The sequence below is a fragment of the Propionicicella superfundia DSM 22317 genome, assembly GCF_000423465.1.
Classification (GTDB): Bacteria; Actinomycetota; Actinomycetes; order Propionibacteriales; family Propionibacteriaceae; genus Propionicicella; species Propionicicella superfundia.
In genome coordinates this window covers 615,459-673,129 of sequence record NZ_KE384021.1, presented here as the reverse complement: position 1 = coordinate 673,129, position 57,671 = coordinate 615,459, and the positions used below count along the sequence as shown (strand labels likewise).

The 57,671-nt window shown below is 69.8% G+C and carries 48 protein-coding genes, 1 tRNA gene and 2 pseudogenes (1 of these 51 only partly in view); 24 read left to right on the top strand and 27 right to left on the bottom strand.

The window, feature by feature from the left end:
- The 3 genes in view from G555_RS19960 to G555_RS19955 are tightly spaced (at most 50 nt apart) and all read left to right on the top strand, a layout consistent with a single transcriptional unit that may run on beyond the window.
- Positions 1 to 208: the 3' end of a DUF1707 SHOCT-like domain-containing protein gene (locus G555_RS19960; protein ID WP_051209063.1), read on the top strand. The gene continues 458 nt to the left of window position 1, outside the view; only the last 208 of its 666 coding nucleotides appear in the window; the start codon falls outside the window, past its left edge; it ends in the stop codon at positions 206 to 208.
- Between the two features lie 50 nt (positions 209 to 258).
- A complete protein-coding gene (locus tag G555_RS0112980; RefSeq protein ID WP_028709188.1) occupies positions 259 to 750 on the top strand; it encodes a PH domain-containing protein in 492 nt (163 codons plus the stop codon).
- Complete coding sequence (locus tag G555_RS19955; RefSeq protein ID WP_051209061.1) at positions 747 to 2,291, top strand: PH domain-containing protein; 1,545 nt, start codon at positions 747 to 749, stop codon at positions 2,289 to 2,291. The genes G555_RS0112980 and G555_RS19955 overlap by 4 nt, the downstream gene beginning before the upstream one ends.
- Before the next feature lie 39 nt (positions 2,292 to 2,330).
- Here the strand turns inward: G555_RS19955 and argS are convergent, their stop codons facing one another.
- Positions 2,331 to 3,965, bottom strand: a complete 1,635-nt coding sequence (argS, locus tag G555_RS0112970; protein ID WP_028709187.1) for an arginine--tRNA ligase — start codon at positions 3,963 to 3,965, stop codon at positions 2,331 to 2,333.
- Positions 3,966 to 4,042: 77 nt separating this feature from the next.
- On the opposite strand from argS, the gene G555_RS0112965 reads away from it, so the two are divergent.
- A complete protein-coding gene (locus G555_RS0112965) occupies positions 4,043 to 4,873 on the top strand; it encodes an aldo/keto reductase (protein ID WP_028709186.1) in 831 nt (276 codons plus the stop codon).
- Positions 4,874 to 4,952: 79 nt separating this feature from the next.
- Positions 4,953 to 5,555, top strand: coding sequence for a DUF5701 family protein (locus tag G555_RS0112960; RefSeq protein WP_211223251.1), 603 nt, complete (start codon positions 4,953 to 4,955; stop codon positions 5,553 to 5,555).
- Positions 5,556 to 5,572: 17 nt separating this feature from the next.
- Here the strand turns inward: G555_RS0112960 and G555_RS0112955 are convergent, their stop codons facing one another.
- Entirely contained in the window at positions 5,573 to 6,250 is a 678-nt protein-coding gene (locus G555_RS0112955) for a SanA/YdcF family protein (RefSeq protein WP_051209058.1), read from the bottom strand.
- A gap of 64 nt (positions 6,251 to 6,314) precedes the next feature.
- A complete protein-coding gene (gene pgi, locus G555_RS0112950; RefSeq protein WP_028709183.1) occupies positions 6,315 to 7,991 on the bottom strand; it encodes a glucose-6-phosphate isomerase in 1,677 nt (558 codons plus the stop codon).
- A gap of 269 nt (positions 7,992 to 8,260) precedes the next feature.
- On the opposite strand from pgi, the gene G555_RS0112945 reads away from it, so the two are divergent.
- Together G555_RS0112945 and G555_RS0112940 are read left to right on the top strand one after the other, a co-directional pair.
- Positions 8,261 to 8,563: a hypothetical protein gene (locus G555_RS0112945; protein ID WP_028709182.1), complete on the top strand. Its 303-nt coding sequence runs from the start codon at positions 8,261 to 8,263 to the stop codon at positions 8,561 to 8,563.
- 37 nt (positions 8,564 to 8,600) lie between these two features.
- Positions 8,601 to 9,368 (top strand): hypothetical protein, encoded by a 768-nt coding sequence (locus G555_RS0112940; protein WP_211223250.1) that lies wholly within the window; start codon positions 8,601 to 8,603, stop codon positions 9,366 to 9,368.
- A 1-nt stretch (position 9,369) separates the two neighbouring features.
- Here G555_RS0112940 and G555_RS21380 read toward each other — a convergent pair.
- The 10 genes and pseudogenes from G555_RS21380 to G555_RS19935 form a co-directional block, all read right to left on the bottom strand.
- A pseudogene (locus G555_RS21380) lies at positions 9,370 to 9,851 on the bottom strand (DUF2716 domain-containing protein).
- Between the two features lie 35 nt (positions 9,852 to 9,886).
- Entirely contained in the window at positions 9,887 to 10,846 is a 960-nt protein-coding gene (locus G555_RS21375; protein WP_156887554.1) for a VldE C-terminal domain-containing protein, read from the bottom strand.
- Between the two features lie 4 nt (positions 10,847 to 10,850).
- Positions 10,851 to 11,546, bottom strand: a complete 696-nt coding sequence (locus tag G555_RS21370; RefSeq protein ID WP_169337918.1) for a bifunctional 4-hydroxy-2-oxoglutarate aldolase/2-dehydro-3-deoxy-phosphogluconate aldolase — start codon at positions 11,544 to 11,546, stop codon at positions 10,851 to 10,853.
- A gap of 124 nt (positions 11,547 to 11,670) precedes the next feature.
- Positions 11,671 to 15,048, bottom strand: a complete 3,378-nt coding sequence (locus G555_RS0112915) for a PPi-type phosphoenolpyruvate carboxykinase family protein (RefSeq protein ID WP_028709178.1) — start codon at positions 15,046 to 15,048, stop codon at positions 11,671 to 11,673.
- Between the two features lie 49 nt (positions 15,049 to 15,097).
- Positions 15,098 to 17,458: a glycoside hydrolase family 65 protein gene (locus G555_RS0112910; protein WP_028709177.1), complete on the bottom strand. Its 2,361-nt coding sequence runs from the start codon at positions 17,456 to 17,458 to the stop codon at positions 15,098 to 15,100.
- Positions 17,455 to 18,189: an HAD family hydrolase gene (locus G555_RS0112905; protein ID WP_028709176.1), complete on the bottom strand. Its 735-nt coding sequence runs from the start codon at positions 18,187 to 18,189 to the stop codon at positions 17,455 to 17,457. The genes G555_RS0112910 and G555_RS0112905 overlap by 4 nt, the downstream gene beginning before the upstream one ends.
- A 149-nt stretch (positions 18,190 to 18,338) precedes the next feature.
- A complete protein-coding gene (locus tag G555_RS0112900) occupies positions 18,339 to 19,193 on the bottom strand; it encodes a fructosamine kinase family protein (protein WP_211223249.1) in 855 nt (284 codons plus the stop codon).
- 65 nt (positions 19,194 to 19,258) lie between these two features.
- Positions 19,259 to 20,566 (bottom strand): MFS transporter, encoded by a 1,308-nt coding sequence (locus G555_RS0112895; protein ID WP_028709174.1) that lies wholly within the window; start codon positions 20,564 to 20,566, stop codon positions 19,259 to 19,261.
- A 5-nt stretch (positions 20,567 to 20,571) separates the two neighbouring features.
- On the bottom strand, positions 20,572 to 21,639 hold the full coding sequence (gene pdxA, locus G555_RS19940) for a 4-hydroxythreonine-4-phosphate dehydrogenase PdxA (protein ID WP_084635240.1): 1,068 nt from the start codon (positions 21,637 to 21,639) through the stop codon (positions 20,572 to 20,574).
- Positions 21,640 to 21,644: 5 nt separating this feature from the next.
- Entirely contained in the window at positions 21,645 to 22,937 is a 1,293-nt protein-coding gene (locus G555_RS19935; protein ID WP_051209050.1) for a four-carbon acid sugar kinase family protein, read from the bottom strand.
- 128 nt (positions 22,938 to 23,065) lie between these two features.
- Between G555_RS19935 and G555_RS19930 the strand changes: the two genes are divergently transcribed.
- Complete coding sequence (locus tag G555_RS19930; RefSeq protein ID WP_051209048.1) at positions 23,066 to 23,863, top strand: DeoR/GlpR family DNA-binding transcription regulator; 798 nt, start codon at positions 23,066 to 23,068, stop codon at positions 23,861 to 23,863.
- Between the two features lie 73 nt (positions 23,864 to 23,936).
- On the top strand, positions 23,937 to 24,797 hold the full coding sequence (locus G555_RS19925) for a shikimate 5-dehydrogenase (protein ID WP_051209046.1): 861 nt from the start codon (positions 23,937 to 23,939) through the stop codon (positions 24,795 to 24,797).
- 3 nt (positions 24,798 to 24,800) lie between these two features.
- On the opposite strand, the gene G555_RS0112870 is transcribed toward G555_RS19925, so the two are convergent.
- Positions 24,801 to 26,759 (bottom strand): bifunctional aldolase/short-chain dehydrogenase, encoded by a 1,959-nt coding sequence (locus G555_RS0112870; protein WP_028709173.1) that lies wholly within the window; start codon positions 26,757 to 26,759, stop codon positions 24,801 to 24,803.
- Positions 26,760 to 26,983: 224 nt separating this feature from the next.
- On the opposite strand from G555_RS0112870, the gene G555_RS0112865 reads away from it, so the two are divergent.
- Both G555_RS0112865 and G555_RS0112860 read left to right on the top strand, forming a co-directional pair.
- Positions 26,984 to 27,772 carry an HAD-IA family hydrolase gene (locus G555_RS0112865; protein WP_028709172.1) on the top strand — a complete coding sequence of 263 codons (789 nt, stop codon included), beginning with the start codon at positions 26,984 to 26,986 and terminating at the stop codon, positions 27,770 to 27,772.
- Between the two features lie 220 nt (positions 27,773 to 27,992).
- A complete protein-coding gene (locus G555_RS0112860; RefSeq protein WP_051209044.1) occupies positions 27,993 to 28,826 on the top strand; it encodes an HAD family hydrolase in 834 nt (277 codons plus the stop codon).
- A 4-nt stretch (positions 28,827 to 28,830) separates the two neighbouring features.
- On the opposite strand, the gene G555_RS0112855 is transcribed toward G555_RS0112860, so the two are convergent.
- The 3 genes from G555_RS0112855 to G555_RS19920 form a co-directional block, all read right to left on the bottom strand.
- On the bottom strand, positions 28,831 to 29,973 hold the full coding sequence (locus tag G555_RS0112855; RefSeq protein ID WP_028709170.1) for an ABC transporter substrate-binding protein: 1,143 nt from the start codon (positions 29,971 to 29,973) through the stop codon (positions 28,831 to 28,833).
- Positions 29,974 to 30,041: 68 nt separating this feature from the next.
- Entirely contained in the window at positions 30,042 to 30,857 is an 816-nt protein-coding gene (locus G555_RS0112850) for an ABC transporter permease (RefSeq protein WP_028709169.1), read from the bottom strand.
- Positions 30,854 to 31,651: an ABC transporter ATP-binding protein gene (locus tag G555_RS19920; protein WP_051209042.1), complete on the bottom strand. Its 798-nt coding sequence runs from the start codon at positions 31,649 to 31,651 to the stop codon at positions 30,854 to 30,856. The genes G555_RS0112850 and G555_RS19920 overlap by 4 nt, the downstream gene beginning before the upstream one ends.
- A 219-nt stretch (positions 31,652 to 31,870) precedes the next feature.
- Between G555_RS19920 and G555_RS0112840 the strand changes: the two genes are divergently transcribed.
- Positions 31,871 to 33,589, top strand: a complete 1,719-nt coding sequence (locus tag G555_RS0112840; RefSeq protein WP_028709168.1) for an NAD-dependent malic enzyme — start codon at positions 31,871 to 31,873, stop codon at positions 33,587 to 33,589.
- 24 nt (positions 33,590 to 33,613) lie between these two features.
- Here G555_RS0112840 and G555_RS0112835 read toward each other — a convergent pair whose 3' ends face one another.
- The 4 genes from G555_RS0112835 to G555_RS22360 form a co-directional block, all read right to left on the bottom strand.
- Positions 33,614 to 34,687, bottom strand: coding sequence for a neutral zinc metallopeptidase (locus tag G555_RS0112835; protein WP_156887553.1), 1,074 nt, complete (start codon positions 34,685 to 34,687; stop codon positions 33,614 to 33,616).
- A gap of 358 nt (positions 34,688 to 35,045) precedes the next feature.
- Positions 35,046 to 35,816, bottom strand: coding sequence for a serine O-acetyltransferase (gene cysE, locus G555_RS0112830; protein WP_028709166.1), 771 nt, complete (start codon positions 35,814 to 35,816; stop codon positions 35,046 to 35,048).
- Positions 35,817 to 35,877: 61 nt separating this feature from the next.
- On the bottom strand, positions 35,878 to 36,810 hold the full coding sequence (gene cysK / locus G555_RS0112825) for a cysteine synthase A (protein ID WP_028709165.1): 933 nt from the start codon (positions 36,808 to 36,810) through the stop codon (positions 35,878 to 35,880).
- 313 nt (positions 36,811 to 37,123) lie between these two features.
- The gene (locus G555_RS22360; RefSeq protein ID WP_051209040.1) at positions 37,124 to 37,840 is read right to left on the bottom strand and encodes a glycoside hydrolase family 16 protein; all 717 of its coding nucleotides are present in this window, start codon (positions 37,838 to 37,840) and stop codon (positions 37,124 to 37,126) included.
- Between G555_RS22360 and G555_RS22355 the strand changes: the two genes are divergently transcribed.
- From G555_RS22355 to G555_RS19905, 3 genes are all read left to right on the top strand, one after another.
- Positions 37,833 to 38,270 carry a hypothetical protein gene (locus G555_RS22355; RefSeq protein ID WP_156887552.1) on the top strand — a complete coding sequence of 146 codons (438 nt, stop codon included), beginning with the start codon at positions 37,833 to 37,835 and terminating at the stop codon, positions 38,268 to 38,270. The genes G555_RS22360 and G555_RS22355 overlap by 8 nt on opposite strands.
- 331 nt (positions 38,271 to 38,601) lie before the next feature.
- Entirely contained in the window at positions 38,602 to 39,210 is a 609-nt protein-coding gene (locus G555_RS21360; RefSeq protein ID WP_169337917.1) for a phosphatase PAP2 family protein, read from the top strand.
- A gap of 144 nt (positions 39,211 to 39,354) precedes the next feature.
- The gene (locus tag G555_RS19905; RefSeq protein WP_051209033.1) at positions 39,355 to 40,062 is read left to right on the top strand and encodes a response regulator transcription factor; all 708 of its coding nucleotides are present in this window, start codon (positions 39,355 to 39,357) and stop codon (positions 40,060 to 40,062) included.
- Here G555_RS19905 and G555_RS0112800 read toward each other — a convergent pair.
- Entirely contained in the window at positions 40,049 to 41,380 is a 1,332-nt protein-coding gene (locus G555_RS0112800) for a sensor histidine kinase (RefSeq protein ID WP_028709163.1), read from the bottom strand. The two genes, G555_RS19905 and G555_RS0112800, sit on opposite strands and share 14 nt — an antisense overlap.
- A gap of 334 nt (positions 41,381 to 41,714) precedes the next feature.
- Positions 41,715 to 42,725, bottom strand: a complete 1,011-nt coding sequence (locus G555_RS22350) for a hypothetical protein (protein WP_051209031.1) — start codon at positions 42,723 to 42,725, stop codon at positions 41,715 to 41,717.
- 416 nt (positions 42,726 to 43,141) lie between these two features.
- Between G555_RS22350 and G555_RS19895 the strand changes: the two genes are divergently transcribed.
- The 3 genes from G555_RS19895 (at position 43,142) to G555_RS0112780 (ending at position 46,041) form a co-directional block, all read left to right on the top strand.
- Positions 43,142 to 43,954 carry a hypothetical protein gene (locus tag G555_RS19895; protein WP_051209029.1) on the top strand — a complete coding sequence of 271 codons (813 nt, stop codon included), beginning with the start codon at positions 43,142 to 43,144 and terminating at the stop codon, positions 43,952 to 43,954.
- Positions 43,955 to 44,063: 109 nt separating this feature from the next.
- Positions 44,064 to 45,026, top strand: a complete 963-nt coding sequence (locus G555_RS0112785) for a hypothetical protein (protein ID WP_028709162.1) — start codon at positions 44,064 to 44,066, stop codon at positions 45,024 to 45,026.
- 151 nt (positions 45,027 to 45,177) lie between these two features.
- Complete coding sequence (locus G555_RS0112780) at positions 45,178 to 46,041, top strand: DUF6882 domain-containing protein (RefSeq protein WP_028709161.1); 864 nt, start codon at positions 45,178 to 45,180, stop codon at positions 46,039 to 46,041.
- A gap of 126 nt (positions 46,042 to 46,167) precedes the next feature.
- On the opposite strand, the gene G555_RS0112775 is transcribed toward G555_RS0112780, so the two are convergent.
- From G555_RS0112775 to G555_RS0112755, 4 genes are all read right to left on the bottom strand, one after another.
- Positions 46,168 to 46,575 (bottom strand): DUF3788 family protein, encoded by a 408-nt coding sequence (locus G555_RS0112775; protein WP_169337916.1) that lies wholly within the window; start codon positions 46,573 to 46,575, stop codon positions 46,168 to 46,170.
- Positions 46,576 to 46,818: 243 nt separating this feature from the next.
- Entirely contained in the window at positions 46,819 to 47,883 is a 1,065-nt protein-coding gene (locus G555_RS0112770) for an IS630 family transposase (RefSeq protein ID WP_028709159.1), read from the bottom strand.
- A gap of 193 nt (positions 47,884 to 48,076) precedes the next feature.
- Positions 48,077 to 49,288 (bottom strand): Fic family protein, encoded by a 1,212-nt coding sequence (locus tag G555_RS0112760; RefSeq protein WP_028709158.1) that lies wholly within the window; start codon positions 49,286 to 49,288, stop codon positions 48,077 to 48,079.
- A gap of 179 nt (positions 49,289 to 49,467) precedes the next feature.
- Positions 49,468 to 49,550: transfer RNA gene (locus G555_RS0112755), tRNA-Leu, on the bottom strand.
- 164 nt (positions 49,551 to 49,714) lie between these two features.
- Between G555_RS0112755 and G555_RS0112750 the strand changes: the two genes are divergently transcribed.
- The 6 genes and pseudogenes from G555_RS0112750 to pknB all read left to right on the top strand — a co-directional run bounded on the left by G555_RS0112750 (position 49,715) and on the right by pknB (position 57,473).
- On the top strand, positions 49,715 to 50,425 hold the full coding sequence (locus G555_RS0112750) for an FHA domain-containing protein (protein ID WP_028709157.1): 711 nt from the start codon (positions 49,715 to 49,717) through the stop codon (positions 50,423 to 50,425).
- A complete protein-coding gene (locus G555_RS0112745) occupies positions 50,425 to 50,931 on the top strand; it encodes an FHA domain-containing protein FhaB/FipA (protein ID WP_028709156.1) in 507 nt (168 codons plus the stop codon). Before G555_RS0112750 ends, G555_RS0112745 begins: the two co-directional genes overlap by 1 nt.
- Before the next feature lie 6 nt (positions 50,932 to 50,937).
- Positions 50,938 to 52,392: a PP2C family protein-serine/threonine phosphatase gene (locus G555_RS0112740; protein WP_028709155.1), complete on the top strand. Its 1,455-nt coding sequence runs from the start codon at positions 50,938 to 50,940 to the stop codon at positions 52,390 to 52,392.
- Between the two features lies 1 nt (position 52,393).
- A pseudogene (locus G555_RS19890) lies at positions 52,394 to 53,698 on the top strand (FtsW/RodA/SpoVE family cell cycle protein); the annotation flags it as partial.
- A gap of 452 nt (positions 53,699 to 54,150) precedes the next feature.
- A complete protein-coding gene (locus G555_RS0112730; RefSeq protein WP_028709154.1) occupies positions 54,151 to 55,581 on the top strand; it encodes a peptidoglycan D,D-transpeptidase FtsI family protein in 1,431 nt (476 codons plus the stop codon).
- Between the two features lie 89 nt (positions 55,582 to 55,670).
- Positions 55,671 to 57,473 carry a Stk1 family PASTA domain-containing Ser/Thr kinase gene (gene pknB, locus G555_RS0112725; RefSeq protein WP_028709153.1) on the top strand — a complete coding sequence of 601 codons (1,803 nt, stop codon included), beginning with the start codon at positions 55,671 to 55,673 and terminating at the stop codon, positions 57,471 to 57,473.
- The last annotated feature ends 198 nt before the right edge of the window (positions 57,474 to 57,671 follow it).

Sequence of the window (57,671 nt, the reverse complement as noted above, 5' to 3'; positions counted from 1 at the left end):
CGGAGTCAGCGTGATGGTCCCCGCACACGCGCGGGTGATCGACCGCACCTCCGGCGGTCTGTTCGGAGGCATGGAGATCCAGGTCCCGCACGAGATAGACCAGCGCCTGCCGACGATCATCGTCAAGGGGTTCGCGCTCTTCGGCGGCGCGGACGTCAAACCTCCCAAAGGCTCGAACGGCGGTGGGCACGGGGCATCCGCGTCCTGAGCTTCTGCCGCGAGAAGGCCCCCGTGTCGCGAATTGCCTAGGCTCGTCCCATGGACGACGCGCTCTTCGCCCCGCCGGCCGCGCACTGGACCCGGCCGGCGCCCGCCTACCTGACCGTGAAACGGATCACGTCGCTGACCGGCTGGGGGGTCGCGGTCATGGCAGTCGTCATCCCGCTGGCCGTCCTCGTGCGCGGTCCGTGGCCCTGGGTGGCAGGCGTCGCCGGACTCGGCATCATCGCCTGGCGACAGCTCCGGCTCGGCCGATGGTTCCGGCGGTGGGGGTATGCCGAGCGTGAGGACGCCCTCTACATCACCTCGGGATTGTGGTGGCGCTCGTTGACGATCGTCCCGTACGGCCGAATGCAGGTCGTCCACGTCCAGGCCGGGCCGCTCGACCGCGCGTTCGGACTCGCCGCGGTCGAGCTCGTCACCGCCAGCGCCGAGTCCAACGCCCGCATCCCCGGATTGGCCCGGGCGGAGGCCGAACGTCTGCGCGACAGCCTCAGCGAGCGGGGCGAGAGCCGCTCGACGGGCCTGTGAGCGACCCTCGGGACGCCGGCGTCCCAGGCGGCGTCGATCCGGCCGGGCCGGATGCGCCGCCACGGCGCACCGAGCGGCCCCACCCGGCCACGCCACTGCTGCGCGGCTGGATCGCGGTGCTCGGCATCGTGCTCTATCTCGGGCGCGAGACGATCTCCGATCTCGCCAACGGCCGCAGGCCCCTCAACCCGCTGGAGTGGAGGCTCGGCGCCACCGTGTACTACGGCATCGCGGGAGTCCTGCTGCTGATCCTTCTCGTCATGTTCGCGTCGTGGTACTTCACCCGCTTCGTCATCGACGAGGACGAGTTGCGCATCGAATCGGGCGCCGTGTTCCGGCAGTCGCGCCGCATCCCCTTCACGAAGGTGCAAGGGGTCGAGGTCATCCAGCCGTTCACGGCCCGCCTCTTCGGCCTCGCCGAACTCGTCATCGACGCCGGCGCCGACCAGCCCACCCGGCTGCGCTTCCTACGCCGCGACCAGGCCTACCGGTTCCGCGACTACCTCCTCCTGCGGGCGCACGGGGAATCCGCCACGGTCGCCGCGACACCCGTGAGCGGATCCATCCTGCAGGACGTGGGCGGCTCCGACCTGGTCATCACCCGGATCGGCCCCGGAGCGCTGATCACGGCCGCCCTGCTGTCGTCCGAGGTGTACGTCACGATCCTCATCGCGGTCGTCGTGGCCGTCCCGCCACTCCTGCTCGGAGCGGGCTGGATCGCGCCGGCGGCCCTCATCGGTCTCGCCCTCAGCGCATTCGGATACCTCAACAAGGTCGCGCTCACCCAGTTCAATTACGTGCTCGCCCGCTCCGGTGCCGGGTTGAAGATCACCCGGGGCCTGACGTCGCTCACGAGCCAGGCGCTGCCGCCGCGCCGGATCCAGGCCCTGCGGATCAGCCAGGCGCTGCTGTGGCGCCCGCTCGGGCTGTTCCGCGTCGACATGGACGTCCTCGGCGCCCACACCGAGGACATGGACGACACCGGCTCGTCACGCAGCAGCATCCTCATGCCGGCGGGACGCCGTGAGCAGGTGGATGCCGCGCTCGCCGCACTGTGGCCGCAGGCCGACCCGGACGCCGTCGTGTTGCACGGCTCCCCTCGGCGGGCACGCTGGCTGCGCCCCGTCACCGCCCACACACTGCGCTACGGCGCCGACGCCGTCCTCGCCATCACGGCGGCGGGACTGTTCAGCCGGCACAAGGCGCTCGTCCCCCACAGACGGGTACAGTCGGTCCGGGTCGTGCAAGGTCCGCTTCAGCGACGCCTGGGGCTCGCTGACGTTCAGCTCCATACCGTGGGAGGGGTCATTTCGATGGTCGCCAAGCATCTCGAGCCTGCGCAGGCCCGGGCGTTCGCCGAGCAGGAGATCGTCGCCTCCACCCACGCGACGTCCGACGGCACCGCCGGCGCGCAGACCGGGCCGGGGCGCTCCTCCGGGTCCGCGACTGCGCCGGCGACGCGCTCGGAGGCGCTCGGCTGGCCGCGTCCGGGCGACGAACCGCACCCCGGCCTGGGCTTCCCTCATCTCCACTGGCGCTGACCCCTCAGAGCCTGCGTTCCCGCCCCGGAGCGGCGCCGGTCACATTCGTTCGGGCGCCTCGATGCCGAGGAGGTCGAGGCCCTTGGCGAGCACCTGCTGCGTCGCCCGGCACAATGCGAGCCGTGAGGCGCGCACCGCGCCCTCGCTCTTCAGCACCGGGCACTGTTCGTAGAACACCGACAAGGACGTCGCCACCTCGTACAGATACCCGCACAGGCGATGCGGCTGCAACGTCTCGGCGACCTCGTCCACAGCCTCCCCGAAGCGGCTCAGCAGCAGAGCCAGCGTGTGCTCGGCAGGCTCGGTCAGCACCGACACCACATCGAAGTCGATACCCTCGGCCTGCGCCTTGCGCAGGATCTGCGACACGCGAGCGTGCGCGTACTGCAGATAGGGACCGGTGTTCCCGGTGGTCGCCACCATCCGCTCGACGGCGAACGTGTAGTCCTTGTGGAGGCTGTTCGACAGGTCGGCGTACTTCACTGCGGCGATGGCGATGGGCCGCGCCGCGACCTCTTCGGCGGCATCCAGCAGCGACGCCAGTGTGACGGTCGAGCCGTCCCTCGTCTTGAACGGCTTGCCGTCCTCCCCGAGGATCGAGCCGAACCCGACGTGCTCGGCCGAAACGCGCTCCGGAAGCCACCCGACCCGGCGTGCGACCGTGAACACCTGTTCGAAATGGTGGGCCTGCGGGGCACCGACAACGTAGATGATCCGGTCGGCATGCAGGATGTCCACGCGGTATCGCACGGCGGCCAGGTCGGTCGCCGAGTACCCGAATCCCCCGTCGGACTTGCGGACGATGAGAGGGGCCTCGTCGTCGGTGAGGAACACGCACAGCGCGCCGTCGTCGATGACGGCGATCCCGGACGACTCGAGGTCGGTCACGACGGCGGGCAGCATGTCGTTGTAGCGGGACTCCCCCATCAGATCGTCGTCGGTGAGCAGGACGCCGAGACGCCGGTACGCCTCGTTGAAGCCCGCTTTGGAGACGTCGATGAGCAACTGCCAGATCGCGCGCGTCTCGGGATCGCCGGACTGCAGCGCCACAACCCGGTGGCGCGCCCGCTCCGCGAACTCGGGATCGTCCTTGAAATGCGCATTGGCCTCCCGGTACAGCGCCGCTGCACCCTCGAGACCCAACGCCGACACGTCGACGCCCTGCTCCAGGATGTGCTCCACCAGCATCCCGAACTGGGTTCCCCAGTCGCCGATGTGGTTCGCGGCGATGACCTTGTGGCCCTGCGCGGACAGCACGCGGCGGAAGCAGTCGCCGATGATGGTCGACCGCAGGTGCCCCACGTGCATCTGCTTGGCCACGTTGGGAGCCGAGTAGTCGATGACGACCGTCTGCGGATCGGCGACGACGTTCACTCCGGCGTCGGCGTCGGTGAGGATGTCCGAGACGACCGCCGCCAGCACGGATGCCTTGATGCGGAGGTTGATGAAGCCCGGCCCTGCCACCTCCAGAGGCTCGCACAGATCGTCCAGCTCCACCTCGGACACGATCCGCTGCGCGACGTCGCGCGGCCTGGCCCCCTCGGCGTTCGCCAGGCGCAACGCCACATTGGACTGGTAATGGCCGAACTGCGGCTTCGTGGCGGGCCGCAGCTCCGGGTCGATCCCGGCGACCGCGCGCAGCCGGGCACTGAGAAGTGAGGGGAGAGAGAGCATGCGTGCATTCTCGCATGGCGGCCCCGGGGTTCCCGAGGGACTAACGTGGGATGAGCTGAACGACGAAGAGGAGCGTTATGAACGTGCCGCACCTGACCCTCAACGACGGCCACGAGATCCCCCAGTTCGGCTTCGGGGTCTTCAAGGTCTCCAACGACGACATCGTCGCATCCGTCCGGACGGCGCTCGAGGCCGGGTACCGCCACATCGACACCGCAGCCGTGTACGGCAACGAGGCCGGCGTCGGCCAGGCGATCCGCGAATCAGGCATCCCGCGAGAGGACCTGTTCGTCACCACGAAGCTGTGGAACGACAGCCAGACGCCCGGGAAGGCGCGCGCCGCCATCGAGGAGTCGCTCACGCGACTGGGCCTCGACCACGTCGACCTCTACCTCATCCACTGGCCGCAGCCCATGTTCGGCGAGTACGTCGGTGCGTGGGAGAGCCTGATCGCGTTCCGGGACGAGGGGCTCACGACGTCCATCGGTGTCTCGAACTTCAACGCCGACCACCTGGATGCCGTCATCGCGGCGACCGACGTCGTCCCGGCTGTGAACCAGATCGAACTCCACCCGACGTTCGCGCAACCCGACCTGGTTGCGTATGACGAATCGCTCGGCATCCGGACCGAGGCATGGGGTCCCCTCGGCCAGGGGCGCGGCGAGCTGGACGAGCCGGGCATCGTCGCCGTCGCCGCCGAGGTCGGGCGGACACCGGCACAGGTCACGCTGCGCTGGCACATCCAGCGCGGGATCATCGTGTTCCCCAAGTCCGTGACTCCGCACCGCATCGAGGAGAACTTCGCCATCTTCGACTTCGAGCTCACCGATGCGCAGATGGCCGCGATGGACGCCCTCGACGCCGGCAGGCGTGGCGGGGCCGACCCGCTCGCCTTCACCGCGCGCTGAGGTGCGACCGTCACCCCGGTCCGCGGGCCGGGTCGGCGTGCCGGGCGGCCGGGATCTCCGCGACGCCGTAGCGATCCCGGTGACCGACCAGGTGGAGGCTCTCGTCGCGCGCGCGGTGCCGCAGGCGGCGGGCATGTCCGAGCGCCGGTTTCGGTCCCTGGCCGCCGGGCTGACCGGCGCCGGGCTCGTCTGCGTCCACCCGTCGCTCGTGCCCGCCTCGCAGCTCGCCCCGCTGCTGCGCGTCGGTGGGCGAGCGGGTTTCGTGGTGCAGGACATGACCGATCTGGACGAGTTCGTCCCGATCGCGTCGGTCGACGTGCCGCAACGGCCCCTGTACCTGCTGTCGGGGATCGACCGGGGGGACACGCTGCGCGGCATGACCCCCGACGCGGCGTTGCCGGTGATCGCGGACGCGGGGCGCACGCCGCTCACGATCGGCGAAGGCATCAGTTGGCTGCTGCAGGATCCGGCGCGACTCGAACCCGGGCACTGCTTCATGTGCGCCGCCTCCCGCAAGCCGACGGCACGCGGGTCCGACGCGCGCGTCCCCGCGATCTGGATCAGTCGCGGCACCGGTCGCGACGGCATCGCTCGGCGCAACGCGCCGAAGATCGGGTGGTGCTGGGCGGGAAACCAGCATGACTGGCTGGGTTTCGCCTCCGCTGCTGCGCGCCGCGGCTGAACGCGGCGCACGAGGACTCAGCCCTTCAGCGCCTCGTCGACGGACGTCTCGCGGGCGCCGAGCACCGGCTGGCGATCGGTGAGGATGTCGTAGGCCATCTTGTAGTTCGCGAGCAGTTCGCGTGCCTGGCCCAGCGTCCACTCCTGCGAGTACACGCTCACCGAGTCGTCCCCGACGCCCTCGGCGTCCACTCCGACCGCACGGCAGGTCGCGACCGCGCGCATCAGGTGGTAGCTCTGTGTCACGACCGTGAGCCGGTCGACGCCGAAGATCCGCTTCGCCCGCACGCAGGAGTCGTACGTGTCGAAGCCCGCGTAGTCCGCGACGATCCGCTTGGCCGGAACACCGGCGGCGATGAGGTACGTCCGCATGATGTCGGGCTCGTTGTAGTGCGATGTCCCGTTGTCCCCCGACACGAGGATGACCGTGACCTTGCCGGCCGCGTACAGCTCGTGTGCGAGGTCGAGGCGCGCCTTCAGGAACGCCGAGGGGCTCCCGTCGGCATTCACGGCGGCCCCGAGCACCAGGGCCACGGGGGTCTCCGGCACCGATGCCGCGTCGGAGTACAGGTGACCTCCGGCGGTCGAGTCCACGTAGACCTTGGCGACGAGGCCCGCGCTGAGCACCAACGCGAGCACGGTGAACAGCGTGACGAGGATGCCCTTCACGACACCACCGGTGCTCGAACGCGCCATGGTGCCGAGGGTACCTGCCGCCGGCTGCCCGGTGCGGCAGCGACGCCCGGGCAGCCCGCGGGGCTCAGCGCCGGCGGCGCTCCCGGTAGTAGGTCACCAGCGCCTGCGTGGACGCGTCCTGCGCCGCAAGCGCGCCGGCGTCCCCCGCCACGGCGGGGTAGATCTGCAAGGCGAGCTGCTTGCCGAGTTCGACGCCCCATTGGTCGAAGCTGTCGATGCCCCACACGACGCCCTGGACGAAGGTGATGTGCTCGTACAGCGCGATGAGCTGCCCGACCACCGACGGCGTGAGCGCCGGCGCCATGATGGAGGTCGTCGGCCGGTTGCCCGGGAACACCCGCGCCGGGACGATCGCCTCCGCCGTGCCCTCGGCACGCACCTCGTCGGCGGTCTTGCCGAAGGCCAGCGCCGCCGTCTGGGCGAAGAAGTTCGCCAGGAACAGCTCATGGACGTCCTTGTCGCCGTCGGTGAGCGCATGCGCCGGGTTGGCGACGGCGATGAAGTCGGCCGGGATGAGCAGCGTCCCTTGATGGATGAGCTGGTAGAACGCGTGCTGGCCGTTGGTGCCCGGCTCACCCCAGAAGATCTCCCCGGTGCCGCTGGTCACCGGGCTGCCGTCGGAACGGACGCCCTTGCCGTTGGACTCCATGGTGAGCTGCTGCAGGTAGGCCGCGAACCGGTGCAGGTACTGGGCATACGGCAGGACGGCATGGCTGGCGGCCCCGAAGAAGTTCACGTACCAGACGTTCAGCAGCCCCATGAGCGCGGGGACGTTCTCGGCCAGCGGCGCCTCGGCGAAGTGACGGTCGACGGCATGGAACCCCGCGAGGAGGTCGGCGAAGCTCTCCTTGCCGATCGCGACGGCGACGGCCGTGCCCACGGCGGAGTCCACCGAGTAGCGCCCGCCGACCCAGTTCCAGAAACCGAACGCGTTGGCCGGGTCGATGCCGAAATCGGCGACGCGGTCGAGGGCGGTCGACACGGCCACGAAGTGCTTGGCGACCGCGGCGGTCCGGGCGTCCTCTGTGTCGGCGATCGCGCCGGCGGCGAGAAGCCCGTTCCACAGCCACTCGCGGGCGAGTCGCGCGTTCGTGAGCGTCTCCAGGGTGGTGAAGGTCTTGGACGCCACGATGAACAGCGTCGTCTCGGGGTCGAGGCCGGCCGTCTTCTCCGCGACGTCGGCGGGATCGATGTTGGAGACGAACCGGCACTCCAGACCGTCGCGGACGTAGGGCTTCAACGCCTCGTAGACCATGACCGGCCCCAGGTCGGAGCCTCCGATGCCGATGTTGACCACGGTCGCGATCGGCTTGCCGGTGACGCCGACCCACTCGCCGTCACGCACCTTGTCGGCGAACGCGTATACCTTGGACAACACCTCGTGCACCTGCGGCACGACGTCCACGCCGTCGACGACCAGCGAGTCCGTCGCGGGGCGTCGCAGCGCGGTGTGCAGCACCGCACGGTCCTCGGTGACGTTGATGTGCTCGCCGGCGTACATGGCGTCGCGCCGCGCCGGAAGACCGACCTGTTCGGCGAGTTCCACGAGCGCTGCCAGAACCTCGTCGTCGACGAGGTTCTTGGAGAGGTCCACATGCAGGTCGCCCACGGCGTAGCTGAATCGCCGAGCGCGATCCGGATCGGCCGCGAACGCGCCCCGCAGATCGGGGACGAACGCGGAATGAAGGCTCGCGAGCCTAGCCCACGCGGGGGTGGCCGTCGCGTCAACGGGAGCTGTCATAGCGCCACACTAGTGGACGAGGCCCCGTCGTGGACCCGTCGGTTCGTGGCCCTACCAGGGCGGGACCGGGTGCGGCCCGGGCTCATACCGGCGACCGTTGATATCCGAACTGCGTGAATGCCATGCCAAGAAGCTGGGCGACCGCGGCCAACTACGCTGAGACCATGTCGCTGGGCAGAGGTTGGCGGACGCCGATACCGCCTGGTCGCTGGGAAGAGCGACTGGATGAGTACGAAGCCGCGGTAGCGCGCGGCGTTCCTCTCCAGCACATGGTCGACATCGTGAGGAGCATCATCACTTCGGGTCGCGCCGACGAACTCGGCTCGGCGACGTCGCACTTCGACTTGATCGTCGCCGCGCAGCCTGCCGACGAGCCTCCGTTTGATGTCATTGCAGTGCGAACGTTGGCGGGGCTCAGGCCGCCGCCGAATGACCGCGTACGGATCGAGCACCAGTCGTTGACCGGCCACGACGACTCGATTGATCGGCCAGTGACCGAGTCCGTCCGCTTGTTCTGGCGGTTCGTCGTCGAGAAGTTCGGCATCGAGCCCGCCCTTTCGAGCCATGACTGATTGGCGCTCTCGTTGGATGGCGACCGTTGCCAGCGACGTGAGCACGCGGGATGGCATCGGCTGGGAGTTCACCGACTTCCAGCAGCGAGACGTCTGGGCAGTGTTCCGCGAGGACGGTGGCGACTTTCCGGTGTTCTCCGCGGCGCGCGGAGAAGGGGCCTTGCCGCCGCTGGACGAACTTGAAGCGATGACCCGAGAGGCGGTCGCCGATCTGTTGGCGGCTGCGGGTCTTCCGGACAACGTCGGGTGGATCACGAAGAACATCTCGGCAGCGCTGCTGCTGGCCTCGTGCGAGGTCGTCGGCTGGGAGGGCGAGGAGTGGGCACTCGAGTCCCGTAGTGACGACGTTGCACTCGCCTGGGCGATGCCAACCGACGGCCGCACGCCCTTCGCGTGGCTCCGGGCCAGGGGCACCGATCGCGACTCCTTGATCACCGTCTATCAGGACGATGCGGTATTCGGGCTCAGCTTCCTCCCGACCGTCGACCTGCAGTTGCCCGGGTCCGACGAGGGCTCGCTTCGCTCACGCCAGGATGTCCCGTTGGTCGCGGGCCGTATCAACAAGGTCGAGGTCGTGCTCGACACTTTGGTTGAAGGCGGCTCCGCGCCCGGGTTGGTCACCGAGGTCCTACTTCACGGCGACGCGTCGTCTTCGCTGCTGCTCGCAGCCGAGTCCTACTCCCGCGGCGAATGGCACCTCTACGACGAGTCCGTTGTGGTGCTGCCAGACGTCTCCGCATCCGATGCGATCGACTGGATTCCTCCTAGGCGGAAGTGGCGTCCGACTGAAGCACCGGGTCGGTAAATCAGACGACGCTCTGGCGGTGTTTGGGTAGCCAGGTGAGCAACTCGGCACCCAGAGTGGCGACGAGCTCGTCGCCCCAGATGGTGAGTGTCTGTTGCCACGGGTGGCCGAACGAGCCCCAGCGGAGGTCGGGCGTCATGTGCGCGTGGTAATCGCCGTCGGGGAAGACAGGGATGGCTGCGCTGCCGTCGGGGAGTGCCTGGCGTCCTGGCGAGTGGCGGTAGGCGGATGTTGCCAGTCGAGGGCAACGAGATCCTCGTCTTCGGCGAGCCAGACGAAGGCACGCAGGGCAGCGGCGTTGATGGCCGCCTCCCCGGCAGCGAACCGCGGGCCGTTCTGCTCGAACACTGGACTCAGGTCGATGACGAGAGAGCCAGGCGGGAGCTGGATCGCCGGACGATCGCGCTCGTAGTAGTTGGCAACGAACCCGAACCGATCGTTGAACGGCGTCAACGCTGAGTCGTAGTCGACTTGGAGCCACACGTCGTCGCCTCTTCCACGACCACGACGTTAGCGGCTCAGTTGCTCGCGACCGCGACGTGGACGTGGTCGTAGTGGTTCGCGGTCGTGCTGCCGCGGTCCTCCATCGCCGACCATCCCTGACCGGGCACCCAGAGCTGCTGCCGGAAGATGATGTGGTCGATGTTGAACTCCGACGCGTGGGCGACGAGGAACTCGGCCATCTGCCAGCCGAGCGCGGAGTCGCTGACCGAGGGCAGCATCGCGTCGAGGGCGCGGCCGCTCGGGTGGTACGGGAGGGAATCCGCCCGGACTCCGCCGTAGGACGTGATCTTCGGGAAGTTCGCACACAGGGAGCGGTAGATCTTGATCGTGTTGGCCTTCAGACCGCTCTCGACCGCCGAGCCGAGCCGGCACTCGGCCGAGGTCACCGACCCCGACGCCCCCGAGGGCTTCTTGGAGGTCAGCTTCGCGTTGAGCACCCAGCCGGCCTTCCCGTTGTAGATGACCTGACGGTACGCGCCGAACGTCGCGTCGGTGATCTTGATCCCGGTGCCGGTGCTCAGAGTGCCGAGAGCCTTGGCGTCCTTCGCCGGGGTCTGCCGCACGGTGAGGTCGGTCGTGGTGTATCGGGTGCCGGCCGCCTTCAGCGCCACCTCGGTGAGAACGTTCGAGAGCGTGGGACGCGTCTGGTCGCGGGTGATCTGCTTCTCCTGGGCCACCGTCACCGAGGAGGTCTGCGTGTACGTCCCGCGCGCCGCGACACGGGCGGCGACCTCGGCCGCGGACTCGGTCGTCGTGGTGGCAGTCGTCTGGGCGGGCGCTCCCGCCGCGGTCGTGATCATGGAGACGGCCAGGACGGCGGCCAGAGGTGCGGCGATACCGGTCGGCAGTGCGAGCTTGCCGGCGAGGCGGGGCGAGGCCGACCTGCGCGGAGAGGCGATGGCGTCCTCGGCAATGCCCGAGTCGGCGAGCAGAGCCCGGCGAGGTTGCGACATAGTGGCCTTCCAGTGCGGCATCGGCTTAACTGTTTCTCAGCTTATCTTCAGAATCGACCACCCGCAAACCCTCGCCATCCCGCGCGGTGGAGCGGACCCTCGCGAACGCGGCCGAGTAATCCCGGCTCCGCACGCGCAATCCCATGAGAACGCCACCCGACAAGGCGTTCCCGATCAACTGCGAGGTCGGGCAGACGGCCACGGCTCCCCGCTCGAACCACCGCCCGGCGGCGGCGGAATCGACCCTCCCGGTGACCACGAGCGGCACGCCGGGCACCTCGTTTCCTAAGAGGTCTGCGTAGTCGGGATCGAGATGGTCGGCCGGGACGAGCTGGACCGCGCTCGCGTCGAGCCCCGCCGCCCGCTCGACCTCGGCGGGAGTCAGCGCCCCGGCGAGCGTCGGGAGCCCGAGATCGGTGGCGCGGGCGATCACCTCGGGCCTGGCCAGCGCCTGGGCGACGAAGGCGCCCCCCGCCTCACGCACGGCGGCGAGCTCGGAGGGGGCGACGCGGCCCCGCACGCCGACGATGGCACGCCCGTCGAACATCTCCCGCAATGCCCGCAGCACACCGGTCGCCGGCCACGGCAGCGTCCAGACGCGGACGTCCTCCTGGATCAGGATCTCGCACGCCGCGTACAGCTCGGCGGCGTCCAGGGCCGGGAGCGGCGCGATGACTCCGTACCGGAGCAGGACACCGGGAAGCGGCACGCGAGCGGACACATCCCCCATCATGCCGCACGCCGGTTCGCCGACCCGGCATCCGCGCGCCGGCCCCGCACAGACGCGATCGCCCGCCCCGGGTGGGACGGGCGATCGCCGTGGCCGGACGTTCCGGTCGCGGACCCTACCTGAGCGACGGCTGCAGGCCGAGCGTCCCGATCAGCGACGCGCGGTAGCCCCCGGAACGGACCCGGGCGAGCTCCTCCTCGGCGGCGGCCAGCCGCTCGGGCAGGCGCAGCCGCTCGGTCGCCTCGGCGTTGCTGGGGACGCCGAGGAACTGCCGGATCCTCGCGATGCCCTCCTCCAGCAGCAGCGCATCGCGATCCTGCTTGGCATCCAGCCGTTCCCGGTACCAGTCGGCGGCCAGCACCGTGTCGCGGTCGAACAGCCGGCGGAAGGCCGGGGCGGCCAGGCCGAGCCCGTCGGCGGTCTCACCGTTCGCCATGATCTCCAGCAACGCCCGCAGCGGCGGGGTGGCCAGGTCGATCGTGCCGTCGTCGAAGTACGCGCGCGCGACCCGCTGGTGGGTCTCGACGATGGTCTTCACACTTTCGGCGTACAGCGCCGGATCCTGCAGTTCGGGCTTCAGCATCGCCTCCGTGAACACCACGTGCGGGTGGAGGAAGATGCGTCCGAAGTACTTGCGCGCGAACGCCGCCGTCATGCGGTATCCGAGGCGGCTCGCCGCGCAGGTCTCGCCCTCGTAGGTGAAGTCCGGCACCGGCTCCAGCATGCCCTCGGCGACGAGGTTCGTCGCCGACCGCTCCTCGTCGGTCATCCGCGAGAACAACTCGGGGACGAGCAGGCTGACATCGTGGTCGACGCGGACGTTCGGTCCGACGAACCCGGCCGCCGACAGCCATCCGTCGTAGCCGGTGAGGATGAACGACAGCAGCGCCGCGTTGAGGTCGACGATGGCCGGCATCGCGTTGAACGGGCCCTTCGTCATCGCTCCCTCGGAGCCGGCGCCCGTCGTCGACGGCGACTTGCCGGTCATGGAGCTGATGAACTCCATGAAGAGCTCCGGCAGTTCCATGTAGTGCAGCGGGTTGTACGAGCACAGCGGAGGAACACCCTTGTCGGGCGGGTTGTTGCGACGTCCGGCGGCCACGACGTCGACCGGCGGCTTCAGCGGCTCGTCCACGGGCAGCCCGTGGTACAGGTGCTCGCACAGATCGGCGATCCCCGTCTCGAACGGATTCGCCCTGTCGGGTCGCACCTGCAGGTACCGCGGGTTCTTCGACCGCTTGCCGTTGACGAGACGCGAGTCGGCGCTCGACACGAAGTACTCGGGCGACGCGTCGTCGGGCATCCCCGCCGCCTGCAGGATCAGATCCTGCATCGGCGTGCTGAACGCGCTGAACGCGACCGCGTCGTCGGCCATCTCGCGGGCGTCGGCGTGCGTCAGCGGCTGGAAGTTCGACAGGAACGTCCCCGGCGACGAGACGTCCCTCTCGGCCTGCTTGTCATAGCCGCGGATCACCGCGTCGTCGGGACGCTGGAACAGCAGCTCCTCGCAGTTCTCGACGTACTTGCGGCTCAGCCCGTCGCCGCCCGGACACGCCACGGTGCTCGCGGTGATGTCGTCCTCGGTCTGCACCTTGGCGGCCGGATTGAAATCGTGCCGCAGACCGAACAACCGCCACGAGCCGTCGGGCTCGAAGCCGACACGCAGCATGTTGACCGAGATCTTGTCGCCGTCCAGCCGCAGGAAGTTCCCCAGCCGGCCGTTCATGATGCCGACGGAGAAGTGGCTCTTCCAGTCGTCCTTCCACTCGGGCCGGTAGAACCGCTTCACGACGTACACCAGTTCGAGGATGTGCGGCGGGATGCTGTTCAGCCACGCGTTGTACTCGGGCGTGTAGTCGGTCTCCGACGGCGTCAGGAGCTTGATGACCGATCCGATGCTCCGCTTGTCGGACAGGATGCGGCGCTTGTCGGTCTGTGCCGCCGGGTCGGCGAACCGGTCGGAGCAGTCGTGCTCGAGGATCTCGGCGACGGCGGCCATGTCGGACTCGTAGGCCGGGCTGTACACGTTGCCGATGATGAACGCCGCCGAGATGGCCTTGCTGATCTCGGACTTGCCGCCGCCCGACACCGTCGCCGGCTTGTGACACTGGGTCGAGCGGGGGGCCGTGCCGATCAGGCTCCACTGGGTCTGATCGGTCTCGTTGCGCGCCAGATGCACCCGGTAGCCGTTCGGCCCGATGTACACGCGCCGCGCCCGGATGTGGATCGACTGCTTGGTCCCGTCGGCCGTCCTCCAGCTCACCGTCTGGTCGCGAAGGCTGTAGGTCGAGTTGGCCGGGACGAGAACGACCTGCGGCTCCTTCACGTCGAGCGCATATCCCTCGGGCTGGAGCCGGAACCGCTCCGGGTCTCGCGCGACGACGTCGGCCAGCGAGGAGGACGAGCCGGCGGAGTCGTCGGTGTAGATCTGGCCCAGGTTGTAGCTCGGGTAGACCTGGGCGCCGCCGGAGTGCTCCTCCTCCACGTTGCCGAAGAGGTTGGCCGAGTAGCTGATCTGGGTCTTGACCTCTTTCTTGCAGTACCCGTAGTAGTTGTCGGCGATGATCGTCACGATGACGCCACGGGCGTCCCGCGCGCACACCTTGAACGCCTTGCCGTCGTTGTAGCGCTCCGACTCGTCGGTCCAGCACATGCCGTCGCGACGCTGCCGCTCGGTGGCCTGATCGCGGTGCGGCAGGCCGAGCTCGCGCTTCGTCACCGCGGTCAGGTGCGGCGCGAGGATCACCATGCCGGTCGTGCCGGTCCACCCCTGCGGGGCGAGAGCGGCGTCGTTCTCGGGAAGGTTGGGGTCGCCGGCGTTCCCGAAGATCCCCTCCACGAAGTCGAGGTTGGACACGAGACCGCCGGGGGCGATGAAGCGGATCTCCATCCGCTTCTCCCCCGTCACACCCGGCACCGCGGGCACGACCAGCGGCCGCAGCAGCAGCGAGACGTACGCGTGCGCGGGCGAATCCTCGTTGGCGGTGTAAGGCAGCAGCGTCGCCTCGGCGGGCGCCTCGAACGCACGCTCGAGCAGTCGGGCGAAGGCCTGCTTCGGCACGGCCAGCTTGTCGTCGGGAATGTCCGAGCCGCCCTCGACGACGTGGAACACGCCCTGGGTCGTCCGGCGGTCGTTGGCCGGGTTGTGCAGGACGCCGTTGAGCAGCCGGTAGGACGACAACAGCGGCGAGGAGAACGCGTCCCCCACGCGGGGCAGTGACAGCCCCCGGGCGAGTCCCGCCTCGTCGAGGATGAGCGTGGACGGCGGCAGTTCGGGCTGCACCTCGGTGTCGGCGAGGTAGGAGTCGAGGAAGTCCTGCACCCGCTGGTCGACCGGGCACAGGCGGTTCACGAGGCGCCGGCCCAACTCGCGCTGACGAGCGAGGATCGGGGCGACCAGAGACTCGGCGGCGTCGTCCGACGCGTTCGGCACGGGCAGTCCGATGAGGGCCAGTCTCAGATTGATTGCGGCATTCACTTGGTCAACCGTCATAGCTCCACTCTGCTACGTCTTCAGCTCGGGCAGCGGCCCGTCCAACAGTTCAGGACAGACGTGCAGGCGCGCGCCCCACGGGCTGTTCCGGTTCCGGCAGCAGCGGCTCCACGCGGCGCAACGGCCGGGCGACCGGCTCCTGGCCGAGATCGATCTCCTCGCCGTACAGCCGCAGCGGCAGCGGCGCGTCCCCCTCCTGACGCACGGTGACCGTGTCCGCCTCGACGGCGACCGTCACCCGTGCGCCCCGCCACAGCAGCCGGAATCCGAACCCCTCCACCCCGTCGGGGCGCTGCGGCCACAGCACGAGCCGGTCGGGGGCTTCGCGGTACCCGCCGAGACCGCACGAGAACGCCAGCCACGATCCGGCGAGCGAAGCCATGTGCAGCCCGTGGTCGGCGTTCCCGTGGACGTCCTCGAGATCCACCGCTGCCGCCTCGTACAGGTAGGCCAGGGCGAGATCCAGGTGCCCGGCCTGCGCGCACACGACCGACTGCGGGGTCGCCGACAGTGACGAGTCGCGCGACGTCCGCCGCTCGTAGTAGTCGAGATTGCGGGCGACCTGGTCGGGTGCGAACTCCTCGGGGCACCACCACATCGCCTGCACGAGATCGGCCTGCTTGATGACCTGGTGGCGGTAGATCTCGAAGTACGGCGAGTAGTTCTGGATCGGGTGCTTGTCCTTGAAACGCTCCCAGTCCCACTCGTCGAACCGCGTGAACCCGGCACATGCCGGATGAACCCCCAGCTCGGCGTCGTAGGGGATGAACATGTTCTCGGCGATCGCCGCCCAATGCGCCCGCTCGGCATCGGTCACGCCGAGTTGGGCGGCCAGGTCGGGATGCCGTCCGGTCCGCTCGGCCGCCGACAGCAGCGCACGCCGCGCCATCAGGTTGGTGAACACGTTGTCGTCGATGACCGCGGTGTACTCGTCCGGCCCGGTGAGGCCGTCGAGGTGGACCTTGCCGCTGCGTCCCTCATGGCTGAGCGAGATCCATGCCCGGGCCGTCTCCACGATCACCGGCAGCCCCCCGTCGAGTTCGAGGCTTTCGTCGCCGGTCACCCAGCGGTACAGCTCGAACGCCCTCACGATGTCGGCGTTGATGTGCATCGCCGCGGTGCTCGCGGGCCAGTAGGCGGACGCCTCGGTGCCGTCGATCGTCCGCCACGGGAAGGCGGCGCCCTGGAGGCCGAGCTCCGCGGCACGGTCCTTCGCGAGATCGATCGTGGACGCGCGCCAGCGCAGGACGTCGGCGCAGGCGTCGGGCAGCACGGCCGCCAGGACGGGGGCCAGGAAGCCCTCGGTGTCCCAGAAGGTGTGGCCCGAGTACCCCGAACCGGTGAGGGCCTTCGCCCCGATGGGCGCGCCCTCGTTCCGCAGCGCGCCCTGATACACCTGGAACAGCGCGTACCGCAGCATGCCGGTGAGCCGCGGACGGCCGGTGACGTGGACATCGGCGGTGTCCCAGAACGCGTCGAGATGCTCGGCCTGCCGGGCGACCAGCCCCTCCCATCTGTCATGGCGGGCCGAGCTCACGGCGGCGGAGACCTGACTGCGCAGCAGCGGCACCGCCCGCGTGGTGGAGGTCGCGTGCGCCACGTACTTGGTGATCGTGAGCGACTCGCCGGGCAGCAGTTCGGCGACGAAGGACGTCCGTGCCCAGTCGGGGCGGGTCTCGACGAACATCTCGGCGTCCGCGCTGGACGCGATCTCGTGCGCGATCGAGGCGGCGACCGTGAGGCCCGAGCGCTTCGTGCGGTGCACCAGCAGCGCCCCGGAGGTGCTGCGCTCCTGCGCGACCGGTCGCAGTGCCTGGGCGAGGACGTGGGTGACACGCGGGTCCTTCGAGGATCCCTCGGCCGGGGCCATCGGTTCGTTGGCGATGAGCTCGGACTGCAGGATGATCCGCACCTGCTGGTCGACGGCGGCGACGGTGTAGCGGATGGCCGACACAGAGCGGTATTCGTACGACGCCAGCCGGGTCGACGAGATCCGTACGCGGCGCCCGCGCGGGGTCGACCAGTCGACGTCTCGGGTCAGCGTCCCCTCGCGCAGCGACAGGACCCGGCGGTGGGCGTGGAGCGTCCCGAGCCGCACGTCGAACGGCGAGTCGTCCACGATGAGCCGGATCACCGAGCCGTCGGGCGCGTGGATCATCGCCTGCCCGAAGTCGGGGTACCCGTAGCCCGGCTCGGCGTGCGGGAGGCGGAACCGCTCGTACAGGCCGGCGACGTACGCACCGGAGGACACCGCCGGCTCTCCTTCGTCGAGAGTGCCGCGAAGCCCGACGAAGCCGTTGGAGAGCGCGAACACCGACTCGGCGTGGCCGACGTCCTCGAGCGCCAGTTCAGGCTCGACCACCTCCCATTCGCCGACCTCGAGGTGGGTGAGCCGGTCGGCCGGGTTCACAGCAACGCGCCCAGATCCGGGACGACGATGTCGGCGCCGGCCTCCCGCAGCGCATCGGCCTGTCCGGCGTCGTCGATCCCGACCACGAACCCGAACGCCCCGGCGCGGCCCGCCTGCACGCCCGCCACGGCGTCCTCGAACACGGCCGCCGACGCCGGATCGACCCCGGCCAGTTCCGCGCCGTACAGGAAGGTCGCCGGGTCGGGTTTGCCGGGGAGGTCGCGTTCGCGGGCGACGACCCCGTCCACCCGGGCCTCGATGAGCCGATCCAGCCCGGTCAGCGCGAGCGCCTTGGCGGCGTTGGCGCTGGACGACACCACCACTCGGCGCAGCCCGGCCTTCTCGGCGGCCTGCAGGTAGGCGCGCGCGCCGGGGCGCTCGTCGACCCCCTCGGTGTCCATGTGCGCGACGACGATCGTGTTCTTCAGGTTGCCGAGCGCGTTGACCGTCCCCATGCCCGGCGCATCGGCCGGGTCGCCCTCGGGGAGTTCGATGCCGCGGCTGGCCAGGAAGGTCCGCACGCCGTCGGCACGGCGCCGCCCGTCGACATAGCGCGTGTAGTCGGCGGCGGGGTCGAACGGGTACAGGTCGTCGCCGGTCTCCTCGGCGCGCTTTCGCAGGAAGTCGTCGAAGGCCTGCTTCCACGCACCGATGTGCAGCCGCGTCGTGCTCGTCAGCACGCCGTCGAGGTCGAAGAGACATGCCTGGATATGGGGGGGCAGTCCGATCACGCCGCCGTCCTTCCGGTACAGACGTTTCGCCAAGGTGGGAACGCTCTCGGTGATCAGGTTACGGACTACAGGTCCGTCGCGAAAGCGACCGACCGGTCACCGCCGACGACCCCCGCATGCGAGCCCGAGGCGACGGCCTCGGGACACGGTCACAGGTACCGGCGGAGCGCATCGAGGGCACTGTCGCCGTAGGAGCCGCCGAACAGGTACGCGTGGACGAGCAGGGGCGGCACCTGGTACCAGTCGATCCGGTCCTGCCACCCCGTCGCGAGAGGGAAGGCCTCGTCGTAGGCCGCGAAGCAGCGCGGTCCGAAACCGCCGAAGAGCCGCATCATCGCCAGGTCGATCTCGCGGTGGGCGAAATGCGCGGCCGGGTCGATGAGCCAGTTCCGTCCGTCGGTGTCGACGAGGCGATTGCCGGCCCACAGGTCGCCATGGACGAGGGAGGGGGGCTCGGCGGGGCCGCACAGCTCGTCGGCACGCGGCGCGAGCCGGTCGATGGTTCGCCGCGCCTCGGGCGAGAGCGTTCCCTTGGCGATCGCCGCCTCGGCGAGGGGCACGAGCCGGCGCTCGAGGAAGAAATCGGTCCACGAGGCGGTGGGCGTGAGGTCGATGGGCATGGACCCGAGGTATCCCGAGGTGTCCCCGTCGAGGGCTCCGAAAGCCGGCGCGGTGGACCGGTGGATGTGCGCGAGACCGCGGCCCAGTTCGTCCTCGGTCGACGGCCTGCGCCGTCCTTCGTCGATCCACGACAGCACCAGGCCTCCCGCGGTGACCCGCACGACCTGCGGGACGCCGATCGTGGGGGGAGCCGCCGTGGCCAGTGCGCGAAGTCCGGCCGCCTCCCGGCTGAACATCCGGGGCTTCGGTCGAGGGTGCGTCTTGGCGAACAGCGGCCCGGCGGCCGTGTCGAGGCGAAAGGAGGCTGCGATGCTGCCGCCCGCCACCGGGACGCTGCCGAGGACGTCGAGGCCGGCCACGAGATCCGGCGGGAGTGCGGGCACGATGCGAGCCTAGCTCCACCCGCGTCGGTGGTGGGCCCGGCACGGGGCCCACCACCGGCCGTCGATCATGCGTCGACGGTGCTCCCCTCGGCCGTCGCCGGAGCGCTCGGCTGCTGGGTCTTCACGCCGATGACGGTGAGCAACGCGCTCAGGACCAGGATGCCGGCGAGGAAGAGATAGCCGATCAGGTCACTGCCGGTCGCGTCGCGCATCCACCCGACGGCGTAGGGCCCGACGAATCCGCCGAGGTTGCCCAAGGCGTTGATCAGTCCCATCGAGAACGCCAGCACCTCGATGCGCAGGAACGCCGCGGGCAGTGCCCAGAACGGGCCGTAGGGCGCGTAGATGCCGACCGCCGCGATGCACAGCAGGGCGATGTTCACCACGGGGAGGGTGACGAACTGCCCGACGACCAGCGCGCCGGCGCCGATGAGCAGCGGCACGGCCACAGCGAGCTTCCGGTTCGCGGTGCGGTCGCTCCAGCGCGAGACGAGCACCATGCCGACCAGGGCGATCAGGTACGGGATCGCCGTCAGCCACCCGACGAGAATGGGCGATCCGCCGGTGAGGTTCTTCAGCACCGTCGGCAACCACAGGCTGAAGCCGTAGAAGCCGGTCATCCAGCAGAAGTAGATGGCGATCATCAGCAGCACCCGCGGATCCCTCAGCGCGCGTTGGTAGCCGCCCTTCGGGTCGACGGCCGGCTTGGCGGCCTCCTCGGCGGCGAGGGTGGACTCGACGTACTCGCGCTCGGCCGGGGTGATCCACCTGGCCTGGCTCGGCCGGTCGGCCACGGCGAACCACCAGACCACGGCCCACAGCAGCGGCGGGATGCCTTCGATGATGAGCACCGTCCGCCAACTGAAGGACTCGAGCAGGACGCCCGACAGGGGCGCCATGACGATCGACGACAGCGGAAGGCAGAGCATCCACAGGGCGTTGGCACGCGCACGCTCCGTGAGCGGGAACCAACTGGCGAGCAGCACGAGGACGGCGGGCCACACGCCGCCCTCGAACACGCCGAGGAAGAAGCGTGCGACCAGGAACTGGTTGCGGTCGGCGACCAGCCCGCACGCCATCGCGGCGATGCCCCAGGTGATCATGAGGATCAGGACGGTCTTCTTGGCGCTCCATTTCTGTGCGGCGACGGCGCCGGGAATCTGGAGGAACATGTAGCCGACGAAGAAGATGCCGCTGACCAGGCCTTTGTCGGAGACGGTGAGGTGCATCGTCGGATCTTTTTCGATGAACGGCAGGATCACGGCGACGTTGTTGCGGTCGAGATAGGCGAGCATGTACATGATCGCCGCGACCGGGATCACATATGCCCAGCGCTTCTGCGGCACTGCTGATGCGGTAACGGATGGGGACACCGGTGCTACTTCCTCTCTGAAGGCGGAGTCGTGTCGGTACGTGGCGGGAAGGCCGCAGCGATCGCCGTGTTGCGGGCGGAGAATCGCACGCCGGCGTCGAAGGCCGAGATCATGGTCTGCGGCGACGCCGTTCCCTTTCCCGCGATGTCGAACGCCGTGCCGTGATCGACGGAGGTGCGCAGGATGGGCAGGCCAACCGTGACGGAGACGGTCCGGTCGAAGTCGTACGTCTTCGTCGCGATGTGGCCCTGATCGTGGTAGAGGGACAGGATGCCGTCGAAGGCACCTCCGATGCCCAGATGGAAGACGGAGTCGGCGGGGATCGGCCCGAGCACGCCGGCGCCCGTCTCCTCGTTCACCTGTTCGATGGCCGGCCGGATCTCGTCCAGCTCCTCGCGTCCGAAGTGGCCGTTCTCGCCGCCGTGCGGATTCAGCGCGGCCACGGCGAGCCGAGGCTCCGCGTAGCCGAACACCCGCAGGGCACGCAGCGCTCGCGTGATGGAGCCGACCAGCAGGTCCTTCCGGATCGCCTGCACCGCCTCGAGCAGCGACATGTGACGGGTGGCGAAGAAGGTGCACAGATCCCCGAGTACGAACATGGTGTCGGTCTTCTCCGCGCCGGTGAGGTCCTGGAGCATCTCGGTGTGTCCGAGGAAGCGGGAGCCGGTGGACCAGATGGCCTCTTTGTTGATGGGAGCGGTCACGACGCCCTGCGTCCGCCCGGCCAGGGCATCCTCGACGGCCCGCTCGATGGAGGCGACGGCCGCGCGTCCCGCCGCCTCCTGGACGACGCCGAACTCGATCTCGTCCGCATCGGGGATCGTGCCGATGTCGATCACGTCGACGACGCTCGGCTCCGTGGCGGCGTCGGCGGGGTCGTCGATGACGCGTACCTCGACGTCGGCACCGATGATGCCGGCGGCCCGCTCGACGACGCTCGGATCGGCATAGAGCACGGCCCGTGCGCGACGACGGATCTCGGGACGGATCACCGTCGCCAGGCTGATCTCGGGTCCGATACCGGCCGGATCGCCGACCGTGACGCCCAGTACCGGGGGCTGTGTGTCGGTCACGTGTGTTACTTCCCTTCTGATGTGGCTGGAGAGACGAGAGTGACGTCGGCGGCGTGCCTCGACGCCTGCTGGAGCGCGTTCACGCAGAGGGTGGCGGCGTCGGTGTCACCGATCAGCCCGCCCTTGGTGGCCAGCCCGATGCCTGCGTACGGGCCGCCGCTGACCTCGCCGACGACCGCCAGGGGGAGCACCTCGCTGAGGATCCGGAAACCGTCGCCGCCCAGCGCGCGGAGCACGGTCATCGCGACGTCGCCGCCGGTGGCGTAGATCGCGGCGGGCCGCAACCGCTCGGTCGCCGCGCGCGCCACATCCGCGAACAGCCGCAGGCTCGTGTCGGCGGCCTCGGCCGTCGGCGGGCCGCTCGGCAGGACGGTGCGCAGCCCGATGACCGAGTGACCTGCCATCGCCGCCTGTGCCAGCCGCTCGACGATGTCGGTCGCCGCGTCGACGGCAGGGTCGACCGTGATCAGCCGGGCATCCGACGTCGCCGCGAGATGGTCGAGTTGGGCCCTCGTCTGCTCGGTGAGGCTTCCGGCCATGACGAGAATCAGCGGGTTCTGCTCGGTGCGCCCGCCGCCGAGACCGCGCTGTCGGCTCAACGCGACGCCGAACGGCCCTGTGTCGACCACCAGCCATTCGAGGTCGCCGCTTTCGGCGGCGCGCTGGGCGGCCTTCGCAACGGTGAGGAGGTCGGCGTCGTCATACGCGTCGACCACGACGACATCGGCGCTGTGGCCCGCCGTGGCGAGGGACGCGGCGAGATCCGCGTTCAGGTCCTCCAGCCCCAGTTCGCGCGTCCGTAGTCCGGGCATGCCGGAGAAGAGGGCGCTGACGCGGGACGTGGTCACCGGCGTGAACGGATCGCCGGCCGCCCAGGAACGCGCCACGGGCACGCCCTGGACGAACTGGCAGCCGCCGACCGTGACCCGTTCGGAGGCCGGGAACGCCGGAACCATCAAGACGGCCTGCCGGCCGGAGTCGCGACGGGCACGCAGGGCTGCGAGGCCGGCGGCGACCTCGGCGGCGATGTTGCCGCGCAGCGTCGTGTCCACCCGCTTGGCGATCTGCGCGCCCGTCCCGGCGGCGAACGCCACGACTTCGGCGACTCGGGCGGACGCGGCAGGCCCGGGAAGGTGACGGGACTCCGTGTTGAACACCAGCACGTCCACGTCGTCCTGGATTCGCTCGGCCGTGGCGATGTCCGCGACGGTGACCACGGCGAGGCCGCCCATCGCATACAGCGCGCCCGTGGCGTTCGACCCGGTCAGGTCGTCCCCGATGATCACGACATCAGCCATGCCCGTCCCCTTCGACAGTGCTTTCGGTACGCATCAACTATCACGTACTTGCGTATCAACGTCAAGAATGCGGGCAGATATTGCGCATCACGCGCATCTGCTAGTTTCGGGTCGGAGGAGGTGGGCAGGTGCCCGAACGCAACCGAACACGCAGATCGGCCACGCAGGACAGGCATCGCCGACTCCTCGACCTGCTCGCCGGGGACACCCTGGTCGAGATCCCCCACCTCGCGGCCACGCTCGGGGTCAGCGAGTCGACCGTGCGACGTGACCTCGCCGATCTCGAGCGGAACGGCCAGGTCGTCCGCGTGCTGGGCGGCGCCCTCAGCCGCCCGAACGACCCCTCATGGCACCAGAAGGACCAGCTCAACGCAGGCGCGAAACTCCGCATCGGCATCAAGGCGGCGACCCTCGTCCCGCCGAGCAGCCTGGTCTTCCTGGATGCCGGGACAACCGTGGCCAAGCTCGCCGGACTCCTCGCCGCACGGACCGACGTCACCCTCGCCACGCTCAGCCTGCCCAGCCTCATGGCACTCGCGGAAGGATCGGCCGAGGTGCTGGTCCTCGGAGGCAGGCTCCACCCGCGCGGGGGGCGGCTCCTGGGATCCCTGACCTCCCAGCAGCTCTCCCACCTGGCCCCGGACGTGGCGTTCCTGGGCGCCGATTCCGTGGACCCGGTTCGGGGCCTCAACTGTCCCGACCTCGAACTCCAGGTCATGAAGTCCCTCATCATCGAGGTCTCCCGGGCGTCCTGGGTGCTGCTCGACAGTTCGAAGCTGGGCGGACGTCACCGTCACCCCTACTTCGCGCCCCTGCCTCCGTCGGTCGGACTGATCACCGACGCGCCGGCGAGCCCCGCCGCCCGCGACACCCTCGAAGCTCTCTCGTCGGCCGGCCACCCGGTCATCGAAGTCCCGGCCTCCTGACCCGAGGGGCCACGGCACCGGAGGACTCCGCGGCATCGGCACGGGCATCGGCGCCGCCTCGTAGGCTGGCCGCATGCGACGGACCATCACCGACGGCCTCACCAAGGACACCAGGCTGTGCATCTCCCTGGCCGGACGCCCCGGAAACACCGGCACCAGATTCCACAACTACCTGTACGACGCCCTCGGGCTCGACTACGTGTACAAGGCCTTCACCACGACCGACATCGTCGCCGCCATCGGCGGGGTCCGGGCGCTGGGTATCCGCGGGTGCGCGGTGTCCATGCCGTGGAAGTCCGCCGTGATCCTGCTCGTCGACGAGATGGACCCGTCGGCGGCGGCGATCGAGTCCGTCAACACGATCGTGAACACCGACGGCCGTCTCCGGGCGTACAACACCGACTATCTCGCGATCGTGTCGCTGCTGCGCGATCACGGCGTGACGCCCCGCTCGACCGCCGTGCTCGGATCGGGTGGCATGGCGAAGGCGACCGTGGCCGCGCTGCGGGACTCGGGCTTCACCGACGTCACCGTGGTCGCCCGCAACGAGGCGACCGGCACCCAGCTCGCCGAGCGGTACGGCTTCTCGTGGCAGGCGGAGTTCGCAGATCTGCGTCCGTCACTGCTCGTGAACTGCACCCCGCTCGGCATGGAGGGGGCCGACGTCGGTGTGCTCGCCGCGCCCGAGAAGGTCGTCGCCGCCGCCGAGGTGGTCTTCGACGTCGTCCCCCGTCCGGCCCGGACGGTCCTCGTCCGGCGCGCCGAGGAACTCGGCACGCCCACCATCACGGGCGCCGAGGTGATGAGCCTGCAGGCGCTGGAGCAGTTCGTGCTCTACACGGGCGTCCGCCCCGAACCCGACCTCGTCGCGAAGGCGACCGCGTTCTCCCGCTACGAGGAGGTCCCCGGCGACGCGTCCGCAGGGGCGCGCTGACCCTCAGATCACCCGGTCGTTGCCGCCGTCGATCGGCACCTGCGCGCCCGTCGTCGCGGAGAAGTCGTCGGAGGCGAGGTGGAGGACCGCGGCCGCGCAGAGATCGCTGGTGATCTCGGTGCGCAGAAGATTGCGCAGCTTGTAGTCCTCGACGCTCAACCCGTATTTGCGCGCCCGGCTGGCGATCAGATCCTCGTTCCACAGCGCGGTGTCGAACACCGCATCCGGGGTCACGAGGTTCACCCGGATCCCCTCGGGGGCCCATTCGAGCGCCGCGACGCGGGCCAACTGGGTGACCGCCGCCTTCGAGGCCGAGTAGGGTGCGACGCCCGGGCCCGGTGCGGCCACGTTCTTCGACGAGACGACGACCACCCGCCCGCCGACCGGGGACGCCGCCAGGTAGGGATGGATGTCCCGGAACAGGCGCGCGACGGCGTCCAGGTTCGTGCCCAGGACGTTGCGCCACACGTCGTCGTCGAGGGCGGCGATCGGCGCCGGTGGCGAGTAGACGCCGGCGTTGGCGACCAGGATGTCGATGCCGCCGAACCGCTCGGCCGTGCGCTGCAGCACCTCCTGCATGGCGTCGGCGTCGCGCACGTCGGCGACGAGCCCCAGGTAGGCCGGGCTGTCGGACACCTCCTGGACGTTCTCGTGTCGTCCGGTGCCGACCACGGCCGCGCCTTGCGCGAGGAACGCGCGGGCGCAGGCCCGCCCGATGCCCGTCGATGCGCCTGTGACGAGCACGACGTAGCCGGTGAAGCGGGCGGGCGTGCCCGCCCTGCGCAGCTTCGCCTGTTCGAGATCCCAGTACTCGACGTCGAAGATCTCCTCGGCGGTCGGCGCGACATAGCCGCCGCAGGCGGTCGCCGCGGTGATCACCCGCATCGTGTGGCGATACACGTCCCGCGCGATGTCGGCGTCCTTCACCGTCCGCCCCGCGGTGAGCATGCCCAGCCGCGGGTCGAGGACAACGCGCGGGGCGGGGTCGAGGCGCGTGACGGGGCTCCCCCGCCGCGCCTCGTTCTCGGCGACGTAGGCCTCGTAGGCCGCCACATACGCCGCGACGTCCGTCCCGACGAGGGGGACGCGCTTGGTCCGGATCGAGTGCTCGGGAGTGGCCGGCCCCTGCTGGGTGACGGTCGCGAGATCGTCGCGCGCGACGAACGCCGCCGTCGCGACGTCGACGTGCCGCGACATCACGAGCGGAGCCCCGGCCGCTTCGGACAACGAGCGCCGCAGGGCGGCGAGCTCGACGCCCGGCACACCGGGCAGCGCTCCGGGCGTCGGTGCCGGTCCGACCGCCGCGGCGAGGTGAGCCGCGGCCCTGTCGACGAGGGCCAGGTGCCGCGTGTACGCCTCCTCGGCGGTCGCACCGACCGTGAACAGCCCGTGCCCGCGCAGGACGAGTCCGACCGTCGTGCCGCTCGCCTGCTCGGCCCACAGGCGCGAGGCCAGCCGGGCCAGGTCGAATCCGGGCATGATGTAGGGCACGACGAGGACGTCCGGCCCGAGCACGCGGGACACCAGGCCCTCGTCGGGGACGTGTGTCAGCGTGACGATCGCGTCGGCGTGGGTGTGCAGCACCCACGGCTGCGGCAGCGCCGCGTGCAGCAATGCCTCGACCGACGGGTCCGGCGCGCCCCCGTCCAGGAGGGCACAGCGCAACTCGCTCATCATCCGTGTGTCGTCGAGCCGCGCCACGTCGAGCAGCTCGCGCAGGCGGGCGAGCCGCAGCGGTGCGAATCCCTTCGGCGGGATCGTCGCGAGATCGTACCCGGAGCCCTTCACGAGGAGCGTGTCCACGATCGCGCCGGTGATGTCGGTGACGGTGCTCTTCACCGATGTGTTGCCGCCGCCGTGCAGGACGAGGTCGGGGTCGGAGCCCAGCAGTCGCGAGACGTACGCGAGCTGCTCCACCGGATCGGTCAGCGCGGCCGCCTCGGCCGCGTTCCATCGTGACATGTCACACTCCTTCGTGGGTCGCCCCCCCATCCTGCCGCTCACGGCGACACCGCACCGTGAGAGCGCGGAGTCCGCTCACCGGAGCACCCCGAACGGGGCTCAGGGACTTCTCAGCAAACTTGTATATACACGTACAGCCAACTTCGGCTAGCCTGGAAGAACACAGGGAGTCACCGTCGCCTTCCCGGAGGGCGGCACGCTCCCCCGAGCCAAGGAGTCCGCACATGACGCGTGCATTGATCCTCGACTGCGACGGCGTGCTCGTCGATACGGAGAGGGCCGGCCATCTGCCCGCATTCAACGCGTTGTTCGCCCACCTCGGCCTGCCCGTGCGCTGGGACGAGGCGACCTACGCCCGGCTGCTGAAGATCACCGGCGGCAAGGAGCGGATGAGGACGCTCCTCACGCCGGAGTTCGTCGCCACGCACAGCCTTCCCGCCGACCTCGCGGGCCAGAACGAGATGCTCGCCGCCTGGCACAAGTGGAAGACGGCCTATTACACCGACCTCGTCGAGTCGGGCGCCCTGCCCGGGCGCACCGGCATCGCCCGGCTCGCCGCCGAGGCGCTGGCCGGTGGCTGGCGGGTCGCGGTCGCGTCCACCTCGGCAGAGCCGGCGGTGCGCGCCAACCTGGCGGCGGCGGTCGGGGACCTCGCCGCCGAGATCCCCGTGTACGCGGGCGACATCGTCACGCACAAGAAGCCGGCACCCGACATCTACCTCTACGCCCTCGACAAGGTCGGTGCGACGACCGACGAGGCGGTCGTCCTGGAAGACAGCGCCAACGGCGTCGAGTCCGCCGTGGCCGCCGGCCTGGAGACACTGGTCACGGTCTCGGCCTTCACGGCCGACGAGGACTTCACCGGTGCCGCCGCCGTCCTCGAAGACCTGGGCGAGCCCGGCAGCCCCGCGCGGGTCCTCAGCGACCCCCGCGCCCTCGTCCCCGACGGCGTCGTGACCCTCGCGACGCTGGAGGCCATGCTGCGCACGAGGACCGGCGCGGCGCGCGCCTAGCGAGGCGGATCGCTCGGCAGCGGCTCCGGCCGACGCGCAGACAGCGTCCGGCAGGAGCCCGCCATGTGGTGGTCCGTGACGCTTGCCAGCACATGGTGATCCTCCCCCGCTCTCACCACATGCTGGTCCTGGGCGCGGCGCCCCTCCCGAGGCCGCGGGCATGACAGCATCGGCTGAGCCGCGGGCGGGGGCCTGCGCCGAGGCAAGGAGGTCTCCGCACGTGATCCGACTCATCGCCAGCGATTTCGACGGCACGCTGCTGCGCAGCGACAAGACCGTCAGCGAACGCACGCACCGGCTCATCAGGGACGTCGCCGACGCGGGCATCCTGTTCGTGCCGGCGAGCGGGCGCCAGCTCAGCAACCTCGCCGAGCCGCTGGCACGGCTGGGCTTCGCCGGGACCGTGCTGGCGGCCAACGGCGCGCTGGGCATCGACGTCCCCGACCTGACCGTGCGGCACAGCATCGAGATGAGGGCCGATGCGGCCCGGATGATCATCGCCCGGCTCAAGGAGCAGGTCCCGTCCCTGCGCATCGCCGTCGCGCGCGAGCTCAGCCGGCAGGTCGTCGGCGAGCACGGCTACACCGACCTGGCGGGGCCCGCGGACGGTGAGCCGCCGACCCCCGGGCTGCCCGAGGAGACGATCGAGGAGCTCCTCGCCCTCCCGACGCTCAAGATCCTGGCCCGGGCGCCGGGCTGGACCATCCAGGCGCTGTACGAGCTCGCGGCCTCGTTCGAGGTGCCGGGGGTCGCGGTGTGCGACGGTGGAGCCCCGTTCCTCGAGATCCAGGCCGAGGGGGTCAACAAGGGGACCGGCCTCGCCCGCCTCTGCGACGCCCTGGGGATCGAGCGGTCACAGGTGCTCGCGATCGGCGACTGGCTCAACGACCTCGAGATGCTGGAGTGGGCGGGGTCGGCCGTCGCCGTCGCCAACGCGCACCCCCGGGCGCTCGCCCTCGCCGACCACGTCGCGCCGTCCAACGACGAGGACGGCGTCGCGTCGGTCCTCGCCGCTGTCCTCGACGGGCGGTTCCCGGGCGGGACCGACTCGTGACGGATCACCCCAGGTGCAGGGACGTGTCCAGGAATCGGTTGGTCACGAGGTCGTCGGGTCCGTACCGCGCCACGTCGGCGGAGTGATATCGCGCGACGATGTCGATGAGCCGCTGGACTCTCGCGGTCTCGAACGAGCCCATGACACCATCGGCGCCGTCGGCGAGAAGGCCTCGCGCGACCTGCTGATCATGTGAGTAGGCGGCGGCGCCCGCGGAGTACACCCAGCCGGTGTCGTACGCGTCCACGAGGCTCACGATGAGCGCGTTGGCACGAGCCGGGTCCTTGGCGTAGGCGATCTGCGCCCGCTGCAGGACGGGCACCAGCCTCTCCAGGCACGCGGCCCGGGCCGCGACGTCGTCCTCGCGGACGATCAGCGCCTGGAAGTACTCGGGATAGCCGGTGTCGTGGATGAGCTGACCCGTGAGCGGACGTCCCCACTCCGGCACCTCGTGCTCGTAGGTGTACGGCTCGGCGGTGATGTAGCCCGCTTCGGCCACCTTTCCCTTGGCCGCGACGAAGGTCGCAGGGCGGGGCGCGTCGCTCCGGTCGAGCTGGCTCGCATCGAGGATGCCCTCCCCGGTGAGGTAGGACATCCAGACGTCCTCGGTGGCGCCGGCGAGAACGGTGACATCGTGCTCGGCCAGGTCGCCGATCGTGTGGACGTCGGGGTAGGTCTGCGGATCCCAGTAGATCGCGTAGGGGCTCTTCTCCAACCCCGACATCACCGCCGTGACGGGCAGGTCGGCCTGCGCGGCCAGGTACTCGGTGACCCGGCCATAGGCGAGCAGGATGTCCTTGTCCCCGTATAGCAGCGCCTGGGCGGACTGGTACCCGACCGGCGATCCGCCGATGCGGATCTCGACGTCGACGCCCGTCTCGGTGGACCCGTCCAGAAGAGGGCCGCTCACGGCCTTCTTCTCCGTGTCGATGGTGTAGTCGTCCCCGAGCAGGTTGTAGAGCGGGCCGTGCTCGGCCTCGGGTTCCCAGTCGGTCTGGATCACCACCGTCGCGGGGCAGACGCCGGCGAGGGGTCCCGCGCCCGAAGTGGCCGTCGGCGCGGCGGCGGAGGTGCACGCGGTCAGCGACCCGGCGCACGCGGCGAGCGCGACGATCGCCGCGGCCCATCGGCGGACGCGCTGAATCATGAGTCTCTCCTGTGCGGCGGTGAGGACGGATCGCGACGCGCGGGGTTCCGCCGCGTCGGAGGCGAAGTCTACGCGCCCCAGGCCTCCGACCAGCGGCCCACGATCCGGCGGCCGAGCGCGCCGAACACCCAGAACGCCACGAGGCCGATGAGACAGGCGGCGAGCACCGCGGCCAGCATCGCCGCGGACTGCAACCGGGAGCTGTAGCGGGCCAGCAGCAGACCGAGGCCGATCTCGCCCCGCCCGAAGTAGTAGTCACCGACGATCGCGCCGACGACCGACAGCCCCGCCGCGCTCTGCAGCCCGACGAAGACATGCGGAAGCGCGTTGGGCACCTGCAGCTTCCACAACCGCGCCCAGCGCGACGCGCCCGCCAGGTCGAACAGGTCGTGCAGCCGCCGGTCGACGCCCCGCAGCCCGTGGAGCGGATTGATGATGAGGGGGAAGAGCGCCACGATCACGCAGACGATGACCCGGGCGCCGAGTTCATAGCCGAACCAGAAGCCGATCACCGGCACGATCGCCAGGATCGGAACGGTCTGCAAGAGGATCACGTACGGGTACAGGGCGCGTTCCACCCACTGCGCGCGGGCCATCGCGACGGCCAGCAACGCCCCGATCGCGAAAGCGACACCGAGCCCGATGAGGGCCGTCCGGGTGGTGACCCAGGACGCCGCCAGCAACTCGCCCCGCACCGGCTCGCTCACGCCCGCGGCGAGAACCTCGTGCGGGGGCGGCAGCAGGAACCGCTGGTCGGGGGCGAGGACGAGGTAGCTCAGCGCGTACCAGCCGGCCGTGATCAGGACGAAGACGACCAGCGGCCCCCCGACGCGCACCACCCAGCCGTGCCCGCGGCGTCCGGGCGAGGGGTCGGAGGCCCTCACAGCGCACCCTCCAGCAGTCCCGCCACGCGACCCGCCAACGCGGCGAACGCGGGCGTGTACCGCAGATCCAGCGCCCGTGGAAAGCCGAATGTCACCGGGATGTCGGCGAGCAGCCGGCCGGGACGAGGCGACAACACGACGACCCGCGTCGACAGGAACACCGCCTCCTCCACCGAGTGGGTGACGAACAGCCCGCCGAACGACCGGGCGCGGAAGAGCCCCATGAGGACGAGGTTGAGCTGCTCGCGCGTGATCTCGTCGAGTGCGCCGAACGGCTCGTCGAACAGGAACAGGTCGGGTCGCAGCACCAGCGACCGCGCGAGACTGGCCCGCATCCGCATCCCGCCCGACAGCTCCCGGGGAAGCCGATCGGCGAACTCCGCCAGCCCGACGGTCTCGATCGCCTGCGCGGCCTCGGCCCGCAACCGCTTCCGCTCCGTGCCCGCGAGCTCTCCGAGCAGCCGGACGTTCCGGGCGACCGTTCGCCACGGCATGAGCGTCGGATCCTGGAAGACGAACCCGATGTTGTCCGTGGCCCGTTCGACAGACCCCGACGTGGGTGCGGTCAGACCGGCGGCGACGCGCAGCAGCGTCGACTTGCCGCAGCCGGACGGGCCGATGACCGACACGAACTCTCCCGCACCGACCGACAGCGACAGGCCGGACAGGACATCGGTACCGCCGAGCGTCACGTCGACACCCCGCAACCGGAGCAGGTCCGGCGACGTGCCGGCGGGTTCGGTGGTCGCGCCTCGGCCGGCGGGCGCCGTCTCGTCATCGCGGACGTTCGCCACTCCTGCCTCACCCCGCTTCCTCCGGCGGGCGGCGGCCCGAGCCGGGCACCCCGCCGCTTCGGCGCAGTTTACGCGGGCGCCCGGTGTGCCGGGCCGGTGATCCTACGCCGTCGCAGCGGTCGCGGATCCCCGCTTGCGGTTCTGCGGACTGCGCCGCCCGAAGGCGCCGCAACGGTAGCGTGGCAAGAGACACACCGATCGACGAGGGGAACTACGGTCATGCCCGGGCAGTTCGAGTACAGCCATGTCGACGGCGTCGAGCACGTGCGCATCGCAGCGCGCGGCAGGGACGTCCTCGTCAACCCCATGACGAACTTCGGTACCACGTTCACGATCGAGGAGCGCGGGGCGCTCGGGCTCCGGGGACTGCTGCCGCCGGCGCTGCTGACGATCCACGCGCAGATGAAGCGCCTCTACGGGCAGTTCCGGCAGCAGCCCACCAACCTCGCCAAGTACCTGTTCCTGTCCACCCTCCAGGACCGCAACGAGATCCTCTTCTACAGCCTGCTCAGCGAGCACATCGAGGAGATGATGCCGATCGTGTACACGCCCACGATCGGCCAGGCGATCGAGGAGTACAGCCACTGGTACGCACGACCGCGAGGCGTGTACCTCGACATCGACCACCCCGAGGTGATCGAGGAGTCGCTGCGCAACTACGGGCTCGGCTCCGACGATGTCGATCTCATCGTCGTGACGGACTCCGAGGGCATCCTCGGCATCGGCGACCAGGGCATGAGCGGCATCGTCATCACCGTGGGCAAGCTCGCCGTCTATACCGCGGCGGCCGGCATCCACCCCAACCGCGTCCTGCCTGTCGGCCTCGACACCGGGACCGACAACCTCCAACTGCTCAGCGACGACGCGTACATGGGCGTGCGCCACTCGCGCGTCCGCGGGCAGCGCTACGACGACTTCATCGACGCGTTCACACAGACCGCCCACCGCCTGTTCCCGTCGGCGATGATCCACTGGGAGGACTTCGGCGCGGCCAACGCGCACCGCATCCTCGACCGGTACCGCGACGAGCTGTGCACCTTCAACGACGACATCCAGGGCACGGCGGCCGTGGTCGCCGCCGCCGCGCTGACCGCCGTCCGCCGCACCGGGACGACGTTGGCCGATCAGCGCATCGTGATCCACGGCGCCGGCACCGCCGGGGTCGGGATCGCCGATCTGCTGGTGCAGCTCCTGGTCTCCGAGGGGCTGTCTGACGACGAGGCCCGCGCTCGGTTCTGGGCGCTCGGCAGCAAGGGCCTCATCGTCGAGGGCGGGCCGATGCGCGACTTCCAGGCGCCGTATGCCCGCGCGGCCTCCGAGGTCGCGGGGTGGAAGAAGAGCGCGAAGGGGCAGCCGACCCTGGCCGAGGTCGTCTCCCGCGTCCAGCCGACGATGCTCATCGGGACATCGGCGCAGTCGGGCGCGTTCACGCAGCGGATCGTGAAGGACATGGCCGCGCACTGCGATCAGCCGATCATCATGCCGCTGTCGAATCCGACCTCGAAGTGCGAGGCGACCCCGCAGGACGTCCTCGAGTGGACCGACGGCCGGGCGCTCATCGCGACCGGGTCGCCCTTCGACCCGGTCGTCCGCGCGGGAGTGACGCACACCATCGCCCAGGCCAACAACGCGCTCGTCTTCCCGGGCATCGGCCTCGGTGTCGTGACGTCCAAGGCCGGCCGGGTCTCCGACGGCATGATCGTGGCCGCCGCGGACGCCGTCGCGCGCGCCGTGAGGGAGTCGGGGAAGGGCGCCTCGCTGCTGCCCTCGATCAACGATCTGCGCCGGGTGTCCGCCACGGTCGGCATCGCCGTGGCGTCCCAGGCGGTCGCCGAGGGCCTCGCGGGCGCGGAGAACGACGATCTGGTGCAGGCGATCTCCGACAACATGTGGCGGCCCGTGTACCCGCCGGTCGAGGTGGTCGAGAGCATCGACTGACCGGCGGCCGCGAACCGCGGCGCGTCAGCGCACCTGGGACTCCGGCGCGGTGAACGTGTTGCACTGAGCCGGGCGGGCGCTTGTGAAGCCCTTCCTCAGCCAGCGTTCCAGCGTGTCCGCGGTTCCGTGGTCGGGAAGCCCCCCGGCCGAACGGCGGCGCACCTCCACGAAGGCCGCGTAGTCGCTCGCGTTCATCCCGGCCGACCTCCGGATCGCGACCATGGCGAGGGCCGCGAAGCACTCGGCCTGCACCTCGCGGCGGGTGGCCTCCACATGCGCGGCATTCCCCTTCAGGGAGTACTGATATCGCCAGGAGGCGTCGAGGATCCCGGTCCTGGCCTGCACGTGATGGCCGAACTCGTGGGCGAGGATCTCCTCCCCCCAGAAAGTGACCTGGCCCTGGCCGTTGTACACGGTGCGCATGGTTCCGTTCATGAACAGCGCGCCGTTGGCGGTGCAGTAGAAACCGCCGACGTTCACCGCGGAGACCTTTCCGCACGCCGACGTGACCGTGCCGGTGAACACGTGGACGGGTGGACGCGGCAGCGTGTCACCGGCCCGCTCCACCGGTGTCCGCCAGATCCTCATCAGGCATGCCACCACAGCGTCGTACCCCGCCTGCTGCGCCGCGACCGACATCTCGCCGATCCGCATCGGGTCGCGGGCGCACCGGACGGGCGTCGCGACACTGTGTGCGTAGAGCGAGTTGGACGTCCGCCATCGCTTCGCCTGCGCGATGCTGTCTGCCGTCGGCCACCATGTGAGCACACGCCGGGGCGGGTTGTACCCGTCGTCGGCATAGGTGCCGCCGGGATGCTGCCTCGTGTAGGGGTTCACCGGGAGGGGCTTCGGTTCGGGTGTGACCGGCTTCGGCGTGACGGGCTTCGTGGGCGTCGGCCTGGGCGTGACCGAGGTCGTCGGAGCGGGTGTCGTTCCCGTCGGAGCGAGCGTCGTCACCGACGGGCGTGGTGTCGGTGTCGCGAGGGACCCCAGCGACGCCAGGCCGTAGCCGAGCACGGCGACCACGAGGAAACCGACGAGACCGACGATCCCGGCCGCGAGGAGACACCCGCCTGCGCCGCCGGGTCGTCGCGGCATCGGGCCGGGTGCTGCGAAGCGGGTGAAGCCGGCGGGGTAGGGACGCGGTGCACCGTGGCCGGGGGCCTGCGGCCACGCCGGCGGCGGGGCGCCGCCGAAAGCGGCGGTCGGCCGCCCGCCCCACACGGGATGGACGGTCCGCCCGCGCATCGGGGCCGCCGGCCGGGGCGGAGGAACGATGCGCCCGCCTGGCCAGGGCGCTGCGCCGGGGTGACGCGGCTGCGGCGCAGGGGGCGGGAAGCTCACAGCCAGATGATAGGGGCGCCTCGGCCACGCCGTCGCCGGCTCCGAGCTCGGCAGCTCGCGGACGGCTCCCCGGCGGATGCCCGTGACGCGCGGACGACGCCCGCGCGGAGGCTCAGAGCCCGATGTCGTCCAGGGCCGGATGCGCGTTCGCAGGGTATGCCACGGGCCGGGCGGGGACACCCGCGACGGTCGTGAACGGGGCGACGTCCTCGAGCACGACGCTGCCCGCGCCCACCTTCGCACCCTCGCCGACGCGGATGTTGCCGAGCACCTTGGCCCCGGCGCCGATCATCACCCCGCGGCCGATCTTGGGGTGCCGGTCGCCGCCGACCTTGCCGGTGCCGCCGAGGGTCACCTCGTGCAGCATCGAGAAGTCGTCCTCGACGACGGCCGTCTCCCCGATCACGACCGAGGTCGCGTGGTCGAACATGATGCCCTTGCCGATCCGCGCGCCGGGATGGATGTCGACGGCGAATGCCTCGGAGATGCGGCTCTGCAGGTACAGCGCGAGCGCCGTCCGGTCATGGGTCCAGAAGTAGTGGGCGACCCGGTATGCCTGCAGCGAGTGGAACCCCTTGAAGTACAGCAGCGGCACCAGGTAGCTGCGGCATGCCGGATCGCGGCTGAGCACGGCCCGCAGGTCCTCGCGGACCGAGGACCCGATGGCGGGGTCCTCGCGGAGCGCCTCGTCGATGAGCTGTCGCAGGGTGAGCGCGTTCATCGCCGAGCTCTCCAGCTTGCCGGCCAGGATGTAGCTGAGCGAGTCCTCCAGCCGGGGATGGCTGAGGACGGTGGAATGGAGGAAGCTGGCCAGTGCCGGTTCGGTGCCGGCGTCTGCCTCGGCATCGACCCGGATGCGGTTCCAGACCTCGTCGCGGGACATGTGGTTTCCGTTCGTCGATGGGTTGTCGGTCCCCTGCCCGCGGCAGGCGGGCCGGATGGATTCAGTCGAGCAGTCCGGCAAACAGCGGCGTCGACAGGTAGCGCTCCCCGAAGGAGGGGATGACGACCACGATCGTCCGCCCGGCGTACTCGGGTCGCGCGGCCAGTTCACCGGCGGCGGCGAGGGCGGCTCCGGAGCTGATGCCCACGAGCAGGCCCTCCTCCTTCGCGGCGCGTCGCGCCCATTCGAAAGCGGTCTCGGAGGACTGCGGCAGGATCTCGTCGATGACGCCGCGGTCGAGGATGGCGGGAACGAAGTTCGCTCCGATGCCCTGGATCTTGTGGGGCCCGGCGGTGCCCTGGGAGAGCAGCGGGGACTCCGCCGGCTCGACGGCGACGATCCTGACCGCAGGCTTGCGCTCCTTCAGCACCTGGCCGACGCCGGTGATGGTGCCGCCGGTGCCGATCCCGGCCACGACGGCGTCCACGCCGCCCTCGGTGTCGGCCCAGATCTCCTCGGCCGTCGTCGTCCGGTGGATCTCGACGTTCGCCGGGTTCTCGAACTGGCGGGCCAGGATCGCACCCGGGGTCGAGGCCGCGATCCTCTCGGCCTCGGCGACCGCGCCGCGCATCCCCTCCGACGCGGGGGTCAGGACGAGGTCCGCGCCATAGGCGCGCAGCAGGGCACGGCGCTCCTTCGACATCGTCTCGGGCATCGCCAGGATCACTCGGTACCCGCGGGCCGCGCCGACGAACGCGAGCGCGATGCCGGTGTTCCCGGACGTCCCCTCGACGATCGTCCCACCCGGTCGCAGCTCTCCGGAGGCCTCGGCCGCGTCGATGATGGCGACGCCGATCCGGTCCTTCACCGAGTTGGCCGGGTTGTAGAACTCGAGTTTCGCGAGCACGGTGGCTCGGCTGTCGCCGTACAGGTGATTGATCCTCACCAGCGGCGTGCGTCCGATGAGCGCGGTGGCGTCGTCGAAGATGGGCATTGGTGTGTCCCTCCAGCGGGTGTGCGGTTGATGGCCGGGAATGGCTCGCCGGATCGAGATCCGCCCCAGGGCGGGCGCCCCGCGAGGGGAGGGGCCGCCGTGGGCGCGGCGATCAGGCAGGGGTGCCGTCAGGCCGGGATGCCACGACAACACATGCACATACCGCCACGCGAGGAGAACACCGCGCAGGGAACCTGGAAGGCTGCGTGCATGGGCCCAGCGTAGGACACGGTTGACCGATAAACAAAGACCGCGGTGCGGGCTTCGTGGCCGGCCTTCGCTCCCACGGTGGCCGCGCCTCGTTCTCGGCCCCTCAGCAGCCGTTGCGGGTGTAGAAGGTCACCCAGTCGACCTGGACATGTCCGGCCACCCAGTCCGGGATGGCCCGGTCGAACAGGTTGGTCTCGACCTGGAACACCAGGTGGAACTTGGTGTTCGGGATGCCCGTGGTGTGGGTCCCGACCCACGCGCCGTCCAGCCAGTAGGTGATGGAGTCCGGTTTCCACTCGATGGTCACGTTGTGCCACCCGTTGTCGTTCAGGGTGGCCTTCGTCTCCGACTTCGTCACGCCACTGGGCTTTCCCGAGGACAGGTCGCCGGGGCGGTGCAGCGCCGCGTAGGCGTACTCGGTCGACGTCAGCTCGCCGACCTCGGGGAAGTCGACCTCTCCTTCGGCCCAGTTGTCCGAGTCGGGCCACAGGATGCCGACGAACTTGTAGCCCTGCATCGTGGCGGCGCGGAATCGGTACGAGTAGCGCCCGTACTGCTGACCCCACTGACCGGCGACATGCGGGACGACGCCGGAGACGTAGTGCGTGCCGTTCTCGGTGCGTACCGACCAGTCCAGCACGCCGTTGGAGACGGACAGCACCTTGTTCTCGTCATAGACGCCCCTGCCCGAGGTGTCCGCTCCCTTGTAGGTCGTGAGCCGCTTCTTGTAGCTCGACGACGAGAACGAGCCGAGCGCGACGGGGGTGTTGAAGTCCTCGGCGTAGACCTGCTTCCAGCCCTGGATGTCGCCGGTGGGCATCGATGACCCGGTGTCGGGGGCGATGGAGCAGGTGCTCTTCGTCCCGCTGCTCTTCGTCCCGGAGCTCTTCGTCCCGCTGCTCTTCGTCCCGCTGCTCTTCGTCCCGGAGCTGGTGGCCGCGCCCGCCTGCTGCGCAGTGCTCGTCCGGGCGGACGCGGAGCCCACTGCTCGCCGCGCCGAGCGCGAGGCGGACGTCGTGCTCGTCTGGGCCGATCGAGCCGCTGTCGCGGTGGCGGACGACGCGGACGAGGTCGGCGATGTGGTCGCCGAGCGGCCGGTCGTGGACGAGGTCGGCGACACGGTGGCGATTCGGTCGGCGGACGTCGTCATGTTGGTGGTCTCGATGCCGCACGCCGTGACCGTCGTAGCCAGGGCGCCGGCGAGGACCAGCGCGGTGGCAGCACGCGCAGAGGATCGGAGTTGGAACTGACCGCTTTTCACGCCCAGGCGTCCCTTCGGTCGATCGTTCGATCCGGCAGCAGGAGGTGCCTGCTCCACCCGGAGCACTGATCGAGGCGAGCCTCGATTTCCCATGTATTCCACGGGTCCAGCGCTTTCGAGGCTAGCAAGTCTTAAGGAAACTTGGCAATCCTTAAGGAAGCCCGACCGGTGAAACCCGGGGTCGGTGCTCCGTCAGAACGTGCTCCGACAGTGCTGCTCGCTAGGGTCGATACATGAGGTTCCGATCCCGCCGCCGGGTCCGCGACGCGCGTGGCACGGAGGGCTCCGTTGGACCGCCGCGGGAGGGTTTGCGCCGTCTCGTGACCCACGGGGTCGCGCCCGCGGTGGGGCTGGGAGTCGCCAACGTCGTGGTCGGCCGCGCCCTGGCCGGGCGCCGTGGCATCACCGAGCGGGAGACAGCGATGGTCGAGCGGCTGCAGGAGCCGGCGACTCCGGCGAAGGACCGTGCGTCCCGGCTGGTGTCGACGGTCGCGGACGTCCCCGCGAGCGTCCTCCACGGCATCGCCGCGGTGGCGATCCTGCGCCACCGCACGGGTTCGTGGCGAACGGCCGCGCTGCCCGCTGTCGCCCTGATCCTGGAGACGGGGGTGTACCTCTCCGTCGGCGCCGTGGTGAACCGCGAGCGTCCGGCCGTCCCGCGGCGCGATCACGAACAGCCGACGTCGTCCTTCCCGTCGGGTCACCAGGGTGCCACGGTGGCTCTCATGACGGTGTACGCCGGGCTCGCGCGCGACATCCGTTCCCCGGCTCTGCGCGCCGCGATCAACGCCGCCTGCGTCGCATATCCCGCCGCGCTCGCATGGTCGCGCATGTACGTCGGGATGCACTACCCCTCCGATGTCGCCGCCGGGACGGCGAACGGACTCGCCGCCGGCCTGCTGGCCCGTTCGTGCCTGCGCCGCTCCTGAGCCGCCGACCGTCGAGGATCCGCGTGGGCGTCTCCTGTGCCGCGGCACTCAGCCGGCCGCCGTGTTCCCCATCGGACCTCGCGAACAGGCCCACGGCCGTGGCCCGGTCTCGTTAGGCTGGCGGCGGGAGGAAGGGCAGACGCGATGGCTCGGTACGCGGGACGGGCACCGCTGGTGCTCGTGGTCGAGGATGAGCCCGCCCTGCTCGGAACCTTCACGCGTCACCTCTGTCAGCAGGGCTTCGACGTGATCGAGGCGGCCTCCATCCAGCAGGCCCGTGCGGCGGTCCGGGAACAGCCGCCCGACATCGTGCTGCTCGATGTCCTGCTGCCCGACGGGTCGGGGTACGACCTGTGCGCCGAACTGCGCCGGATGACGTTCGCTCCGATCATCTATGTCACGGCCCTGGGCCAGGACAGCGCGGTGGTGCGGGGGCTGGCGGCCGGCGGGGACGACTACCTCACGAAGCCGTTCAGCCTGGATGTCCTCACGGCTCGGATCAACGCCCTGCTTCGTCGCGCCGGGGCGCGGGCGACGCGGATCGAATTGCCGCCGCTCCACCTCGACTTCGTCACCGGCAAGGTCACTTTGGAGGGCCGCCCGATCACGCTGTCGCACAAGGAGATGCAGCTTCTGGGTTACTTCGCCGCCAATGCGGGGCGCGGCATGACCCAGGAGGAACTGCTGGAGGTTGTGTGGGACGACCGTTCGGGAGTGCCGACGAACACGGTTCGTCAGCACATCTCCAACCTGAGGCGCAAGCTCCGCCTCGACGCTGCGAGCGCGTTCGAACTGATCCTGACCGCCGATCACCGCTACGTGTTCCAGCAGGTCCGGTTCACTCCGCGCTGACGGTCTGGGTCGTCACCCGCGGGAAGGTGCACGCCACCATCGTCCCCTCTCCGAGGTCGGAGACCACGGTGAGTTCGCCCCCATGCGCGGTCACGATATGGCGCGAGATCTGCAGCCCCAGGCCCAGCCCCGTGTCCTTCGCCGAACGCAGCCCGCCGCTGGGGTAGCCGGGCGGTTGGTCGAAGAGCCGGTCGACCATCTCGGGCGCCATCCCTTCGCCGGTGTCGCGGACGGACAGCTCCGCGAAGCCCGCACGCTCGCTGATGGCGACGGTGATGGCTCCCTCGTGCGTGTGTCGCGCGGCGTTCGCGAGCAGGTTCACCAGAACCTGCGAGACCCGCTCGCGGTCGACGAGCACCGCGGGACTCGCACTGCCACGGGCCAGTTCCAGGGTGTTCCCGGTCCGGGTGCACAGCGGAAGGTAGGCACGAAGGGTCTGCTGCACGATGGCCGCGAGGTTCTCCTCCCGCAGATCGAGATCCAGACGGCCGTCGGCGATCCTGGCGACATCGAGGAGTTGGCCGACCAGACGACCCAGCCGCTCCGCCTCGGAGTCCATGACAGCCAGTTCGCGGGCCACAGGCTGACCGTCCGATGCGTTCCGGGCGATCCCCTCGGCGAGGGTTCGCATCGCCGCGAGCGGCGTGTTGAGCTCATGCGCGACGATGGCGAGGAAGTCCGACTTCGCCCGGTCGACCTGCCTGAGCTGGCCGTTCCGCTGCGCGAGCAGGCGGCGGTCGCGGTCGTGCAACCGCAGCAGCAGGTGCAGCGCCACGGCCAACGCGACGCCCGAAACCGTGATGGCGAAGACGATGTCGAGGAACACGGCCTTCTGGGTGGGCAGGGGAACGACGAGTTCCGGGCGCAGGTAGGCCACGAGGCAGCAGGCGGCGTAGAGCACCACCAGCAGCGAGCCGAGGATCCACAGCGTGACGCCCTCGACCATGAAGGCCGTGACGACGAGCGCGAAGACGAAGAAGACCGGCATCCCGCCGATATAGCCGCCCCCGGTGAAGAACAGCCACGGGAAGGTGAGCATGAAGACGCCGACGACCACGAGGACGTAGGCCAGATTGGCTCGCCGGGTGGTCTTGACGAGCCAGGTCATGCCGATCGCGAACAGCGCCATCGCGACGTTGGGCAGCAGTTGCGCCCAGCCGAGACCGTTCACGGCGCTGTGGATGCCGGATGCCGTCGAGACGATCAGGCCCGTGGCGGCGGCGACCAGGAACGCCCGTCCCCGGAAGTCGAGGCCGTCCCAGCCCGTCAGCCGCAGCAACGGCGCGGGGATGCGATGGTGTTCGGCGGAGAAGACCATGGCCGGACCCTATTCGTTTCGGGTGGTCGATGAGCCACCGATGCACGAATCCTCACCCGAGGACTCGGGAGCGCCGGGTGTCCGGACGACACCCCCCGTGGCCAGGACACCCGACCGCCCCTTGCAGCGCCCGAAGGCGAGGACCGGATCCCCCCTGTCTCACAGCCCACCCCATCGTCAGCGTCAACCGAGTCCGGCATCGACGGCGTGGACGCAGCCGACAGAAGGATCCGGTTGCTCCGAGGCTAAGCCCGGCGCACCGGACGCTCCGGGCCGGTAAGGAGATCTTTATCCGCCCCGTGAGCGGCTGCCGCCCGGCGTCCGCAGCAGGCCGCTATCGCCTCGACCATCTCGGCTTCGCCACCAGGACTCCTCCGATGCCGATCAGCGCCAGCGCCAGCATCGCGAGCAACGTCATCGACGACGACGTCCCGGTCTCTGCGAGTGGTCCCGTCGGCGGCTGCGTCGCGGTCGGGCTCACGGGATCGCCCGACTGCGTCGGGGTGACGATCTCCGACGCGCTCGTCGTCGCGGACGGCTCCGGGCCCGACGTGCTCGTGGACGTGGGCGTGCTCGTCGTCGTGGGCGTGGCCGTGGTCGTGGGCGTCGTCGTCGGTGACGGTGCGCACTCGACGAAGGTGATGACCACCTGTCCATCGCCCTCGCGGTCCCCGGTCGTGAACTGCGCACCGGTCGCGCCGTAACTGGACCCGCCGCCACCGCCCGCACCGGAGTTGTACTCCGTCGGGGACGCCGCACCGCCGCCACCGCCGACATAGCCACCGCCGCCACCGCCACCGGCGCCGCCGTGCGGATCGCCGATCGAGTCTCCGCCGGCGCCGCCGACGCCCCCGACGGACGACTCGCCGTCCGTGCCGTTGGGGTTGACGACCCCGTTGACACCACCCGCACCCCCGGAACCGCCGGACCGGCTGACCGTCGTGCGTCCGCCGCCGCCACCCGCTGCGATCCCGGTCGCATAGCGGCCGCCCTCGCCACCACCGCCGTAGCCACCCGGGGCGTGCGTCCCGGCACTCTCGGCGGCCTCCTCGCCGGCGCCACCCGCGCCGCCGACGTCCACCACGAAGACCTCGCCGGGGGTGACGCTCAGATCCAGGTCGACCTGAGCACCCTTGCCGCCCAGCACGTCGTACTGTCCCGTGCCGCCTTGGGCGCCCGAGGCCGAGATCTCCGCGCGGCACACGCCTGCGGGCACCGTGACGGACTGCGCCGCGCCGCTGAACGCGATCGTCTCGGTGGTATCCGCCCAGGCCGGCTGAGCGCCCAGGATCGAACCGGCGGCCACCGCCAGCCCCACCGCCGGATAGACAAGAGATCGACGCATGCCGCGTCCCTTCGAGAGTAGTTTCGCGCTCGCCTCGACAACCGCGCGGAATCGAGCGTTTGCAGGTTGCGGGGAAATTATCATGTGAATGCACGCGAAACGAATTTCCGCGACGTGCCGAACAGCACTGCGGCCCTTCCGGCCGTCGGAGCGTCCCGGCCCACCCTCCCGCCAGGGTTGAGGAATCTCGACCCGACGCATGGACCGCGACGGCGTCGAACGCACTCGGGAGATATCCGAACCACACGGTTCAAAAATGCCGCCACAAGGGGTTCGATCGGTTAGTCTGTGTGCCCGGCATAATTCTGGTGCCGAGCAGTCCGCAATACACGGCTCCACCGGGGCGAAGGCGACGCCGGCGACCCGACGGCCCTGACGGCGACGACAAGCCTCGATGCAGTGTTGAGAGGAGACCGATGGGAACACGGGCATACGACATCTGGTTCGGGATCGACGACGGCCTGGTCGCGGAGGAGCCCACCTCGTCACAGGGTGTGGCCGCACCGGATCGTGCTCCCGACGGGTGGGTCGGCTCCGCCGGGCCGGGCATCGCCCCGGAAGCCTGGCCCCGCGGCTCGTCGACGGGTCTGCCGATGTTCCATGCGATCACGTTGCGCCTGCCGGCGGAGTACCGGCGCAGGGGCCCGGGCCACCCGGGGATCGCCTTCTTCCAGGGCGAGGGCCAGTTCGCCGAGCAGTTCGTGCCCACCGGGCCCGACGATCCGTTCGCCACCGACATCGCACACGCAGGTCCGCACGCCATGCTCACCCGCCTGACCGACGTCATCGACGGGCAGTTCGCACTGCTGTGGCTGACCGAGGAGGAACTGGCCGCGGGCCCCACCCTGCCGCCGCCGGACTCACGGCATCCGGGCGAGCATGCGGCCACGGACGAGGGGCCGAACGCCTGGGACGAACAGCAGCCCACCGTGCCGGTGTGGCTCCTCGAGCGCGACGATCCCAACGCGGGCCTCGCCCCCGTCGAGGAGCCGGGCGAGGGATCGGCGTATCAGGATCGATGGAACGCCGCCGGCGACGACCTGCACCCCTGGGCCCAGCACCTGGCACCGTGTCATCTGGGCGGAACCTGCTTCCCGACCCAGTGGATGCCCGAGGGACTGACCCCCTGGTACCTGGAGCTGGTCGAACTTCCCGGGCTGAACTTCGGCGGGGACGGGAGCGCGCAGATCGATCTCGAGTCGGACGTCTTCGACTGGGCCTGCGGCTGATGGGGCGTCTCTCCGGGCCGCCGCGGACGGACCCCGGGCAGGGTGGGAGCCGAAGGAGCGGACGTCCCCGGAGGGGGATCGTCGGATCGCCCGGGCCGGCGGGCGGATCGTGACCCTGCGCCTCGCACGGCTCGAGACGTTCCCGGAACTGCCCGGAACGCGGCCGGGCTGGGAGTCGGGCGGCGCGAGGCCGCGGTTCCGCCTGGCCGGCGGGGTCGCGGTGCGGCTCGGCCGCGACCTGACGGCGGAACTCGAGCGCCCTTCCGCTCTGCGGCGTGACGCGACCCTGCTGACGGCGAGCGACGATCTGTCGATCGTCGTCGCCGCCGGGCGATCTGCGGCGTGGGTCGAGCGACCGGACGGGGTGCTCACGCTGCCGATCCCCGGAGTGGACTCGGCCGCCTTCCCCGCCGCCCGCACCGACCGGCTGCTGCTCACTGTCGCCGACCCCGACGGCGGACCGCACGAGGTGCTGCTGATCGATCCGACGGCCGGGAACGACACCGCCGCGAGGATCGATCGCCTCACCGTCGACACCGAGGACGCCACGGCGTTCAGCCTCGTCCACCCCGCCGACGGGTCGGTCCTGATCGAGTTCGCGATGGGCCAGGACGGGTCGGCCCTCCTGCGCGTCGACGTCGTGAACGACCGACTGACCGCCGAGGAGCTGTTTCCGGGCGAGGATCCCGTCACGGCGTGCTTCTGCGAGGACGGCTCCCGGCTTCTGCTGGTGCCGCACCCGACGGATCCGGAGACGACTCGCGTGGTCTCCTGGCCCGGGCTCGCCACCATCGGCAGCCTCGATGCCGCCGAGGCCGGCGTCGACATGGGCTGGGGCCTCTCGGCGACGATGCTGCCCGATGGCCGCGTCCTGCTCATCGCGCAGGGCGAGGGTCTCGTCGCGACGGGACCGGCACTGGAGGATCCGCAGCGGATCGACATCCCGTGGCTGGACGAGGACGGTGAGGTGGAGTGGGTCTGCGCGCTCGATGAGCGACGACTCGCGCTCGGCGTGTGGACACCGCAGGATCGCCGCATCGACGTGTGCCGGGTCTCGGAGGGGCCACCGTGACCACCGTCCGCATCTCCGCCATCGCGGCGTTGCCGGAGAGTCGGCGGGCTCCGCGCGGCCGCTCGACGACCCCCGCGGCGCTCGCCGGAACTGAGCCTGGCCGCGCTCCAACACCCGTCGACGCCGATGCGGACATCACGGAAGGAAACCCATGAACGACAGTCTCACGCTGCACCTCTCATCTGAGGGCGATCCCATCCGTCAGCTCGCCGACCAGGTCATGATCCTGGCGACCGAGGCGCAAGAGGTCTTCGCAGAGCGATACGGTGCCTACGCCTGGCGGGCCGATCTCTCCGAGCCCGCGGTGTTCTGGTTCGAACGGGAGCCGCCGGCGATCTTCCGTCCCAGCTTCGTCGGCTCCGTCTCCGGCTACTCGAACACCTGGTTGTGGGGCTGGGAGAACATCAACGGCTACCCCGATGCCGTCGTGGACCTCGCTTCTCGGACCAGGGCGGTCGGCGAGCAGGTCGGCAGCGTCGAGCTGACGACCGCGCAACTCCCGCTGGATGCCGACGCACGGAAGGCGGACGGCCTGGCGGAGAGGGAGGCCCCGCCGCATGACTACGTGCTCGCCGCCATGGCGGTCAGCGGGTTGCGCGCACCGGTCTTCTACCGGGCGCCCACCGGCGACGACTCCTACGCCTGGTTCGTGCTCGACAACCCGGAGGAGTTCGACCTGCCGGCACCTTCGGTCCTGCAGCTCGCGACCCTGATCCCCCGCCTCCTGCAAGCGGGTCTCCTCGACGATCACCGTCTCGCCGTGCGTGCGTACGCGACGCGACGCCCGGGGCTGTCGATCGTCGAGGACGGTGAGACAGTGACGCTGACGGCACCGGACGGCGCGCTCACGGCGACCTTCGACGAGCTCGGACGGCTGACGAACCTCAGCGTCCGGGCGGCAGCGTCACAAGCCGCACCCGAACGCGAGCCCGTGAGCCGTACGGAGACCGAGCCGAAGGCGCGCGGCCTGTTCTCGCGCCGGCGGCGTGGCAAGGAGAACCCGGACCGTCCATGAGACGTCCCGGGAGCGGTTCCCGCCGGGCCGAGAGCCATCGTGGCGGCCCGACCGCGTCCCCTTCGGTTCCGTACGGCGACCGGAGCGCCTGCTGCACCACGCCCGCCGGCGGCGCCGGTGGCCGAGCTACGCCAGCCTGAGCCTCGCGGCGATCACCGCGATGGCGGTCCCGGTGTCGCGGGCCGACCGCACCTCCAGGGTCACCGGAAGCAGCCTTCCGCTGAGCGGGGTCCGGGCAATGGCGTGACGAAGCCCGGCGAGGTTCTCGTCGTCGAGCAGCGGTTCGCGGTGCCGCTCGGCGAAATAGCAGGTCACCCGGACGTACCCGCCTTCGACGCTCAGCCAGGCGACGGTCCTTCTCCGGCCGACGGCCTTGGCAAGCCAACCGCCGTCCCGGTAGTACCGCCATTCGACCGGCGCGCCTGCCGCTGCGAGATGATTCGTCAGCGTCGTCCAGCACGGAGCGGCATCCCCGAGCGCCTCCTCTATGAGCGACGCTGTCGGCTGATCATCCGGCTCCTCGAACACGGGCATGTGACGATCTTCCCAGGCTGGCCGCCGATCGGCGTGCCTGGTGACCGGAGTCGCCGGCGGAACCCAGCAAACGAATGCTCGCTTCCTGACGGAAATCGGCGCGAATCCGGCAGAACCGGAGCGCTCGACGGTCGACTCCCTCGCGGCCCGGACGCGGGCGAGCCACCCGGCACGAACCGATCCGATCCGGATCCGTTCGACACGACCTCCGAACATGACAGAAGGCCGACCACTGATCGGCAGCTAGTCTCCTGCGTCTGAATCTCGTTTACGGCTGGCGTGGGGCAGGATCTCGTCGGCGGTCTTGGTCCAGGTGAAGGGGTGGCAGCGGTCGTTCCAGCCGGCGATGAACTTCCGGATCGCGGTCACCAGTTGGGGGACGCTGTCGAAGCTGCCGCGCCGGATGGCCTGGCGGGTGATGATCCCGAAGAACACCTCGACCAGGTTCAGCCAGGAACCAGACGTGGGTGTGAAGTGCAGTGTGATGCGCGGGTTCTTGGCGAGCCAGGCCTGGATCTCGGGGTGTTTGTGGGTGTGGTAGTTGTCGACCACCACATGCAACTGTCGGCGGGGGTAGGCGTGGGCGACCTTCTTGAGAAAGTCGCCGAACTCGGCCTTGCCGTGCCGGTCGTAGCAGGCATCGGTCACGCGCCCGGTGGCGATCCCGAGGGCGGCGAACAGCGTGGTGGTGCCGTTGCGTTTGTAGTCGTGGGTGGCCTTCTCCGGCAGCCCGGGACGAACCGGCAGGATCGGGGCGGTCCGGTTCAGCGCCTGGATCTGGGACTTCTCGTCCACACACAACACGATCGCCTTGGCCGGCGGGTCCAGATACAGCCCGACCACGTCACGGACCTTCGCCTCCAGCTCGGGATCGGTGGAGAACTTGAACGTCTCCCTGCGCCACGGCTTGATCCCGTACTTCCGCCACGCCCTCGCCACCGTGGCATCCCCGACCCCCAACTGGGCGCCAAGCAGCCGGGTCGACCAGTGCGTCACCGCCAGACGCTCCGGCGGCGGCTCCAGGGTGGCGGCCAGGATCCCCCCATCATCGATCGTCTTCGGCCGCCCCGAGCGGGGCTCATCATCCAACCCGTCGATCCCCTGGGCGGCGAACCGGTCCCGCCACTTGATCACCGTCGGACGCGAGATCCCCAACCGTGCCGCGACCTGCGTCGTCCCAGCGCCGTCCGCAACCGCGAGCACGATCCGCGCCCGCTCCACACGACCCGCCGACACCGTGCTCGACCGCGCCCACGACTCCAGAATCACCCGATCCGGCTCGCTGAGCTCCACAACTGATGATGACATGACCCATCACCCCACAATGTCAACGAACTAATGACGCGCGATACTAGATGATCAATTCCAAGGGGTTAGTGGTCGTAGGCAGTGAGTGAGCGGAAGGTGTTTGCGTCGGCGTGGTCGTTGTGCCAGATGACGGCGACCAGGGCGAGGAGTCGTTGGGCGATCAACGTCTGACAGCTACCCCCGAGCCATTGCCTTACCGGCGACGCAGTTGTTGAGCATAGGCATCCAGAACCTGAAGAATCCCGTCGTGCTGGTAGACCCGGTTGCGCTTCAGACCGGTTCGCTCGACGAGCACGCCCGCTCGCGTGAGCTGATCGAGCGCACGCTGTGCGGCCACGTCACTCATTCCCAACTGGCTCGTCAAGAACCGTGCGTTGATCACCGGATGGGCGACAAGGTGAGGAAGCACGGTCCAACCGGCGGCGTCCTTCCGCAGCCCGGCAAGCTGCTGTCGCGCCTGGTCAGCCTGAGCAGCCAGATCGTCGACCAGCTGCGCCCCTGACCTGGCCGCGAATAGCGACGCGTCGGCGAACGCCGCGATGATCGGCCCCGCATCGCCTGACCGGAAGTCACCCAGAGCGGCGAAGTAGGGCTCAACGTCGCGCAGCAGGCCGGCCGAGATCGGTGCAGTCGTGGACCTGAGCACCCCAGCCGCAGCGAGCATGGCATGGACGAGAGCTCGCCCCGTCCTGCCGTTGCCATCCACGAAGGGGTGGATCGTCTCGAACTGTGCGTGGGCGATCGCCACATGGGCGACGACAGGGATGTCCCGGCGTCGCAGGAAGCTGACCAGATCTGCCATTGCTGCCGGCACCAGCTCTGACTGTGGAGCAACGTGGGCAGCCCCGCGCGGTGTGATTGGCGACGATCCCACCCACACGAGCTGATTGCGATACCTTCCGGCATGCTCCTCCCACCCGGATTGGCCGGACAGCAACTCCCTGTGCATCGCCAGGATCGAGTTCTCATCGAGCCGGCCGGACAGCGCCAACGCCGCCTCCATCGTCCGCACGTTGGCAGTCACAACGCGGGCGTTGTCGGACTTGGCTTGGTCGAGTTCAGCCAGAGCAAGCTGCGTGGCGCCAACTGTGAGGTTCTCGATCTGAGAACTCGAGGCAGACTCGGTCCGAAGCAGAATGCTGCTCATCGGTCCGAGACCAGGATTGCCCGCACCCAGGACCAGACGCGCATACTGATCGAACTGCACCAGCGCAGCCTCGGCCTCGGCAACGTCGGCGGCCAAGCCGGAGGGAAGCTGTGGGACGTAATCGACGATGGGTGGCGTGATCGTCGACTGGTACGGGCCGTTGGCGGCTGCGATCGCTGCTCTGGAGGCGTACGCGTCGTGGGCATGCCAGAAGTGCTCGGCGTGGCCGAGCGCGGGGAACGCAACGAATGGAAGCAACGCGCCCTCCTTACTAACACCTCGATTGTAGTCGTCAGTAAGGAGCGTGTGCAGGTACTGCGTGCCAGATGCCTGGCACGAAATGGCCCGATCCGGATCCGTTCGGCATGACCTCCGAGCATGACAAAAGGCCCCGCGACCAGGGATTGTCCACCTAGTCCCGAGACCTTGTGTGCTCGTGCGCGAGAGAGGAGTTGAACCTCCACGCCCTTTCGGGCACACGGACCTGAACCGTGCGCGTCTGCCATTCCGCCACTCGCGCGTGACCTCGTGAGGCCAGCCCGGAAAGACTAGCACAGGCCGCCGGGCGGTCGCCCACCCGAGCGCCGCGACTCTGCGAACACCCTCGCATGTTGACCCACCGGACAGTTCACTCTGAGTAAGCTCTGGGGCGAAGCTAGCATTGACGACTTGGGAAGGGGGCGCATGGGAGTCTTCGACAAGATCGAGAAGAGCATCGAAGGGGCGGTCAGCGGCGTCTTCGCACGAGCCTTCAAGGGCGATGTCCAGCCCGTCGAGATCGCGGCACGACTGCAGCGCGAACTGGACTCCGAGGCCAAGCTGCTGTCGATGGACCGGCGGCTCGTCCCCAACGAGTTCGTCATCGGCTTGTCCTCCCACGACTACGACCGGCTCACGCCGTACTCCAAGACCCTCAATTCCGAGATCATCCCCGCCCTGCGCGAGCATGCGACGGCCAAGGGGTACATCTTCAACGGACCGATCGGCGTTCTCTACGAACTCGACGGGTCCCTCCCCACCGGCAAGTTCACCGTCGCCTCCCGCGCCGTCGCCGGGGTCGAGACCGACGCGGCGCCCGAGTCTGTGAGCCAGCTCCGCACAGCGCACCTGGTCATCGAGGTGAACGGCGTCCGCCACCCGCTGCTCCCCCCGGGCCTGACGATCGGACGCGGCACCGAGTCCGACCTCCGCATCAACGACCCCGGCATCTCCCGTCGCCACGCTCAGATCACTGTGACCGGCCGCGGCGAGGACACCTCCGTGCTCATCGAAGACCTCGGATCGACCAACGGCATCATCGTGAACGGCCAGAAGGTCGCCAGGGCCACCCTGACGAAAGGCACCCGCATCGAGATCGGAAGCACGCGACTGGTCGTCCAAGACGCGGGTGAGTGATGTCCGAACTTGTCGTCTTCGCGCTTCGCATCGCGTTCTTGGTGCTGCTGTGGCTGTTCATCCTGTTCGTCGCCAACATCATCCGGACGGACATGTGGGGCAAGGCGGTCCCCGTCGACACGGGCGACGCCGCCGAACGGAGGTCCTTCCCGCCTCCCGACGCCCCCGCCGGTGCTGCGACGCCGGCCCCCGCGGCCGGACGCGCCGGCGGGCGGAAGCGTCCCCGCTACCTGACGATGGACAACGGCCCGCTGGCAAGCCGGACGTTCACGCTGACAACGACGCTCACACTCGGCCGCAGCGTCGAGAACGACATCATCCTGACCGATGACTTCGCCTCCGGCCATCACGCCCGGATCGAGCCGCAGTCGGCCGGGGTCGTGCTCACCGACCTGGGATCCACCAACGGGACGTTTCTCAACGACGAACGCGTCGCAGAGCCCCGGACGCTCCGCCCCGGCGACCGGCTGCGGATCGGGCGAACGACCATGACCCTGGGGCGGTAAGTCGACATGCCCCTGTCCCTGCGTTACGTCTGCCACTCCGAGATCGGGCTCGTCCGCAAGAACAACCAGGACTCCGGGTACGCCTCTCCGACCATGCTGTTCGTCGCCGACGGCATGGGGGGCGCTGCGGCCGGCGACCTCGCGTCCACCGTGGCCGCCCGGGCGCTCCAGGACGCCGACGGGCATTTCGAGGGCGAGCAGATGCTGGACGTCCTCGTCGAGACCCTGGCCCGCGCCAACGACACGATCGCCGACCTCGTCGTCGCCGACCAGTCGCTGGAAGGCATGGGGACGACCGTGTGCGGCGGCATGTTCGACGGCAAGAGCCTGGGCATCGCGCATATCGGAGACTCCCGCGGGTACATCGTCCGCGACGGACATCTGATGCGGCTCACCCGCGATCACTCGTGGGTGCAGCAACTCATCGACGAGGGCCGCATCACCGAGGATGAGGCCCTCACTCATCCGCACCGCTCCCTCATCCTCCGGGTGCTCAACGGTCAGCCGGTCATCGAGCCCGAGTTCGATCTCATCGACCTCCAGGACGGTGACCGGCTGCTGTTCTGCTCCGACGGCCTGTGCGGTCTCGTCGACGACGAACAGATCGGCGTCGCCCTGCAGAACCCCGACCTCGACAACGTCATGGAGATCCTCATCGACGCGGCCCACACCGGCGGCGGCGTCGACAACATCACGATCATCCTCGCCGATCTCCTCGCCGAGTCCGTCACCCCGCAGGAGCCCGTCCTGCTCGGCGCAGCGGTGACACGCGAGATCCCGGCCACCACGCGTCCGACCACCAGCCTCGAAGCCGACGAGGAGACCGAGGACACCCTCCGCATCGACCGTTCCGACAGCCGGCTCTCCCGCACACCCATGCCGCTCGATCCCGACGCCGGCGAGCGTGCCCGGTACAAGCCCACCATCGCCAAGCGCAAGGGACGCTGGTTCCGCTTCGCACTGGCGGTCCTCGTCCCCGTCGTCGCCATCGTCGCCGGCCTGTCGGTGTGGTACGGATACACCCGCAACCTGTACTTCGTCGGTGCCTCCGACGACGTGGTGACGATCTTCCGCGGCGTTCCCGACCAGGTGGGCGACGTGCGGTTGTACGAGGTGTACGAGAAACAGGAGACCCGAGTCGCCGACCTGCCACCCATGTGGGCCGAGAAGGTCCGCGGGCGGCAATTCCCCACGGGCAACCTCGAGAACGCCCGAACCACCGTGGGCGAGCTCGAGCAGTTTGCCGCGGAATGCGTCAAGACCCGCGAGGAGCGGGCCAAGGCGACGCAGACGCCCTCCCCCACCCCCGTCGCCACCTCGCCGTCGGCGTCGAGCGTGTCGGCCGCGCCGTCCCTCGGCACGCGCCCGGCCACCGCCGGCACGATCTCGGCCGCCCCGACCGGATCGGCGTCCGACCCCACGACCGACGCGACACCCTCGGGCGCGACCGAAGGCTGCTGACATGGCGGCCGAAGTCACGGTGACCTATCGGAAGCGGCGCAACGTCGAACTGGCGATGGTGCTGCTCGCCCAGATTCTCGGCGCGGGCGGGTACGTCCTGACCCACCTGTTCCGGGACGCCCGGCTGCCCGGCGAATGGCCGTACGTCGTCGGCGCGTGGGTGCTGATCGGGCTCGTCGCGCACCTCGTCGTGCGCTTCACGATGCCGTACGCCGACCCGGTGATGCTGCCGATCGTGCTGCTCCTCAACGGCCTCGGGCTGGCGATGATCCACCGGCTCGACCTGGCGACCGTCCCGCCCGGATCGGACGCCGTCACGCAGTTCGTCTGGACCTGCGTGGCCGTCGTCGGGTTCGCGGCGACGATCCTCGCGATCCGCGACCCCGAGCGGCTGCACCGGTTCCCCTACATCCTGTTCCTCGTCGGCGTCGTGCTCCTCCTGCTGCCGCTGGTGCCGGGGCTGGGGCGGACGAACTACGGCGCGACGATCTGGATCAGCATCGCCGGGTACAGCTTCCAGCCGGCCGAGATCGCCAAGATCGTCCTCGCCATCGCGTTCGCGTCCTACCTCGCCGACCGGCGCACCGTCCTGGCGCAGGCCGGCCACCGGTTCCTCGGCGTCGAACTCCCCCGCGCCCGCGATCTGGGGCCGGTCCTGCTGATGTGGGGGGCCAGTCTCATCGTCCTCGTCGCCGAGAGCGACCTCGGCACGTCGCTGCTGTTCTTCGGCCTGTTCGTGATGATGCTGTACGTCGCTACCGAGAAGATCGCGTGGCCGATCCTCGGCGGCCTGCTGTTCGTCGGCGGCGCGTTGCTGGCCTATCAGTTGTTCGGTCACGTCCGGGTGCGAGTGTCGAGCTGGCTCGACCCGTTCTCCGACTTCCAGCAGAACTACCAGATCATCCAAGGGCAGTTCGGAATGGCCTGGGGAGGTCTGTTCGGCCGCGGCTGGGGGCTCGGGAGCCCCAGCCTGACACCGCTGGCGAAGTCCGACTTCATCGCCACCGCCATCGGCGAGGAGCTCGGCACCGTCGGGCTGATGGCGGTCATCGTCCTGTACGCACTGCTGGTGACCCGCGGTCTGCGCACCGCTCTCACCGTGACCGAGCCGTTCCTCAAGCTCCTCTCGGCGGGGCTGGCCTTCGTCGTCGCGCTCCAGGTGTTCGCCATCATCGGCGGCGTGACGCGGCTGCTCCCGCTGACCGGCCTGACGACGCCGTTCATGTCTCAGGGCGGATCCTCGCTGTTGGCCAACTGGGTGGTGCTCGCGCTGATGCTCATGGTCAGCCACATCGCCCGCAAGCCCCGCCCCGAGCCGGTCGCGGGGCCGGTGGAGGTCTCCCTCGCGGCCGACGCGACGCAGGCGATCCCCGTCCAGCGCCTCCCCCGCAGCCCGATCACGCCCGACGATCCCGCGGCCGCCGCTCCGACGGTCCCGCTCGGCGCAGGCGCCAAGACCGAGATCGTCGCCGGGTCGGGGCGATCCTCGGACGCCGTCGACCCCGACGCCCCGACCTCCTACATAGCGGTCCCGGACGCCCCCACGTCCCAGATCGTGAGCCCGGACGCCCCGACGACGTACATCCCCGGCATCGGCGCCCCCGGTCCCGACGTGTCCGCCACCGGCATCCCCGACACGCAGCGCCCGCACACCGCAGCCACGCCCGAGAGCGCGCCCGAACCCGGCCAGGACGCCCCGCCGTCCCCGCTCCCCGATCCCGACGCGACACGCCAGGTGCCGCGCATCGGAGGTGACCAGTGAACAACCCGATCCGCCGCACCGCGATCATCTCGCTGCTGATGATGGCGCTCCTGCTGGGCAACGCCACCTACTCGGTGCTGTTCCGCCAGGCCGGGCTGTACAACAACCCCGACAACAGACGTGTGCGCGTCGCGGAGTTCGGGCAGAATCGCGGCGCGATCCTCGTCGGCAACACGGCGATCGCCGCCAGCGAGCCGGCGGACCAGAGCTCCTTCAAGTACCTGCGGACCTACTCCGACGGCGACCTCTACGCCCCCGTCACCGGGTTCTACTCCTACCTCTACGGCCGCAGCGGGCTGGAGCAGAGCTACAACTCCGTGCTGTCGGGCTCCGACGACTCCTTGTTCCTGCAGAAGCTGCTCGGCCTGGCGACCGGCCAGGCGTCCGAGGGCGCGTCGATCCAGACCACCCTCGACGCCGCCGCACAGCAGGCCGCCGCCGAGGCGCTGGGGACGAACACCGGCGCCATCGTCGCGATGAACTGGAAGACGGGCGAGATCCTCGCGATGGTGACGAGCCCCAGCTACGACCCCAACACGTTGTCGACGCACGACACGAAGGCGTCGGAGTCGACGTGGAAGGCCCTCAACGCCGACACGACGCGGCCCATGGCGAATCGGACCGTCCGCGAGGTCTACCCGCCCGGATCGACCTTCAAGCTCGTCACGGCTGCGGCGGCGCTGGAGAACGGATACACCGCCGAATCCCTGCTGGACGCACCCGACAAGCTGACGCTGCCGACGACCAACACCGTCCTCGGCAACACGATGGACTGCGGCGGCAGCAAGATCACCATCGACCAAGCGCTCCGCGTGTCCTGCAACACCGCGTTCGCGAACCTCGGGCGCGCGCTCGGCGACGACAAGATCCGGGCACAGGCCGAGAAGTTCGGGTTCGACAGTGCCCAGTTGAGCGACCTCAACGGCGTCGCGAGCCGATTCCCCTCCGACCCCGACGTGCCGCAGACCATGATGAGCGCGATCGGGCAGTACGACGTGGCGGCGACGCCGCTGCAGATGGCGATGGTGGGTGCCGCGATCGCGAACGACGGCGTGCTCATGAAGCCGCAGATCGTGAAGTCGGTGCGCACCGCCGACCTCCAGGTCATCCGGTCCTACAGCCCGGAACGGCAGTCGGTGGCCATGAGCTCCGCGAATGCGAAGCTGCTGAAGAGCTGGATGGTCAGCGTCGTGGAGGACGGCACCGGCTCCCCCGCCCAGGTCTCCGGAGTGACCGTCGGCGGCAAGTCCGGCACGGCCGAGTCCGACGGACAGCGGAAGCCGTACGCGTGGTTCGTGGGCATTGCCGAGAACCCCGACGTCGTCGTGACGGCGTTCGTCGAGTCGCGGGCGTCCTCGCTGAACGAGAGCAGCAGCAGTCGCCTCGCCGGCCCGATGGTGGCCAAGGTGATCGAATCCCTCACATGAGTTCCCGCACGTGGCCGATCCGCGGTCGGTCAGAATAGAGTGCAGCCTGCGCACGGATCAAGCCCGCGGCAACGCCGAAAGGACACGGCATGACGGATGAGCCTCGACGTCTCGGGGGACGCTACGAGCTGGGTGACCTGCTCGGACGCGGCGGCATGGCCGAGGTGCGTCGCGCCAGGGACGTCCGCCTCGGCCGCGATGTCGCGGTCAAACTGCTCCGGGTCGATCTCGCCACCGATTCCACCTTCCAGGCACGCTTCCGCAAAGAGGCCCAAGCGGCCGCCGGATTGAACCATCCCAACATCGTCGCCGTGTACGACACCGGCGAAGAGGCCGACCCCGCGACGGGCGTCATGGTCCCGTACATCGTGATGGAGCTCGTGGTCGGGCACACCCTGCGCGACATCCTCCGCGACGGGCGCCGCATCGTCCCCGAGCGGGCTCTGGAGATGACCCAGGGAGTCCTGGACGCGCTGGCCTACTCCCACAAGTCCGGCATCATCCACCGCGACATCAAGCCCGCGAACGTGATGCTCACCCGCACGGGCGTGGTGAAGGTGATGGACTTCGGCATCGCCCGCGCCGTGTCGGACACGTCGTCCACGATGACGGCGACCGCGGCCGTGATCGGAACCGCCCAGTACCTGTCCCCCGAGCAGGCCCGCGGCGAGATCGTCGACAATCGCAGCGACGTGTACTCGACCGGCTGCCTGCTGTACGAACTGCTCACGGGGCGCCCGCCGTTCAGCGGCGACTCGCCTGTGTCGGTCGCCTACCAGCACGTCCGGGAGACGCCCGTCCCGCCGAGCCAGCTCGACTCGTTGGTGACGCCCGAGATGGACGCCATCACGATGAAGGCGCTCGCGAAGGATCCGATCGACCGGTACCAGACCGCGACCGAGATGCGCGGCGACATCGCCGCCGCGATCGCCGGCCGGCCGCTGATGGCCCCTGCGGTGGCGTCCCAGCCGAATCCCGAGGACTACGCCGAGACGAGCCTGCTGCCCGCGGGCGGCGCCGACGAGACCGCGCTCCGCACCGGTCCCGCCCGCGCGGTCGACGAGGCCGAGAACGGAAAGAAGAAGAAGATGAAGGGCAGCACCGTCGCCCTTCTCGTGCTCAGCGGGCTCGTCGCGGTCGCCCTCATCGCCGTCGGCGTGTTCCTCCTCGTCCCGACGGCGCCGAAGACCACCGCCGTGCCGTCGGTGCTGACCTTCAACCAGGCGGCCGCCGAGAAGGCGATCGCCGACGCGGAGCTCCAGGTGAAGGTGGAGACGACGGCCGGGCCCGACGACAGCTCGGTGAACACCGTCACACGGCAGGACCCGGCAGCGAACACCGAGGTGACCCTCGGCAGCACGGTGACGATCACGATCAATGTCGGCCCGAGCAAGCTCACGGTGCCCAGCGGGCTGGCCGGCAAGGACGCCGACGAGGTGGTGCAGCAGTTGAAGACCGCCGGCTTCACCGACGTGTCCAAGAAGGAGGACACGTCCGAGGACGTCAGCGCGAAGGCGAACCAGGTGACGCGCGTGAACCCCGCCGAAGGAGCGACCGTCACTCCCGACACCGCCGTCGTCGTGTACTACGCGACAGGGAAGTCGTCCGTCCCGAACCTGTACGGCCTGACACAGGACAAGGCCAAGGAGATGGCCGAGCAGGCGGGATTCGACGTGACGTTCGAGACGAAGGAGGACGCCACGGCCACCGAGGGGACCGTCGTCTCGCAGATCCCCGACGCGGGTTCGGTCGAGGAGCGGACCAGGATCATCACGGCGTACCTCGCGAAGCGCCCACCCGAGCCGACGACGCCGACCACGCCGCCGACGACAACGCCGCAGACCACGCCGCCGACGACAACGCCCCCCAGCCCGAGCGCCACCGAAAGCTGACGCCCGGACGCCAAGGTCCTTTCGACGGGCTCAAGGACCAGTGGCCGAGCCCGGGAGGTCTGAGATTGTCCGCCCCCCGGTGGTTGAGCCCGCCGCACGGTGGTTGAGCCTGTCGCACGGTGGTTGAGCTTGTCGAAACCACCCCGGCCGAAGCCCCTTTCGACAAGCTCAAGGACCAGTGGCCGAGCCCGCCGCACG

Bases quoted from the DNA above. Each gene is read 5' to 3' on its own strand.
- G555_RS0112745 (WP_028709156.1), top strand. From the start codon at position 50,425: ATGTCCGAACTTGTCGTCTTCGCGCTTCGCATCGCGTTCTTGGTGCTG.
- G555_RS0112980 (WP_028709188.1), top strand. From the start codon at position 259: ATGGACGACGCGCTCTTCGCCCCGCCGGCCGCGCACTGGACCCGGCCG.
- G555_RS19895 (WP_051209029.1), top strand. From the start codon at position 43,142: ATGGGAACACGGGCATACGACATCTGGTTCGGGATCGACGACGGCCTG.
- G555_RS0112800 (WP_028709163.1), bottom strand. From the start codon at position 41,380: ATGGTCTTCTCCGCCGAACACCATCGCATCCCCGCGCCGTTGCTGCGG.
- G555_RS0112915 (WP_028709178.1), bottom strand. From the start codon at position 15,048: ATGACGGTTGACCAAGTGAATGCCGCAATCAATCTGAGACTGGCCCTC.
- cysE (WP_028709166.1), bottom strand. From the start codon at position 35,816: ATGTCCCGCGACGAGGTCTGGAACCGCATCCGGGTCGATGCCGAGGCA.
- G555_RS21375 (WP_156887554.1), bottom strand. From the start codon at position 10,846: ATGCCGCACTGGAAGGCCACTATGTCGCAACCTCGCCGGGCTCTGCTC.
- G555_RS22360 (WP_051209040.1), bottom strand. From the start codon at position 37,840: ATGCCCACCGGCGACATCCAGGGCTGGAAGCAGGTCTACGCCGAGGAC.
- G555_RS0112840 (WP_028709168.1), top strand. From the start codon at position 31,871: ATGCCCGGGCAGTTCGAGTACAGCCATGTCGACGGCGTCGAGCACGTG.
- G555_RS0112780 (WP_028709161.1), top strand. From the start codon at position 45,178: ATGAACGACAGTCTCACGCTGCACCTCTCATCTGAGGGCGATCCCATC.
- G555_RS19935 (WP_051209050.1), bottom strand. From the start codon at position 22,937: ATGGCTGATGTCGTGATCATCGGGGACGACCTGACCGGGTCGAACGCC.
- G555_RS19925 (WP_051209046.1), top strand. From the start codon at position 23,937: ATGCGACGGACCATCACCGACGGCCTCACCAAGGACACCAGGCTGTGC.
- pknB (WP_028709153.1), top strand. From the start codon at position 55,671: ATGACGGATGAGCCTCGACGTCTCGGGGGACGCTACGAGCTGGGTGAC.
- G555_RS0112770 (WP_028709159.1), bottom strand. From the start codon at position 47,883: ATGTCATCATCAGTTGTGGAGCTCAGCGAGCCGGATCGGGTGATTCTG.
- G555_RS0112740 (WP_028709155.1), top strand. From the start codon at position 50,938: ATGCCCCTGTCCCTGCGTTACGTCTGCCACTCCGAGATCGGGCTCGTC.
- G555_RS0112855 (WP_028709170.1), bottom strand. From the start codon at position 29,973: ATGATTCAGCGCGTCCGCCGATGGGCCGCGGCGATCGTCGCGCTCGCC.
- G555_RS0112945 (WP_028709182.1), top strand. From the start codon at position 8,261: ATGGTCGACATCGTGAGGAGCATCATCACTTCGGGTCGCGCCGACGAA.
- G555_RS0112750 (WP_028709157.1), top strand. From the start codon at position 49,715: ATGGGAGTCTTCGACAAGATCGAGAAGAGCATCGAAGGGGCGGTCAGC.
- G555_RS0112965 (WP_028709186.1), top strand. From the start codon at position 4,043: ATGAACGTGCCGCACCTGACCCTCAACGACGGCCACGAGATCCCCCAG.
- G555_RS22350 (WP_051209031.1), bottom strand. From the start codon at position 42,725: ATGCGTCGATCTCTTGTCTATCCGGCGGTGGGGCTGGCGGTGGCCGCC.
- G555_RS0112870 (WP_028709173.1), bottom strand. From the start codon at position 26,759: ATGTCACGATGGAACGCGGCCGAGGCGGCCGCGCTGACCGATCCGGTG.
- cysK (WP_028709165.1), bottom strand. From the start codon at position 36,810: ATGCCCATCTTCGACGACGCCACCGCGCTCATCGGACGCACGCCGCTG.
- G555_RS0112955 (WP_051209058.1), bottom strand. From the start codon at position 6,250: ATGGCGCGTTCGAGCACCGGTGGTGTCGTGAAGGGCATCCTCGTCACG.
- G555_RS0112835 (WP_156887553.1), bottom strand. From the start codon at position 34,687: ATGCCGCGACGACCCGGCGGCGCAGGCGGGTGTCTCCTCGCGGCCGGG.
- pgi (WP_028709183.1), bottom strand. From the start codon at position 7,991: ATGACAGCTCCCGTTGACGCGACGGCCACCCCCGCGTGGGCTAGGCTC.
- G555_RS19905 (WP_051209033.1), top strand. From the start codon at position 39,355: ATGGCTCGGTACGCGGGACGGGCACCGCTGGTGCTCGTGGTCGAGGAT.
- argS (WP_028709187.1), bottom strand. From the start codon at position 3,965: ATGCTCTCTCTCCCCTCACTTCTCAGTGCCCGGCTGCGCGCGGTCGCC.
- G555_RS0112865 (WP_028709172.1), top strand. From the start codon at position 26,984: ATGACGCGTGCATTGATCCTCGACTGCGACGGCGTGCTCGTCGATACG.
- G555_RS0112775 (WP_169337916.1), bottom strand. From the start codon at position 46,575: ATGCCCGTGTTCGAGGAGCCGGATGATCAGCCGACAGCGTCGCTCATA.